At 63.9% G+C, this 55665-nt stretch carries 57 protein-coding genes and 1 pseudogene (1 of these 58 only partly in view); 24 read left to right on the forward strand and 34 right to left on the reverse strand.

Annotation, left to right across the window (positions count from 1 at the left end):
- Positions 1-62 precede the first annotated feature (62 nt).
- The 3 genes from AC0L21_RS00805 to AC0L21_RS00815 are packed head-to-tail and all read left to right on the forward strand — an operon-like array spanning position 63 to position 2650.
- A complete protein-coding gene (locus AC0L21_RS00805; protein ID WP_473257042.1) occupies positions 63-1169 on the forward strand; it encodes a DUF2336 domain-containing protein in 1107 nt (368 codons plus the stop codon).
- Entirely contained in the window at positions 1166-1480 is a 315-nt protein-coding gene (locus AC0L21_RS00810) for a PilZ domain-containing protein (protein ID WP_354054974.1), read from the forward strand. The genes AC0L21_RS00805 and AC0L21_RS00810 overlap by 4 nt, the downstream gene beginning before the upstream one ends.
- Before the next feature lie 48 nt (positions 1481-1528).
- The gene (locus AC0L21_RS00815) at positions 1529-2650 is read left to right on the forward strand and encodes an HD-GYP domain-containing protein (protein WP_473257043.1); all 1122 of its coding nucleotides are present in this window, start codon (positions 1529-1531) and stop codon (positions 2648-2650) included.
- A gap of 363 nt (positions 2651-3013) precedes the next feature.
- Here the strand turns inward: AC0L21_RS00815 and AC0L21_RS00820 are convergent, their stop codons facing one another.
- Positions 3014-3691: a nitroreductase gene (locus tag AC0L21_RS00820; protein ID WP_456764590.1), complete on the reverse strand. Its 678-nt coding sequence runs from the start codon at positions 3689-3691 to the stop codon at positions 3014-3016.
- Between the two features lie 131 nt (positions 3692-3822).
- Here AC0L21_RS00820 and AC0L21_RS00825 point away from each other — a divergent pair, with 131 nt between their 5' ends.
- The gene (locus AC0L21_RS00825; RefSeq protein WP_473257044.1) at positions 3823-4785 is read left to right on the forward strand and encodes an alpha/beta hydrolase; all 963 of its coding nucleotides are present in this window, start codon (positions 3823-3825) and stop codon (positions 4783-4785) included.
- A 4-nt stretch (positions 4786-4789) separates the two neighbouring features.
- On the opposite strand, the gene AC0L21_RS00830 is transcribed toward AC0L21_RS00825, so the two are convergent.
- Positions 4790-5257, reverse strand: a complete 468-nt coding sequence (locus AC0L21_RS00830) for a cupin domain-containing protein (RefSeq protein WP_473257045.1) — start codon at positions 5255-5257, stop codon at positions 4790-4792.
- Positions 5258-5461: 204 nt separating this feature from the next.
- Here AC0L21_RS00830 and AC0L21_RS00835 point away from each other — a divergent pair, with 204 nt between their 5' ends.
- Both AC0L21_RS00835 and AC0L21_RS00840 read left to right on the forward strand, forming a co-directional pair.
- Positions 5462-5710 carry a hypothetical protein gene (locus AC0L21_RS00835; protein WP_035962662.1) on the forward strand — a complete coding sequence of 83 codons (249 nt, stop codon included), beginning with the start codon at positions 5462-5464 and terminating at the stop codon, positions 5708-5710.
- 112 nt (positions 5711-5822) lie between these two features.
- Entirely contained in the window at positions 5823-7049 is a 1227-nt protein-coding gene (locus AC0L21_RS00840; RefSeq protein ID WP_473257046.1) for a type II asparaginase, read from the forward strand.
- Positions 7050-7220: 171 nt separating this feature from the next.
- On the opposite strand, the gene AC0L21_RS00845 is transcribed toward AC0L21_RS00840, so the two are convergent.
- From AC0L21_RS00845 to AC0L21_RS00855, 3 genes are all read right to left on the reverse strand, one after another.
- Complete coding sequence (locus AC0L21_RS00845; RefSeq protein ID WP_473257047.1) at positions 7221-8096, reverse strand: MBL fold metallo-hydrolase; 876 nt, start codon at positions 8094-8096, stop codon at positions 7221-7223.
- A gap of 71 nt (positions 8097-8167) precedes the next feature.
- Complete coding sequence (locus AC0L21_RS00850; RefSeq protein WP_473257049.1) at positions 8168-9790, reverse strand: ABC-F family ATP-binding cassette domain-containing protein; 1623 nt, start codon at positions 9788-9790, stop codon at positions 8168-8170.
- Positions 9791-9912: 122 nt separating this feature from the next.
- Complete coding sequence (locus tag AC0L21_RS00855) at positions 9913-11520, reverse strand: multicopper oxidase family protein (RefSeq protein ID WP_473257050.1); 1608 nt, start codon at positions 11518-11520, stop codon at positions 9913-9915.
- A 234-nt stretch (positions 11521-11754) separates the two neighbouring features.
- Between AC0L21_RS00855 and AC0L21_RS00860 the strand changes: the two genes are divergently transcribed.
- From AC0L21_RS00860 to AC0L21_RS00870, 3 genes are read left to right on the forward strand one after another with little or no spacing between them, the layout of a single operon-like run.
- On the forward strand, positions 11755-14526 hold the full coding sequence (locus tag AC0L21_RS00860) for a xanthine dehydrogenase family protein molybdopterin-binding subunit (RefSeq protein WP_473257051.1): 2772 nt from the start codon (positions 11755-11757) through the stop codon (positions 14524-14526).
- Positions 14523-15047: a (2Fe-2S)-binding protein gene (locus tag AC0L21_RS00865; RefSeq protein ID WP_473257052.1), complete on the forward strand. Its 525-nt coding sequence runs from the start codon at positions 14523-14525 to the stop codon at positions 15045-15047. Before AC0L21_RS00860 ends, AC0L21_RS00865 begins: the two co-directional genes overlap by 4 nt.
- Positions 15048-15055: 8 nt before the next feature.
- Positions 15056-15673 carry an Isoquinoline 1-oxidoreductase subunit gene (locus tag AC0L21_RS00870; RefSeq protein WP_473257053.1) on the forward strand — a complete coding sequence of 206 codons (618 nt, stop codon included), beginning with the start codon at positions 15056-15058 and terminating at the stop codon, positions 15671-15673.
- 57 nt (positions 15674-15730) lie between these two features.
- Here AC0L21_RS00870 and AC0L21_RS00875 read toward each other — a convergent pair whose 3' ends face one another.
- The 5 genes from AC0L21_RS00875 to AC0L21_RS00895 form a co-directional block, all read right to left on the reverse strand.
- Positions 15731-16513: a 2-keto-4-pentenoate hydratase gene (locus AC0L21_RS00875; RefSeq protein ID WP_473257054.1), complete on the reverse strand. Its 783-nt coding sequence runs from the start codon at positions 16511-16513 to the stop codon at positions 15731-15733.
- Between the two features lie 11 nt (positions 16514-16524).
- Entirely contained in the window at positions 16525-17406 is an 882-nt protein-coding gene (locus AC0L21_RS00880) for an alpha/beta fold hydrolase (RefSeq protein WP_473257055.1), read from the reverse strand.
- Positions 17407-17430: 24 nt separating this feature from the next.
- On the reverse strand, positions 17431-19224 hold the full coding sequence (locus AC0L21_RS00885) for an FAD-dependent monooxygenase (RefSeq protein WP_473257056.1): 1794 nt from the start codon (positions 19222-19224) through the stop codon (positions 17431-17433).
- 63 nt (positions 19225-19287) lie between these two features.
- Positions 19288-20238: a 3-carboxyethylcatechol 2,3-dioxygenase gene (locus AC0L21_RS00890; protein ID WP_473257057.1), complete on the reverse strand. Its 951-nt coding sequence runs from the start codon at positions 20236-20238 to the stop codon at positions 19288-19290.
- 47 nt (positions 20239-20285) lie between these two features.
- Complete coding sequence (locus tag AC0L21_RS00895) at positions 20286-21503, reverse strand: ABC transporter substrate-binding protein (protein WP_473257058.1); 1218 nt, start codon at positions 21501-21503, stop codon at positions 20286-20288.
- Positions 21504-21617: 114 nt separating this feature from the next.
- Between AC0L21_RS00895 and AC0L21_RS00900 the strand changes: the two genes are divergently transcribed.
- A complete protein-coding gene (locus tag AC0L21_RS00900; RefSeq protein ID WP_473257059.1) occupies positions 21618-22403 on the forward strand; it encodes an IclR family transcriptional regulator domain-containing protein in 786 nt (261 codons plus the stop codon).
- A 176-nt stretch (positions 22404-22579) separates the two neighbouring features.
- Here AC0L21_RS00900 and AC0L21_RS00905 read toward each other — a convergent pair.
- Both AC0L21_RS00905 and AC0L21_RS00910 read right to left on the reverse strand, forming a co-directional pair.
- Positions 22580-22771: pseudogene (locus tag AC0L21_RS00905) on the reverse strand (GrlR family regulatory protein); the annotation flags it as partial.
- A gap of 160 nt (positions 22772-22931) precedes the next feature.
- Positions 22932-23705, reverse strand: a complete 774-nt coding sequence (locus tag AC0L21_RS00910) for a hypothetical protein (protein WP_473257060.1) — start codon at positions 23703-23705, stop codon at positions 22932-22934.
- Between the two features lie 284 nt (positions 23706-23989).
- Between AC0L21_RS00910 and AC0L21_RS00915 the strand changes: the two genes are divergently transcribed.
- Positions 23990-24922, forward strand: a complete 933-nt coding sequence (locus tag AC0L21_RS00915) for a hypothetical protein (protein ID WP_007609500.1) — start codon at positions 23990-23992, stop codon at positions 24920-24922.
- Positions 24923-24945: 23 nt separating this feature from the next.
- Here AC0L21_RS00915 and AC0L21_RS00920 read toward each other — a convergent pair whose 3' ends face one another.
- The 6 genes from AC0L21_RS00920 to AC0L21_RS00945 all read right to left on the reverse strand — a co-directional run bounded on the left by AC0L21_RS00920 (position 24946) and on the right by AC0L21_RS00945 (position 29770).
- Entirely contained in the window at positions 24946-25650 is a 705-nt protein-coding gene (locus AC0L21_RS00920; protein ID WP_007609499.1) for a GrlR family regulatory protein, read from the reverse strand.
- 280 nt (positions 25651-25930) lie between these two features.
- A complete protein-coding gene (locus AC0L21_RS00925; RefSeq protein ID WP_007591825.1) occupies positions 25931-26080 on the reverse strand; it encodes a hypothetical protein in 150 nt (49 codons plus the stop codon).
- 202 nt (positions 26081-26282) lie between these two features.
- Complete coding sequence (locus AC0L21_RS00930) at positions 26283-27104, reverse strand: tetratricopeptide repeat protein (protein WP_473257061.1); 822 nt, start codon at positions 27102-27104, stop codon at positions 26283-26285.
- Between the two features lie 32 nt (positions 27105-27136).
- Complete coding sequence (locus tag AC0L21_RS00935) at positions 27137-27820, reverse strand: substrate-binding domain-containing protein (protein WP_473257062.1); 684 nt, start codon at positions 27818-27820, stop codon at positions 27137-27139.
- An 18-nt stretch (positions 27821-27838) separates the two neighbouring features.
- Positions 27839-28540: a GrlR family regulatory protein gene (locus AC0L21_RS00940; RefSeq protein WP_473257064.1), complete on the reverse strand. Its 702-nt coding sequence runs from the start codon at positions 28538-28540 to the stop codon at positions 27839-27841.
- A 195-nt stretch (positions 28541-28735) separates the two neighbouring features.
- Entirely contained in the window at positions 28736-29770 is a 1035-nt protein-coding gene (locus AC0L21_RS00945) for a glutamine synthetase beta-grasp domain-containing protein (protein WP_473250723.1), read from the reverse strand.
- 541 nt (positions 29771-30311) lie between these two features.
- On the opposite strand from AC0L21_RS00945, the gene AC0L21_RS00950 reads away from it, so the two are divergent.
- On the forward strand, positions 30312-30512 hold the full coding sequence (locus tag AC0L21_RS00950) for a DUF2735 domain-containing protein (protein WP_371261365.1): 201 nt from the start codon (positions 30312-30314) through the stop codon (positions 30510-30512).
- 114 nt (positions 30513-30626) lie between these two features.
- On the opposite strand, the gene AC0L21_RS00955 is transcribed toward AC0L21_RS00950, so the two are convergent.
- Complete coding sequence (locus AC0L21_RS00955) at positions 30627-30938, reverse strand: MliC family protein (protein WP_473257066.1); 312 nt, start codon at positions 30936-30938, stop codon at positions 30627-30629.
- 70 nt (positions 30939-31008) lie between these two features.
- On the opposite strand from AC0L21_RS00955, the gene AC0L21_RS00960 reads away from it, so the two are divergent.
- On the forward strand, positions 31009-31797 hold the full coding sequence (locus AC0L21_RS00960; RefSeq protein WP_473257069.1) for a tyrosine-protein phosphatase: 789 nt from the start codon (positions 31009-31011) through the stop codon (positions 31795-31797).
- Here the strand turns inward: AC0L21_RS00960 and AC0L21_RS00965 are convergent.
- On the reverse strand, positions 31787-32530 hold the full coding sequence (locus AC0L21_RS00965) for an SGNH/GDSL hydrolase family protein (RefSeq protein WP_473257071.1): 744 nt from the start codon (positions 32528-32530) through the stop codon (positions 31787-31789). The genes AC0L21_RS00960 and AC0L21_RS00965 overlap by 11 nt on opposite strands.
- 117 nt (positions 32531-32647) lie before the next feature.
- Here AC0L21_RS00965 and AC0L21_RS00970 point away from each other — a divergent pair, with 117 nt between their 5' ends.
- Entirely contained in the window at positions 32648-33328 is a 681-nt protein-coding gene (locus AC0L21_RS00970) for an SDR family oxidoreductase (protein ID WP_473257073.1), read from the forward strand.
- On the opposite strand, the gene AC0L21_RS00975 is transcribed toward AC0L21_RS00970, so the two are convergent.
- Complete coding sequence (locus AC0L21_RS00975) at positions 33329-33676, reverse strand: hypothetical protein (RefSeq protein WP_473250727.1); 348 nt, start codon at positions 33674-33676, stop codon at positions 33329-33331.
- 138 nt (positions 33677-33814) lie between these two features.
- Here AC0L21_RS00975 and AC0L21_RS00980 point away from each other — a divergent pair, with 138 nt between their 5' ends.
- Positions 33815-34501, forward strand: a complete 687-nt coding sequence (locus tag AC0L21_RS00980; RefSeq protein WP_063992659.1) for a DUF2161 domain-containing phosphodiesterase — start codon at positions 33815-33817, stop codon at positions 34499-34501.
- A gap of 95 nt (positions 34502-34596) precedes the next feature.
- Entirely contained in the window at positions 34597-34902 is a 306-nt protein-coding gene (locus AC0L21_RS00985) for a hypothetical protein (protein ID WP_007591844.1), read from the forward strand.
- Positions 34903-34981: 79 nt separating this feature from the next.
- On the opposite strand, the gene AC0L21_RS00990 is transcribed toward AC0L21_RS00985, so the two are convergent.
- From AC0L21_RS00990 to AC0L21_RS01020, 7 genes are all read right to left on the reverse strand, one after another.
- On the reverse strand, positions 34982-35611 hold the full coding sequence (locus AC0L21_RS00990) for a GNAT family N-acetyltransferase (protein ID WP_007609461.1): 630 nt from the start codon (positions 35609-35611) through the stop codon (positions 34982-34984).
- A gap of 150 nt (positions 35612-35761) precedes the next feature.
- Positions 35762-36163 carry a PaaI family thioesterase gene (locus AC0L21_RS00995; protein WP_007609457.1) on the reverse strand — a complete coding sequence of 134 codons (402 nt, stop codon included), beginning with the start codon at positions 36161-36163 and terminating at the stop codon, positions 35762-35764.
- A gap of 145 nt (positions 36164-36308) precedes the next feature.
- Positions 36309-37511 (reverse strand): kynureninase, encoded by a 1203-nt coding sequence (kynU, locus tag AC0L21_RS01000; RefSeq protein ID WP_473257076.1) that lies wholly within the window; start codon positions 37509-37511, stop codon positions 36309-36311.
- Positions 37512-37519: 8 nt separating this feature from the next.
- Positions 37520-38359 (reverse strand): tryptophan 2,3-dioxygenase, encoded by an 840-nt coding sequence (kynA, locus tag AC0L21_RS01005; protein ID WP_473257078.1) that lies wholly within the window; start codon positions 38357-38359, stop codon positions 37520-37522.
- A 33-nt stretch (positions 38360-38392) separates the two neighbouring features.
- A complete protein-coding gene (locus AC0L21_RS01010) occupies positions 38393-39202 on the reverse strand; it encodes an alpha/beta hydrolase (RefSeq protein WP_473257080.1) in 810 nt (269 codons plus the stop codon).
- A 252-nt stretch (positions 39203-39454) separates the two neighbouring features.
- Complete coding sequence (locus AC0L21_RS01015) at positions 39455-40732, reverse strand: ArgE/DapE family deacylase (protein ID WP_473257082.1); 1278 nt, start codon at positions 40730-40732, stop codon at positions 39455-39457.
- Positions 40733-40786: 54 nt separating this feature from the next.
- On the reverse strand, positions 40787-41512 hold the full coding sequence (locus tag AC0L21_RS01020; RefSeq protein ID WP_473257084.1) for a pyridoxamine 5'-phosphate oxidase family protein: 726 nt from the start codon (positions 41510-41512) through the stop codon (positions 40787-40789).
- Between the two features lie 74 nt (positions 41513-41586).
- Here AC0L21_RS01020 and pdxR point away from each other — a divergent pair, with 74 nt between their 5' ends.
- Together pdxR and AC0L21_RS01030 are read left to right on the forward strand one after the other, a co-directional pair.
- Positions 41587-43059 carry a MocR-like pyridoxine biosynthesis transcription factor PdxR gene (gene pdxR, locus AC0L21_RS01025; RefSeq protein WP_473257087.1) on the forward strand — a complete coding sequence of 491 codons (1473 nt, stop codon included), beginning with the start codon at positions 41587-41589 and terminating at the stop codon, positions 43057-43059.
- A 67-nt stretch (positions 43060-43126) separates the two neighbouring features.
- Positions 43127-43375 (forward strand): DUF6719 family protein, encoded by a 249-nt coding sequence (locus AC0L21_RS01030; RefSeq protein WP_473257089.1) that lies wholly within the window; start codon positions 43127-43129, stop codon positions 43373-43375.
- A 3-nt stretch (positions 43376-43378) separates the two neighbouring features.
- Here AC0L21_RS01030 and AC0L21_RS01035 read toward each other — a convergent pair whose 3' ends face one another.
- Together AC0L21_RS01035 and AC0L21_RS01040 are read right to left on the reverse strand one after the other, a co-directional pair.
- On the reverse strand, positions 43379-43741 hold the full coding sequence (locus tag AC0L21_RS01035; RefSeq protein ID WP_473257091.1) for a hypothetical protein: 363 nt from the start codon (positions 43739-43741) through the stop codon (positions 43379-43381).
- 35 nt (positions 43742-43776) lie between these two features.
- Positions 43777-43941 carry a hypothetical protein gene (locus AC0L21_RS01040; RefSeq protein WP_167552240.1) on the reverse strand — a complete coding sequence of 55 codons (165 nt, stop codon included), beginning with the start codon at positions 43939-43941 and terminating at the stop codon, positions 43777-43779.
- 418 nt (positions 43942-44359) lie between these two features.
- Between AC0L21_RS01040 and AC0L21_RS01045 the strand changes: the two genes are divergently transcribed.
- Positions 44360-44569: a hypothetical protein gene (locus tag AC0L21_RS01045; protein ID WP_473257093.1), complete on the forward strand. Its 210-nt coding sequence runs from the start codon at positions 44360-44362 to the stop codon at positions 44567-44569.
- A gap of 33 nt (positions 44570-44602) precedes the next feature.
- On the opposite strand, the gene AC0L21_RS01050 is transcribed toward AC0L21_RS01045, so the two are convergent.
- Positions 44603-45151, reverse strand: a complete 549-nt coding sequence (locus tag AC0L21_RS01050; RefSeq protein WP_473257095.1) for a CreA family protein — start codon at positions 45149-45151, stop codon at positions 44603-44605.
- Positions 45152-45359: 208 nt separating this feature from the next.
- On the opposite strand from AC0L21_RS01050, the gene AC0L21_RS01055 reads away from it, so the two are divergent.
- The 4 genes from AC0L21_RS01055 (at position 45360) to AC0L21_RS01070 (ending at position 49386) form a co-directional block, all read left to right on the forward strand.
- The gene (locus tag AC0L21_RS01055; RefSeq protein ID WP_473257097.1) at positions 45360-46973 is read left to right on the forward strand and encodes a L,D-transpeptidase; all 1614 of its coding nucleotides are present in this window, start codon (positions 45360-45362) and stop codon (positions 46971-46973) included.
- A gap of 91 nt (positions 46974-47064) precedes the next feature.
- A complete protein-coding gene (locus tag AC0L21_RS01060; RefSeq protein WP_473257100.1) occupies positions 47065-47634 on the forward strand; it encodes a glutathione peroxidase in 570 nt (189 codons plus the stop codon).
- Positions 47635-47799: 165 nt separating this feature from the next.
- Complete coding sequence (locus AC0L21_RS01065; protein ID WP_473257103.1) at positions 47800-48825, forward strand: polysaccharide deacetylase family protein; 1026 nt, start codon at positions 47800-47802, stop codon at positions 48823-48825.
- Positions 48826-48834: 9 nt separating this feature from the next.
- Positions 48835-49386: a dihydrofolate reductase gene (locus tag AC0L21_RS01070; RefSeq protein WP_473257107.1), complete on the forward strand. Its 552-nt coding sequence runs from the start codon at positions 48835-48837 to the stop codon at positions 49384-49386.
- A 10-nt stretch (positions 49387-49396) separates the two neighbouring features.
- On the opposite strand, the gene AC0L21_RS01075 is transcribed toward AC0L21_RS01070, so the two are convergent.
- Both AC0L21_RS01075 and AC0L21_RS01080 read right to left on the reverse strand, forming a co-directional pair.
- Complete coding sequence (locus AC0L21_RS01075; RefSeq protein WP_473257109.1) at positions 49397-49849, reverse strand: DoxX family protein; 453 nt, start codon at positions 49847-49849, stop codon at positions 49397-49399.
- A 183-nt stretch (positions 49850-50032) separates the two neighbouring features.
- Entirely contained in the window at positions 50033-52342 is a 2310-nt protein-coding gene (locus AC0L21_RS01080) for an NADP-dependent malic enzyme (RefSeq protein WP_007609425.1), read from the reverse strand.
- 245 nt (positions 52343-52587) lie between these two features.
- Between AC0L21_RS01080 and AC0L21_RS01085 the strand changes: the two genes are divergently transcribed.
- The gene (locus tag AC0L21_RS01085; RefSeq protein ID WP_473257112.1) at positions 52588-54555 is read left to right on the forward strand and encodes a hypothetical protein; all 1968 of its coding nucleotides are present in this window, start codon (positions 52588-52590) and stop codon (positions 54553-54555) included.
- 171 nt (positions 54556-54726) lie between these two features.
- Here the strand turns inward: AC0L21_RS01085 and aspS are convergent, their stop codons facing one another.
- Positions 54727-55665: the 3' portion of an aspartate--tRNA ligase gene (aspS, locus tag AC0L21_RS01090; RefSeq protein ID WP_473257114.1), read on the reverse strand. It continues 834 nt past the right edge of the window; 939 of the gene's 1773 nt are visible here — the last part of the coding sequence; its start codon lies beyond the right edge, outside the window; it ends in the stop codon at positions 54727-54729.

Here is a 55665-nt window from a genome sequence, read left to right on the forward strand (position 1 = left end):
GTCTGTCGAGCGGAATAGGCGCAGTTCGATAGTCCAAATTAATTTTAGGTCAGGCCCCTGCCATGATGGCAAATTCGCCTGCTGATGTTCTTGCTGAATTGGAAGAGACGGTCGCAACCTGCCCGGCGGAGCGTTGCGCACGCATTCTCTCCGGCATGGTGCAGTTGCTCACTGGCAGCCGCGACCAGTGCCGGGAATTGCTCAGCAACGTGGTCGATGGTGTTCTGCTGCGATTGACGGAACGAGTCGAGACCAGCGCACTGGTTCAGCTCAGCACGGCGCTCGCCGAGCTTGACATCGCGCCTCCCGAAACATTGTGGCGTCTCGCCTCGCACGATAATCCGGACGTGGCATGTCCTGTGTTGCTCAAGTCGCGCGCACTTTCCGCGGCAGATCTCGAGGCTGTCATTGACTCCCGTGGCGAGTTGCATCGACGCGCAATCGCCGCCCGCAGCGACATCGCGCCGGCCGTGACCGAAGCGTTGATCAAGCACGGCGGCCCGATCTGCCTTGCCCTGATCAAGAACCCGGGAACGAAATTCTCCGACGCAGCCTATGCAGCGCTGATTGCCAAGGCCGACCAGGACGGCGAGATCGCGAAGGCGCTGGCGCTCCGGCCCGGCACGCCCGACCTGGTCGTGCGCAAGCTGCTCTCCGCCCCACCAATGCGGCAGGCACCGGCGACGCCCAACCCATCCGCCGCGGCGCCGGTGCCGGAAGCGGAGCCGGCTCCGCCAAAGCGGCCTTGCCGGGCCGAGTATGCAAGCGCGAGGCCGGAGATCGTCATCCTCAACCGCATCGGCAAGCTCAACGATTCCACGGTGAACCGTTTTGCGATCCGCGGCGAGACGGCCAACCTGTTCACGGCGCTGTCGGTGCTTTCAGGGGCGCCGCTCGAAATCATCGAGCATGTCGTGAGCGACGACGATTGCGAGGGGCTGGTCATGGCGTGCCGGGCCTCGCGGCTGAACTGGCAGACCACCCTGACCATCCTGAGCAACCGCAGCGGGAAAAGGCTCTCCTATGCCGGGCGCGAGCGCGCGCAACGGATCTTCGAGACGCTGCTTCTGTCCACCAGCCAATGGACAGTGCGATGGGGGGAAATAGCCGCAAGCGCCAACACGAGCGATCCGGCAAATCGCGGCGCGAAGATGGGGGTTAGCCGATGAAGTTCGACGGCCGCAAAGCGCAGCGCGTGAAAATGGATCACAAGCAGCCGGTCAATCTGATGGGCTCCGACGGCACGTGGCGGCGCAGTTGCGTTCTGCTCGACATATCGCAAAGCGGTGCGAAGATCGAAGTCGAGGGCACGCTCGACGTTCTGCGGGCCAAGGAATTCTTCCTGCTGCTGTCGTCGACGGGGCTCGCCTACCGGCGCTGCGAATTGGTCTGGATCGACGGCACCACGGCCGGCGTGCACTTCGTCACCGTAGACGGCAAGAGGAAACCGGCAGCCGCCGCTGCCGCTCAGAGCAAATAGGCCCAAGGACTCATCAGCCCCATCCACTCAGCATAATTCAGGTCAGCCGTGCAGAACGCGCGAATTATATCCCGCCCCGTCAAAGGCAACGGCGGCATCCGAGAGAAGGAAGCGGCACGCCCGTTCGTGCATGTGCTGGCTGATTCCTCAGACAAATTATCGAGCATCTGTTCGATTCTCGAGCAGCAGTTTGCCGTCGCAGGCGAACGGCTCGACGCGGAAGCCAAGCTGTCCCAGGTGCCGTTCGCGATCGTCATCCGTGCGGAATTGCGTGATGTCCGCACCATTGCGGCCATCAAGAAACGAGCCGTAAAGCTCGCGAAGGCAACGAAGCGCATCTTCCTGGTCGAGCACGCCTCTCACATGAGTATCTCGCAGGCCTACGCGCTCGGGGCCACGCTCGTCCTTCCCGGGACGATCGACAAGATCAAGCTGCTGGCAGCGCTTGCTGATCCCGCCGAAGAGGCGTCTGGTTCCTCAGGTCACGCGGCGCAGTCGGACAATGCAGTCGAGACCGCGGCGACCGCGATCGCGTCGATGTTCACCTCGGTGACATCAGGCCAGCCGATCGACATCAACGGCGCCAGAGAAGCCGGCCGCCAGATCGCCGATCGCATCAGCCAGCATGGCCTGTCGGAATGGCTCACGGCGGTGCGGCGCCATCACGAGGGGACCTATCAGCATTGTCTCCTCGTCACCGGCGTCACCATCGACTTCGGCCTGAGCCTCGGCGTCGGCAGGCCCGATCTGGAGCGCCTGTATACGGCGGCCATGTTCCACGACATCGGCAAGGCCCGGATCCCTCTTGCCATCCTCGACAAGCCCGGCCGTCTCGATCCGGAGGAACGTGCCATGATCGAGACTCACCCGGCAGCGGGCTACGATTTTCTGAAAGACCAAGACGATATCTCGCCGGAGATCCTCGATGCCGTGCGGCATCATCACGAATATCTCGACGGCAGCGGCTATCCGGATGCGCTCGGGGCCGAGAGCATTGGCGACATCGTGCGGATTCTCACGATCTCGGACATCTTCGCGGCCCTGATCGAATATCGGCATTACAAGCCGACGCTGCCACGCGGCGAGGCCTATGAGATCCTATGCGGGATGAGCGGAAAGCTGGAGAAGGCGCTGCTGACCGCGTTCAGGCAGGTCGCTCTCACGAGATGAGCGCAGCAATCCGTCTCGACCCCAGTCTAGTGCGCGGCGCGATGTCTGGTGCGGCGCGGAACGGTCCGGCAGGCGAGCCCTTCGGCCAGCAGCTTCATGTCCTCGTGCCGGCCGCTACGGATCATCCGGCCGAACTCTTCGGGTGTGAAAGGAAGACTTGGATCATCATCGATCGGACGCCGCACTCGCGGGCCGAAGAACCGTCGAACCAGGCTAGCGAGCCGCCGCATGTCAATTCCCTCGCGCCAGCATCAAACCTTTCAGTCCGTACATTGTTCCTCCTGCACGATAGAGATTGCAAGAGGCCGCCAAGGGGTCCGCACCAAAAAAATTCCGGCGAGAGAATAATCTCCTCTGCCTCCGTTACTCGGCGAATCCGACGTAGCGCACGAAATCGTCGTTGCCCTCGCGATCGGAGCGAACGGCGTTCGCGGCAAAGTTGTCGTCGGGATAGCCCATCGCGACGCAGGTCATGATCACCTCGTCCTCCGGAATGTTTGCGACCTCGCGCACGATGTCGGAACGCATGATGCCCTGCCCGTTGATCACAGAACCGAGACCGCGGTCCCAGGCCGCGAGCACGATTCCGTAGCAGAGCGCGCCCAGATCGAAATGGCAGACCGCGCCGGGATCGAGCACGCGGTCATAGGTCAAGACGAGCGAGACCGGCGCGTCGAACTGGCGGAAGCCGCGCAGCACCCAGTCCTGGCGCATCGGCTTGTCGTCGCGCGCGATTCCCATCGCGCCGAACAGTTTCTTGGCGACGTCGACTTGCCGGGTCCGGTGCACGCCCTGGTACTCCCCGTGGCTGACGATGTCGCGCTTGACCTTGGCGCCGGCAACCATTTCCTCCATGTTGCGTCGGCGCAGCTGTTCCAGCGGACTGCCTGTGAGCACGTGGACATGCCAGGGCTGGGTGTTCATCGACGACGGCGCACGCTTGGCGCTGTCGATGATCGCCTCGATCACCGCGCGCGGCACCGGCTCGTTCCTGAAGCCGCGCACGCTGCGGCGCGACTGGACCAGCGTTTCGAATTCCACCTCAAGACCTCCCTGCCCGTTCATCCCACGGCATTGCATTCCCCGGCATCGCCACATGCGAGCGGTTGCCGATGCGGCGCGCAATATCTATGCTAACCCGCAAGCAAGACCAAGAACCGTGTGAGGATTCCATGGCCGCACCGCTCGATCCAGTCATCGCCCAGATCATTCCGCTGCTGCCGATGCGCGATCACACGACGATGACGCCACAGAGCGCCCGCGATTCCTTGCGCGCACTGGCTGCCTCGCGCGCGGCCATACCGCCGCCGCCGGTCGACATCGTCGCGGATATCAAGGTGAAAGGCGGCGCCGGACCGCTCGATGCACGGGTCTACCGGGTCGGCACCACGCCCGCACCGACCGTGGTGTTCTTCCATGGTGGCGGCTGGGTCGCGGGCGACCTCGAGACCCACGACCGGCAGGCACGCAATCTTGCGATCGAGACCGGCGCAGTCGTCGTCTCCGTCGACTATCGTCGCCCGCCCGAAACGCGCTTTCCCGGCGCGGTCGAGGACGCCTTTGCCGCGGTCAGCGACGTGTTTGGCCGCGTCGCGGAATTTGGCGGCGATGCAAAACGCCTGGGCGTCGCCGGCGACAGCGCCGGCGGCAATCTCGCCGCCACCACCGCGATCGCCTGCCGCGACGCCGGCATCAAGCTCGCCGCGCAACTCCTGGTCTATCCCGTCACCGACGTCCTTGGGAGTTATGCGGACGCGCGCGAGAACGCACGCTTCCCCTCGCGCGCCGAGAATGCCGAAGGCTACTTCCTCTCCCGCGCCGTGATGGAGTGGTTCTGCGGTCATTATCTCGCCGATCCCTCGGACGCGACCGACTGGCGCGTTTCGCCGCTGCGCGCGACTTCGCTTGCCGGCGTCGCGCCCGCGATCGTCGCCACCGCCTGGTTCGATCCCCTCCGCGACGAGGGCACGGCCTATGCACGGGCGCTGGAAGTCGCCGGTGTGCCGGTAAAGCACCATGAAGGCCCCAGCCTGATCCACGGCTATTTCGGCCTCGGCGACGCCTCCGAGGTGGCGCGCGCCGAAGCGCAGCGCGCACGCGCGGACTTCAAGGCGCTTCTCGCGCGCGGCGTATGAGCGGCTAGGTGCTCCCCGCCCGTTGCGCGTCGGTGTGCCCCCAAGTCTGGTCCCAATCCTGACCGGCGGCATCGACGACGCGGCCGTCGGCTTCGAAGAACTTGTTCGGCACCTGGAAGATCGCCAGGATCAGGGCGCCCTCCGGGCACCAGGCAGCATGCCGGCTGCCCGCCTCGCGCCAGATGAATTCGCCGGCCTTGCAGGCAATCCCCTTGGCCGGCCCCTCGTTGTCGACGAGAGCGCCCTCGATGACATAACTCTGCTCGACGCCGACATGCTCGTGATCGGGCAGCACCGATCCCGGCGCAAAGCGCATCAAGGCCGTCATCAGACCGCTGCTGCGATCGAACAGCAGCGTCTTGGCCTCGCAGCCGGGAAAGCGCGTCTTCTGCCATTCCATGTCTTGCGGCCGAACCAGGTGAGAATGCCGGTCAGAATCGGCATCCGGCATGTTCGCAATCAGGATCTCCATCACGATGCTCCCTTCGGCTAAACTCGCCCGAAGCTAGCAGGATCGCCCGTCCCGGTCAGCGAGCAGTGCAGCAGGCGGTGGGCCCCGTCGCACCCGCGCTCGGAAAATCGCCAGGAAGACCCGGCGGCAGGCGATCATCCAGCTTGATTGCGCCACGATTCCCGGCTCCAATCCGCGCGCCATTTCTGGTTTAGGGAGACAATCATGATGAAGCGAATTTTCCTGGCTGCGATCGTTGCCACGTTTGCGGCGGGTTCGGCCTTCGCGGAAGACACCTGCGAAAGCAAGGCCGTCGGCAAGGACGGCAAGGCCCTGGCTGGCGCCGCCAAGACCTCGTTCATGAAGAAGTGCAAAGCCGACGCCTGCGCGCCCAAGGCCGTCAGCGCCGAGGGCAAGCCGCTCGCCGGCGCCGCCAAGAACAGCTTTATGAAGAAGTGCGAAGTCGGCGCCTGACCGCTGCGACTTTGGTGCTCATTTAGCGAGCAACGGTTCCACAAACTCGTCATGCCCGGGCTTGTCCCGGGCATCCACGTTTTTGTTTCCGAATAACAGAGGCAAAGACCGTTTGCCTCTTCTCGCACGCGCCGAGCGCGCAGAGCAAAATCGTCGCCACCCTAGACAGAGTGCCTCGGCTAGCGGAACATGCAGCGCTGAGCGAACCGGGGCGCACCAACGAGTCTTCCAGCAAAGGGTGGTCGAGATGTTGCAGTTTCGAGTGCGTGATTACACGATGGCGGCAATGAGCTTGCTCTTCGCTCTGCTCATCGGACTTGAAGCCGCGAACGCGCGGGGCCCGGGACTGCCCAACGTCATGGTGCTCGCAACCGGCGGCACGATCGCCGGCAGCGGGGCGAGCAGCACCACCGTGGTGGGTTACACCGCAGCCACCGTGGGCATAGAGACCCTCCTGAACGCCGTTCCCGAACTGAAAACGGTGGCTAACGTCAAGGGCGAGCAGGTCTTCCAGATCGCCAGCGAGAACATGAACAATGACTACTGGCTCAAGCTTGCCAAGCGCGTCAACACGCTGCTCGCGCAGGACGACGTCGATGGCATTGTGATCACGCACGGGACCGATACGATCGAGGAAACCAGCTATTTTCTGGACCTCGTCGTCAAGAGCAAGAAACCTGTCGTCGTCGTCGGCGCGATGCGGCCGTCGACGGCGATCAGCGCGGATGGGCCGATCAACCTCTTCAATGCGGTGATCCTCGCGGGCAGTGACGAGGCCGTCGGCAAGGGCGTGCTCGTCGCTCTCAACGATCAGATCAACGCGGCCCGCGATGTCACCAAGAACAACACTTCGACGGCGGACACCTTCCGCACGCCTGAACTCGGCTTTCTCGGCTACATGCAGGGCAACAAGCCGTACTTCTATCGTCAATCGACGCGCCGGCACACGGCAGACTCCGAATTCGACGTCTCCAGCCTCGATGTCCTGCCGCAAGTCGACATCGTCTACGGCTACGCCAACATGAACCGGGTTGCGATCGACGCGTTTGTCGCCGCCGGGGCCAAGGGGATCGTGCATGCCGGCGTCGGAGACGGCAGCCTGGCTCGTCCCGCGGTCGAGCCGGCGCTCGACGAGGCCCGCAAGAAGGGTGTCGTGATCGTGCGCAGCAGCCGGGTCGGCAACGGCATCGTCGCGCGCAACGGCGAGGCCAAGGACGACGAGCACGACTTCGTCGTCTCGGATACGCTCAATCCTCAAAAGGCGCGTATTCTGCTGATGCTGGCGCTGACCAGGACGACCGACACGAAGGAAATCCAGCGGATGTTCTACACGTACTAGACCGTCGGACGTACGGTCGCTCCACGAACTCGTCATGCCCGGGCTTGTCCCGCCTGCGAGGCCGAAGCCTCTTCGGCGAGGCGAAGGCCCGGGCATCCACGGCCTTGTTTCCGTGTAGCAAAGGTCGTGGATGACCGGGACAAGCCCGGCCATGACGGCGAGGCGGTCGCCCTACTCCCGCTTGAAACGGTAATCAAAGGCGGCGCCGAGCGGCTTGATCAGCCCGACCGTCGGCGCCGGAAAATGGACAGGCAAGATCAGCGTGTCGGTGTCGGCGACGGAAGCAAAGAACTTTCGCCGCGACACCGCCGACTGCTTCGCATCCCAATCCGGCTTGGCCGACCAGTCCGGCTCGCGGCACTGGATCTGGTGATGCATGAGATCGCCAGCGACCACCGCGCGGCGCCCCTTCGAGAAGATGTTCACGCAGCAATGGCAGGGCGAATGCCCCGGCGTCGGCGTCAGCGTGACGGTGTCGTCGAGCGCGTAGTCGTCATCGACCAATAGCGCTTGGCCTGCTTCGACGATCGGCAGGCAATTGTCGCGGAACACGGTACCGGGCGGATTGCCGCCCTTGGCATGCTCGGCCTCCCAGGCCGCATATTCACCCTTGTGGAAGACGTATTTCGCATTGGGAAACGTCGGCACCCAGCGGCCGTCGCGCAAGGTCGTATTCCAGCCGGTGTGGTCGATATGAAGATGCGTGCAGAAGACGTAGTCGATCTGCTCGAAAGGGATGCCCAGCGCGAACAGCTCGTTGCGCCAGCGCTCCTTGCCCGGAAAATCGAACGGCGGCGGATGGCCCTTGTCCTCGCCGGTGCAGGTATCGACCAGAATGGTGTAGCGCGGCGTGCGCACCACGAAGGTCTGATAGGTGATCACCATCATGCCGCGCGCGGCGTCGAACACCTCAGGCTCCATCGTCGGCAGATGATGCCTGAACACGGCCTCGTCATAGGCCGGGAAAAAATCCTGCGGCCGCCGCCACGGTCCCTCCCGCTCGATCACCGCATCGATGGTGATGTCGCCGATGCGCAGCTGCTTCATGAAGGTTTCGCTCCCCTTTTGGAAGGAGCGTAGCGGGCCGCAGCAACGCGTCAAGGCGGCGTAGCGGTATGCTAGCTCCGCAGCCCCGGCGCTTCCTGCCCCGTGCGCGCGACGTATTCGGTGTAGCCGCCGCCGAACTGGTGGATGCCTTCGGGCGTCAACTCCAGCACGCGGTTCGACAGGACGCTGAGAAAATGCCGGTCATGCGAGACGAACAGCATGGTGCCCTCGAAATCCGACAGCGCCGTGATCAGCATCTCCTTGGTGGCGAGGTCGAGATGGTTGGTCGGCTCGTCCAGCACCAGAAAGTTCGGCGGATCGAACAGCATCTTCGCCATCACCAGGCGCGCCTTCTCGCCGCCCGAGAGCACGCGGCAGCGCTTCTCGACGTCGTCGCCGGAGAAGCCGAAGCAGCCGGCGAGCGCGCGCAGGGAGCCCTGACCCGCGGTCGGAAACGCATATTCGAGTGACTCGAACACCGTCTGCTCGCCGTCGAGCAAATCCATCGCGTGCTGGGCGAAATAACCCATCTTGACGCTGCCGCCGACCGCCACCGTGCCATCGTCCGGCTCGCTCGCACCAGCGACGAGCTTGAGCAGCGTCGATTTGCCGGCGCCGTTGACGCCCATCACGCACCAGCGTTCTCGGCGGCGGATCATGAAATCGAGCCCGTCATAGATCCGCTTGCTGCCGTAGCCCTTGAACACCTTCTTGAGCGCAACGACGTCCTCGCCCGAGCGCGGCGCCGGCGGAAAGTCGAACGCCACCGTCTGGCGGCGGCGCGGCGGCTCCACCCGCTCGATCTTGTCGAGCTTCTTCACCCGGCTCTGGACCTGAGCCGCATGAGATGCGCGCGCCTTGAACCGCTCGATGAACTTGATCTCCTTGGCGAGCATCGCCTGCTGGCGCTCGAACTGCGCCTGCTGCTGCTTCTCGCTCAGCGCCCGCTGCTGCTCGTAGAACTCGTAATTGCCGGCGTAGGTGGTGAGCGAACCGGAATCGATCTCGACCACTTTCGAGATCACGCGGTTGATGAACTCGCGATCGTGCGAGGTCATCAGCAGCGTGCCTTCGTAGTCGTGCAGGAACTTCTCCAGCCAGATCAGGCTTTCGAGATCGAGATGGTTGCTGGGCTCGTCGAGCAGCATGACGTCGGGACGCATCAAGAGGATGCGGGCGAGCGCCACGCGCATCTTCCAGCCGCCGGAGAGCTTGCCGACGTCGCCGTCCATCATCTCCTGGCTGAAGCCGAGGCCGGACAGTGCCTCGCGCGCGCGGCCGTCGAGCGCATAGCCGTCGAGCTCTTCGAACGCGTGCTGCACCTCGCCGTAACGCGCGATGATCTCGTCCATCTGGTCGGCTTTGTCCGGATCGGCCATCGCAGTCTCGAGCTCGCGCAGCTCGGCTGCCACCGCACTCACTGGTCCCGCCCCGTCCATGACCTCGGCCACGGCGCTGCGGCCGGCCATCTCGCCGACGTCCTGGTTGAAATAGCCGATGGTGATGCCGCGATCGGTCGAGACCTGCCCCTCATCGGGCAGTTCCTCGCCGGCGATCATCCGGAATAGCGTGGTCTTGCCGGCGCCGTTCGGGCCGACGAGCCCGATCTTCTCGCCCTTGTTGAGGGCGGCGGACGCTTCGATGAACAGGATCTGGTGGCCGGCTTGCTTGCTGACGTTGTCGAGGCGGATCATGGGGTCTTTTTGGAGGATTGTTGCGTTGCAGCGTCAATAGGCCATGCGGGCCGCCAGGGGAAGCCCGGCCGGACCCGGATCAGCCCCGCGCGCCGCCGAATTCGCGCAATTCGACCCGCAACTTACGCCTTGTAGACCTCCACGGTCTGCATCATGCCCATCTCCTCATGGTTCATCATGTGGCAGTGGAGCATGTAGACGCCGGTGAAATCGATGAAGCGCGAGCGGAACACGACCTGCCCGCCCTTGCGCTCCACGATCACGGAATCCCGCCATTCCGGCACCGCCAGCGCCTTGCCATTGGCCGAGATCACCTGGAACGGGTTGGTATGGATGTGGAAAACGTGGTCGTCATGCTCGTGCGTGTTGACGATGGTCCACTCCTCGACCGCGCCCAACTTCACCCGCTGATCGATGCGGCCGGGGTCGAACTTCTTGCCGTCGACGAAGAACTCGAATTCCTGCCAATGGCCGGCGGCATCGGCCTCCGGCGCGGTCGCCGACAGCACCACCTTGCGGCGGTTGGTAATCTCGGAATCCTTGATGGTCGCGAGCGGCGCCGGCGGCAGGACACGCGGCAGCTTCATGTCCATCGGCGCGCCTGACACCACGACCCGCGCCAGCGGCCCGACCGGCGAAGGATGGCCCTGGTCGTAAGGCGCCGCATTGAAGGCGTAGGTGCCGGGGCTGCCTGCCTTCACCAGAATATCGGCGCGCTGCCCAGGCGCAATCAGGACCTGCTTGAGCGGCTGCATGGCGCCGAGTTGGATGCCGTCATAGGCGATTGCATGCAGATCGTGCTTCTCCAGGTCGAGCAGCATGTCGTCCTGGTAGGCGGCATTGAGGATGCGCCAGCGCTGCACCTCGCCGGGCCGCATCTCGATCATCGGCCGGCGCTGGCCATTGATGGCGAGAAAGCGCGTCGCAGTCTCGGGAAACAGCGTCTCGAAATTCTCGACCATGCCATTGGCATCGTAGACCACCTGGGTCAGCACCATGAGCCGTTCGCGGGCTGTGGCGATCTCGGGAATTTCGGCGAAATCGCCTTCGATGACGATGGCGCCGACCATGCCGGAGGACATCTGGATGTCGGCGCTGCCGTGGTGATGCGGGTGATACCAATAGGTGCCCTTGGTGTGATCGGCCGGCAGGGTGATTTCGATGTTGTAGCTGCGGCCCGGCGCCATCGAGCGCATGACGTTGTCGGAAATTCCGCTCGGGCTGGTATGCGCGCCGTGGAAATGGAAATTGGTGTTGTTGAACTGGTGCGGATGGCTGATGTCGGCCGGCAATCCATCGCGGTTCGGCGGCAGATCGTTGATCATCTTGATGCGCAGGGTATCGCCGGGCTTCATGCGCAAGGTCGGGCCGGGGCTGCCGCCCTCATAGGACCTGACATAGAGCCTGACGCCGCCGATCTGGCGATAGGCATAGCCGACCCGCATGGTCGTGCTCAGCACGCCATTGACGGACCGCCGCACCTCGGGCTCGACCAGCGCTTGGTCCATGGCAGGAACGGGCGTTTCAGCGACCATCCCCATGCTCGGCGACATGTCCGCGGTGTGGGACGTGCCCGCATGGTCGTGCACGGCGTGCTGGGCGTTCGCCGCACCTGCGAACAGCGACAACGCGCCGGCTTTGAGGCCGCAATCCAGCAATTGACGGCGCGACAATGTCGTCGTGCCCATTGCGCCGGTGATTGAAGACGCACCGTTCGGATCCTGCTGCATTTGAATTGCGCCCCCTGTTGCCGGACCGTCTTCCGTTCGATTCGACTCTAAAGCAAGCACGAAACCACAATTCGATCTGCGAGCGCACGACATTCAGCGGTTGTAAACCTTCTCGCCCGTTCTATCGTCGCATGATGCATCGTGACGGATTCGCGCTGGCGCGCGCCATGCCCTTCGGACATCGCATGTTGACGGCATCCCAATGTTCTCGAAACTCTGTACAAGGATATGATCATGGGGCCTTCGCGACGCGAGTTCGTGAAGTGGTTGTCGGCGGGAGGCATCTCGGTCAGCCTCTCACATCTTGCATCCGCGGCCGGTGTGCCCTTCGCAGCGCACGAGACGCTGCCTGGACGCGGCAAGTTCAATCCCGCGACAAATGGCGCCGGCCGCGTCGACGGCGTCGCCAAGGTCACCGGTGCGAAGCTCTACGCCTCCGACTTCCGCGCCAATGATCTGCAGGGCTGGCCGCAGGCCACCTCGCACGCCATCCTGGTCCGCGCCAACGACGCCACGCACGTCTACACCGGACTGGACCTCGCCCGCCTCGGCGGCGCGCTCAAGCCGTCGATGGTGGTGACTGCCGCCGAGCTCGACCGGATCGGGACGCAGGTGCCGGAGTTCTACGCGGGCGACCTGTTCTGTCCGATCGGCAAGACGCCGCTCTACCTCGGCCAGCCGGTCGCGCTTTTGATCTTCGAAAAGTTCGACGCCTTCGACCAGGCGCGTCTCGCGCTGCGCGACGGCACGTTCGTCCAGTTCGGCGAGGAGACCGGGCCTGTCGTCGTGCCGGATTACGGGGCTTTCCGCTTCACGCGCGTGGCAGGTCCCTCGCCTGACAAGCCGGATGTCTATTCGCCGCTCCAGGCCGGCTGGGTCTCGCCCAAGAAGGTCCAGAGCGCGGCGCTGCCGGTGTGGTCGCCGCTCGCGAAGGACATGCCGGCGGATTACGCCAAGGCGGCGAAACATGGCGAGCAGATTCGTGCCGAGCTTGCCGCGGATGACGCCTCCATGCTGGTGCTCGACCGCGAGTTCGAGACGCAATCGGTCGACCCGATGTTCCTGGAGCCGGAATGCGGGCTCGCCTGGTACGACGGCAAGGGCGGCAATCTCGAACTGCTGCTTGGGGTCCAGTCGCCCTACGAGGCGGCGGAATCGATCGCGCATCTCTTGGCCAAGGCCCGCGCGCCCTACAAGCCGGCGCACATCAACGCGCAGTTCGCCCATGTCGGCGGCGGCTTTGGTGGCCGCGATCACACGCCTTTCATTCTCTATGTTGCGCTCGCGGCGATCTGCTTTCCCGGCAAGCCGGTGCGGCTGGCGCATGACCGCTACCAGCAGTTTCAGGCCGGCATCAAGCGCCATTCGATCAAGATGCGCTCGCGCATCGGCATCGATCGCGCGACCGGCAAGATCAAGGGGTTCGCCGCCGATCACGTGCTCGACGGCGGCGGGCTCGCCCATTTCTCGGCCAGCGTCGCCGTCGTCGCGGCCACCGGCGCGATCGGCATCTACGACATTCCGAAGGTCGACGTCAGGACCGTCGCGGTGCACTCGCGCGGCGTGAGCGCGGGCTCGATGCGCGGCTACGGCATCCTGCAAGCCATGACGGCGCTGGAGGTCCTGATCGACGAAGCCGCGTCCGAGCTCAAGCGCGATCCGATCGAATTCCGGCGGCGCAATGCGCTGCCCCAGAACGGCCGGACCATGACGGGCAATCCCTACATCGTCTCGGTGCGGACGCCCGAAATCCTCGACAAGCTCGAGAAGCACCCGATCTGGCAGCAGCGGGCGCAGTTCAAGCAGACCTCGTCGGATCGGCTCGTCGGCACCGGCGTTGCCTGCGTGACGAAAGACTATGGCTCCGGCGCGGACGGCTCGCTCGGCCGTGTCGAGCTTGCCCCCGACGGCAAGATCGTGATCTTTTGCGATCATGTCGAGATGGGCAACGGCATCGGGACGGCGCTGGCCAACCGCGTCGCCGGCCATCTCGGCGCCATCGCCGACGAGGTCTCGGTCGCCCGCGTCGACAGCTATGACGTGCTCGGGCTGGTCACGTCGGGCGATCCCTCCACCATGGACCAGAAGACGCAGGATGCCGCGGAGAAAAACCCGCGCTGGGTGCCTGCGATCAGCTCGCCGACGAGTTCCTCGATCGGCGCCCATGTCGGCACGCATTCCGCCGCGGAGGCCGCCCGGGTCATTTTCCGCTTCGGCCTGTGGCCCGCGGCGCTCGAGCTGTGGCGCATCGCAAGGACCGATCCGCGCGCGGGGCAATGGGCTAGCGCAAGCTGGCAGAACGGCCAGCTCACCATGCCCGGCCTCGAACCGCTCGGCCTCCCTGCGCTCGCGGCAACGGCTCACACGCGTGGCTTCGTCACCGGTGCGGTTGCGCACAGCTTCTCGCGCTGGGCGTGGTCGCGGGCCCGCTTCCCGCTGTCCGGCGAGCAATACCGCGCCGAGATCGACGCGCTGGCGATCCGCAAAGGCAATAGCAAGTTCGAGCGGATCAACCGCACCAGGGTCAAGTTTCCGCCGACCGACAACAACCGGATCGGCACCGCCTACACCTCGATGTGCGGCACGGTCGTTCGCGTCGAGATCGAGCGCGCAACCGGCGCGCTTCGCATCGCCAAGGCCTATAGCGTTTTCGAATGCGGCACCGCGCTGGTGCCCGAGGTGGTGATGGGCCAGGCCCAGGGCGGCTTCGCCATGGGCGTCGGCTACGCGTTGCTCGAAACCCTGCCCCCGTTCGAGGGCGGGCCGGGCAATGGCGAATGGAATCTCGGGCGCTATCTGGTCGCACGCGGCTCCGACCTGCCGCTCCGCGATCTCGAGATCGAGATGCTGAAGCCGCTGGTATCGGACGAAGCGCCGAAGGGCATGGCGGAGGTCGTGATGATCCCGATCGTGCCGGCGCTGATCAACGCCATCCACGACGCCACCGGCCATCGCTTCCGCGCGCTGCCGGTCACCGCAAGCCTATTGAAGGGAGTGCTCGCGTGACGACCCTCAGCCTCACCATCAACGGCCAGAAGCACGGTCCGATGGACGTCCGCGACGACCTCTCGATGAATGATTTTCTGCGCGAGATGCTCGGCATGACCGGCACCAAGTTCGGCTGCGGCGCCGCGCAATGCCTCAGCTGCGCCGTCATCATCGACGCGCCCGACGGCACCAGCACCACCAGCCCGACCTGCGTCGCGCCCGCCGTGAATTTCGACGGCAAGTCGATCCGCACCGTCGAGGGGCACGCGAAGGACGGCGAGCTCTCGACCCTGCAGAAGGCCTTCATCGCGCATTTCGCCTTTCAGTGCGGCTATTGCACCGCCGGCTTCCTCAATGAGGGCCAGGTCTTGCTGGAGCGCCTGTCGCGGACACCCGTCGCGCGCGAGGCGCTGGAGCAGACCATCGCTGACGCGCTCGACGGTCATCTCTGCCGCTGCACCGGCTACGTCAAATATCACGAGGCGGTGCGGGACGTGATCCTCGCCGACTCGAAGCGCTACCTCATGGCCACCAAGTGACACGCATCATGATCTCCGACGTGAGGTTCAAGATCATTGCCGTGGTCGCCGCCCTCGCCGGCAGTCTCGGTGCGGGCTACGCCGGCTCGGAGACGGCAAGCCATGCCCTCGCCTCGCCCGAGAGCTTTGCCTCGATCGGAGACACAGAGAAGCGTTCGGTTGCAATCTTCAGCGAGCTCGGCAAGGTGCTGACAAATCCGCGCTGCACCAATTGCCATCCGGCCGGCGACAGGCCGCACCAGGGCGACAATGCCCGCCTGCATCAGCCGCCGGTCACGCGCGGCGCTGACGGCCACGGCCTTGAGGCGATGCGCTGCAACAGCTGCCATCAGAAGGCCAATTTCGAGCCCGGCCGCATGCCCGGCCATCCCGATTGGCATCTCGCCCCGCGCGAGATGGCCTGGGAGGGCAAGACCGTCGGCGAGATCTGCGAACAGATCAGGGATCCCGCCCGCAATGGCGGGCGCAAGGTGGAAGTCCTGATCGACCATATCGGCAAGGACACCCTCGTCGGCTGGGCCTGGAAGCCCGGCTTCGGCCGCTCGCCCGTGCCGGGCACGCAAGCGCAGGCCGGCGCGCTGGTCGAGGCGTGGGTGAAGACCGGAGCGGCTTGCCCGGCGCCGTGACGACGTCGACTGCACCACCGCCACCCGAGGAGTTCACGACGCATACGGCTCGTGTGGCTAGGCGAACCGCGCCGAAACGGTCCCGAGCCCGGCGATGTTGGCCTCGAATGCGTCGCCCGGATTCACCGGCACCATCGGCCCCAGCGCTCCGGAGAGAACGACGTCGCCGGCGCGCAGCGGTCGCTTGCGGCGGGCCAGTTCGCCGGCGAGCCAGGCCATCGCGTTAAGCGGATTGCCGAGGCAGGCGGCGCCCGTCCCTTTCGAGACCACCTCGTCCTTCCTCGTCATCTGCATCTGGAGAGAGCGGAGATCCAAGCCATCCAGCCGCCGGACGGGTCCTCCAAGAACGAAGAGCCCCGACGAGGCGTTGTCGGCGATGGTATCGACGATCCCAATATCCCAATTGGTGATACGGCTGCCGACGATCTCGAGGGCGGGCATCGCATAGGCCACTGCCCGCACAACGTCGGCCACGGTCGGCGTTTCGACCTCGATCTCGCGGTCGAGTAGGAAGGCTACTTCCGCCTCGATCTTCGGCTGCAGGACGCGTCCCACCACGACAGGTTCGTCTTCTCCCACGATCATGTCGGCGAAAAGTACGCCGAAGTCGGGACGATCGACACCGAGCTGCTTCTGGACCGCACGGGAGGTCAATCCGATCTTGCTTCCGACGACGCGCCGCCCCTCGTTTTCCCAGTGCGCAGTGTTCTCCTGCTGGATCGAATAGGCCGCATCGATATCGAGCTCTGCCAGTTGCGTCCGGATAGGCGCGATAGGGGTGCCGGCGCAAGCTGCGCGGATCCGGGCGGCGAGCTCGCCGTGCTTGGTTTGCTGGTTCATCTGAACGATCCTTACTTGCCGGTCCGGAGGAATTCGATGTGGAGGCGGTTGAACTGCTCCGCGTCCTCGAACTGAGGCCAGTGGCCGCAGCGGTTCATGACGACGAATTTCGAACCCGGAATCATGTCCGCGATCTGCTTGCCTTCCTCGGGCGTGGCGGTCGGATCATGCGAGGTCCACACGACCATGGTCGGAGCCTTGATCGATCGGTACTGGTCGGCGGTGATCATGTTCGGTCGACGGATTTCCATGTCCTGCAGACACATGATCCGCTTCATCGTGTCGGCGAATCCCGGCTGCGCGTAAATCGCACGACGGGTCTCGATCAGGTCGTCCGAGACCATGCTCTTGTCGCACATCAGGAATTCAAGGCGCGTCTTGATCCGCTCCCATGAGGGATCGGAAGCAGCCTCGTTCGACAGCTTCTTCAGTCGTTCCATCACCTGCGGGTGCGCGGTCCAACCGCCGGCGGTGTTGAGGACCAGTTTCTCCACCACGGCGGGATGATGTACGGCGAGATAGGTCGCAACCCATCCACCCAGCGATTCACCGCTGATCATCGCCTTGTCCCTGCCGAGGATCTTGAGGACGGCGAGCACGTGGTCGGCGTAGTCCTTGACCTGGTAGTCGATCGCGGGCTTGTCGGTCCAACCGTGTCCCAGCATGTCGATGGCAACGAACCAGAAGCTATCGGCATGAGGGCCGAAATTCCTCGAATATGCCTCTGCATGGCCCCCGACACCGTGCAGCGCCAGGACGAGCGGCTTGGACGGGTCGCCCGACTCGATGCAGCGGGTCCGGATTCCGCCGGCGTCGATGTAGTGCTGCTTGAAGGAAGCGCCCCGCAGGTCGGCCCAGACGCTGGAGAAGTTCGCTGGTCTTGTGTCGCTCATGACTCGATCTCGTTGGTTTGTGTGTCAGGCGAAGAGCGGGGTGCCGCTGGGCCTCGATGGCGGCTGCGGCTTCTCGCGCGGGATCGCCGAAAGGTCCGAAACATCGAGGACCCTCCGTATCGCAGCGCTCAGCCGGTCCACGGCTTCTCCAGTGTCCGAAGTCCCCTCCATGTCGCGCCAGGCGACCACACCATCGGGGCGAACAAGAAGAACTCCAGCTTCGTCGATCTCGCGAATGCGCTGCCACTCGCAATAGAGGTCCTGCGCTTCGGGCGAGCCCGTCACGACGACCCGGAGAAACGGGAGGTCAAGGCGCAGTGCCGCTTCCTTCCATGCGACGCCGGCGAGGCCCGTCACGACGGCAAAGAGGCCCTTACCCGTCACGTCGAGGGTCGACACCCGCAAGCCGTCGCGATCAACGAGCCACGCATGCGGGATCTTGGCACCCGGGCGCGACGTGGGCTGATTGTAGAGGCCGCGATCTCGCCGCCATTGCTCGGGCTCGCCACCGACGTCGGGAATCACGGCCGAGGATTCGTATCGCTGGTTCATCTCGGTACCCTGGGCATTGAATTCCGTCTGCTTGAGATCAAGCGCGGCCTGCGCCGCCTTCCGGGCCGCGACGCCATCTGGGCCCGGATCGCGAAAACGCGCGATGCCGGCGGCGACCGGATTCTCGGCGCCGGGCACGCGGAAGCATGCGTTCAGCGGGGCATAGTCGAGCCGGGACTGGTTGGCGCGCAGCACGATCTGCTTTCCAACCGGCGCCCGCTCCTGTGAGTAGCTTTCCAGAAGCTTCGGACCGGCCCAACCCTTCACGGCGTACGCGAGCTTCCAACCGAGGTTGTGACTGTCCTGTACGCATGTGTTGTTGCCGAGCCCGCTCGACGGCGGATGCCGGTGGACCGCGTCGCCGCCGCAGAACACCCTACCCTTCGAATACTGGGTCACGTAGGCCTGGTTGACGTACCAGATCGAGGTTCTCACGATGTCGATGTCGACCGAAGGGTCGCCGATCAGCACCTTGATCTTCGGAATGATCGCTTCCGGCGCGAGGTCCGGCTCGCCCTTGCTGATATCGAAGCCCCAACCGGCGATCCACTGCGTCCACGGATGCACGGCCCGCAGCAGCCCCATGCCAATCTCCCCGAAGCTCGCGTCCGGAGTGACGATCCAGTTCAGGATGCTCGGCCGATGTTTGCTGTACCTGGACAGATCTGCGTTGAAGATGGTGTAGACGGTGCCGGCGCGCGCCATCTGACCTTCGATCGGAAGCCCGAGATGGTCCACCACCATGGATCGAGCGCCGTCCGCGCCGACCATGTAGCGTGCGCGAATGGTGTACTCACGCCCATCCAGGCGATCTCGCAGCGTCGCCGTTACGCCGTCCGCATCCTGCTCATGACGGACATACTCGGTGTTGAATGCGAAGGTCGCACCCTTCTCGGCCGCCTTCTGGAACAGGATGGGCTCGAGCAGCGGTTGAATGATATCGACCATTCCGCACGGACTGGCACGCAGGTAATCGCCGCGGCGATCGTCGCCGGTTCCCCACGTCCGCATCCGGATCAACTCGGAGCCGGCCAGGCTGGTCGTGAAGGTCGTGTCGCCCATCAGTTCCCAGGGGCTCGCGTACCTGGCCACGTCGTCCGCGATCCCGAGATCGCGGAAGACCTCGTTGGCCCGCTGGTTCGTGATGTGGGCTCGCGGACTGTCGGCCATCCAGTTGCCGCGTGACACGATGTGACTGCGAACGCCGCAGTTCGCGAGCGCCAGAGCGGTCGTCGAGCCCGTTGGCCCGGCGCCGATGATGAGCACGTCTGTTTCGTATGCCATTTGCCTGCTCCGCGATGCTTCCGCATTCGCGCGGTGTTTTCGTGATCAGTGAGCGCCGTCAGCCTGTTTGGCCGCCATCATCGCCATGCCGGCGATCCAGCCCGGAATGGCTTCGTAGAATTCCTGCTCCATCTTGAAGCGGCCGCCGGTCGAGAAGGCGCCGAAGGCGGCGACCCATGCGAGCACCTCGTTGGCACCGCGTCCCGCAACTTCGCGGACCTTGTCGGTGTCGAGCGCGTCGGCACGCCAGATCTGGCCGCTACGCAGGATCTCCATGAACTGCGCATCCCAATCCGGATTGAGCGGCTGGCACGGCCCCTCTCCCGCTTCTGCGAGAACGCCCGCCTCGAGCACCCGCTTCTCGCGGGCTTCCTTGGCTTCCGCGGTCGGATTTCGCCCATTAATCAGCCGCTCCCGAATCTCCGGTGGCGCGTCCTTGATCGATGGCAGCGGCGGATCGTGCGAGAGGCCCCCCGACGCGGCAAACAAGACTCGCTTGCCGGAACGCGCAGCGAACCGCCCTACCGATTCACCGATTTGCCGGGCACGGCGGTAGGTCGGAACGGGCGGCGCAGCGGCGTTGACGAAGATCGGCAGGATCGGGATCGACTTGAAGTCACCGAGCATCGCCTCCCACAGTTGAACGAAGCCGTGATCGACCGGCATGCGATAAGATACGGCCACGTCAAAGTCCTCGGCCCTCACGTGGTCGATGAGCTCGAGCGCCGTCTTCTCCGGAACATCCAGCGGTCCCGTCCCGCCTCCCCAGTCGCCCAGCGAGACTGCGCCGGCCCCGACGCAGAACGAGGGCATCAGGTCGTAGAAGAAGCCGTTGAAGTGATCGGGAGCGAACTGGATGATGTAGTCGGGTGCGAACTCCTTCACGAAGGTCCCGAGCCGTCCAAACGCGGTTCGGACGCGTTGCTCGGTTTCGTTGCTGGCCGGTCCCTTGTACATCAGAGGCGTGTGAGAAGCGCAGACGATGGCGACTGACATGTTCGGATTCCTCGCGCCGAGTTGGATGGTCGATCGATGGCTGGCGGCTACTTCTTCACCAGCGGGCACGGACTTTCGGATAGCGGGCGGTTGACGGACTCGCCGGGCAGCGTCTGAATGACGTTGTAGAGATCCCAGGCACCCTTGTTTTCGCCAGGCTTCTTGACCCGGAGCAGGTACATGTCGTGGATCATCTTGCGGTCGGCACGGATGTAGCCGTCGGCCGCGAAGAAGTCGTGCACGTGTTCCTTCTCCATCTGCTTCATGACCGTCGGGGCGTCGTCGGTACCCGTGGCCTTGACGGCCTTCAGGTAGTGCGCGACCGAGGAGTAGACGCCCGCATGGAATCCGGTCGGCATTATCTTGGCTTTGGCGAAGAAGCGTTCGGCCCAAGCGCGCGTTTCGGGCGTCCGGTCCCAGTAGAACGGCGACACTTCGTAGGCATCGTGCGCAATCTTCTGACCTACCGCGTAGACGTCCGTCAGCACCGATTGAAGCGGAACGATCTTGGCCGTTGAGCTCAGACCGAATTCGTCCGCCTGCTTCAGCGCGGTCACCGTATCGCCGCTCGACGCCGCGATCGCGATCACGTTGGCGCCGGCATTGGACGCGGTGAGTAGGAACGAAGCGAAGTCGGACGTATTCGGCGGGAACACGGAATTGCCGACCACCTGCCCGCCATTGAGCTTGACTTGCTCAGACGTATCGCGCGTCAAGGCATTGCCGTACGCCTGATCGACTGTGAGGAAGTACCATTTCGTTCCGCCGGCCTCGACCACGGACTTGGCGGCGCCTTTCGCGAGATTGTAGGTGTCGACCGTCCACTGGACCGTTAGCGGCGAGCAGGCCTTGCCGTTGAAGTCCGAGGAGGTCGAACCGGACAACAGCATGATTTTGCTCTTCTGCGCCGCCATGTTCTGCACGGCGAAGCCGATCGGGGATCCCTGCATGTCGGCGATCGCGTCCACGCCTTCGACGTCGAACCAGCGTGCGGCGATCTGCGATCCGACGTCCGGCTTGCCCTGATGGTCGGCCGAGATCACCTCGACGTTGAGGCCGGCGCCGAAGTCCTCGGCGGCCATTTCAGCCGCGATCACCGAACCCTTGCCGTTCGCCATGGCCGTGGGGCCGGCGATGTCGGTCAGGACACCGACCTTGACCTTGCCACCGCTGAGATTCGGGGGGCCGCCGGCGGTCTGCGCCGCGACCGGCGCCGCGAGAGCCAAGCACACGGCCGCAGACAAATAAAAGCTTGAATGAACCATCGTTTCCTCCCGTCGCCGCCCTTTTGGGCGTGCCGGGATGGATTGCCGCCGATTGAACTAGGATTCCATCTGAGTCTATGAAATGTTCGCAGTGCGAACACGTCTGGAGGGATCATGCACCGCAGCGTAAGGGCACTTTCCCGTGGCTTGGCGCTGATCAACGAGCTCAATGCAAGCGGCCCATCCAACGTCGTACAACTCGCAAAGCGGACAGGACTCAACCGTACCACCTGCTATCGTCTGCTCGATACGCTGCGCGAAGATGGCTACGTGACCTTTGACGAGACGAATGCCTTGTTCGGCTTGACGTCCCAAGTACGCACCTTGAGCGAAGGCGTGTCTTCACGGGATCTATCGAGCCAGGCGGCACTGCCCGCGATGTTCGGCCTCCTGGATGGCGTCTCCTGGCCAAGCGACTTCGGAGTGTTCGAACTCGGGTCGGTACTTATTCGGGAAAGCACACATCCCTTCAGTCCGTTCTCCGTTCATCGGTCCATGGTCGGACGGAGGAGATCCTTGGTGCGCAGCGCGCTTGGGAAAGCCATCTTGGCTGCCTCCGCGCCTGCTCTGCGACGAGAGATGCTGGACCTCACCGCATCACTCGTCGAGGAGGACGCGGCTTTGGCGAAAGACCGTCGTTTCATCGAGGACATTCTCTCACAGACGAAAAAGGACGGTTACGCCTCGTCCGTCGGTGGATCGGAGGCGGGCATCAGCGCGATCGCGCTGGCCATTCCGGGGGGCGGCCCCGTCCTCGGCAGCCTGAATCTGATTTTCTTCTCATCGTCGATGACGCCGGAGGCGGCCGCCAAAAAGTATCTGCCCAACATGCGGGCGGCGGTGAAGGAAATCGAGCGGCGGTGGTCCGCGGCAAACAAGGCGCGCGGAAAAGTCTCTTGACGCAGCCGCCTACGTGTTGCGCGCGAATGAAAAGGTGAGCCCTTGTCCCAAACGCCACTTCGAGGAGTGGCGAAGGATCTGCGGCCCGCGAGCGTCAAAACCACAGGAACCAATGTTCATGGCCGTGTTTCGCGCGTGAAAAGCAGATACTTGCAAGCTTATGTGTACCCGCACCTTCACGCCCGCCGCATCAGCTTGAGCGAGGCCGCCAGCCGCAGGCTGCGCTTGCCGGCAAGCGCGATGCCTTCGAGTTCGCCGCTGTCTTCCGTGCAGGTGCCGGAGAAGCCGATCCCGACCTCGTAGCCGCCGAACGAGGGGTTCTCGCCTTTCGGCGACGTTTGCGCCGGGTTCAGCATCTCAACTTTCCACGGCAATCCGCCGAGGAGTATATTGCGGTGACAGTGCACTTTGGTTCAGTCAGCACTTCGAGCGCACGAGTGTGGCTGGGATCATTGAGTGCACTGTCACCGCAAAGCAGGAACTTTCCGTCACGGATGCGCCACTCTTCCTAGCCGCACTCGCCCGAGCCTATGCCAGCCTGCCAACAGCCCCGCTTGCGGGGAAGTCCTTTTGGTAGGCCACGAACGTATCGGACGGGAACAACCAGGACGTATCGTCGTAGTTGACCCACGCCCCGCTACTGTAACGACCGCGCCCGTTCCACGCGACTTGAGCCTTGCGATTGGCGTAGTTCCGGTCCCCCTTCGGAAGCACGTTGCCGTTGGAAACGAACTTGCCGCCGGTGTCGTACGAGCCCTGGATCGCCACGATCTCGTGCACCAGCTGCCACAGCACCCACACCCGAACCATTCCGTCCGCTGGCGGACTGATCTGGACCGTTTCTGCGTACGAGCTTTCGTCGCTAGTCGTCACGGATTTCGAGAACGTCGCTGACACCTCGGCGCTCAGTGCGCTGTACGAGATGCCCAGCGATGCGGTAATCGACTGTGAGACTGTCGAGGATACCCCCTGAGTCTTCGTGACACTGATCGTCAGGGTGTTGCCCACTGGAATCCGATGGTACGACTTCCCAACGGGGCGCCAGAACTGCCGCAAGACCAGCTGGTAGACCGGCGGCCCCTTGCCGTCCCAGTAGTTCTCGATGATCGCGGTGGTGTTTGACAGATTCTCGTTCGGCTCGTCGCAGACATAGGCGCTCTTGCTCGAATTGTCGGAATTGGCCCACATGACCAAGGGCCGATCCACGCTTTGAAGCTGGACATAGGCTGACCTGTCCGGCGGCTGACTGTTCGCGTTCGCGAGTTCGGGGACGAGCGGGAAATCTGTGTTCGTATCAGGCATTTTGAAGGACTCCGTAATGGCACGCCTCATGAAAGACAATTTTAAGTAGTATTTTGTACTATCGGAAACAACACACGCACTCATTGAAGATCGCTGCCGGCCTATCGCTGCATACTGCGACGCCGCACGGGCTCGGCCGCGCCTCAGCTAAACTTCCTTGGGGCGGCCGGTGCCCGAGCAATCGCCAGAAACCTAGCGGCTTCTACTCAGGATTGAATGGAAAACATTGCGCCTATCGCTTCGCCCCTTTTATATTTTCCTCACGTCAGGATCAGGGGGCGGCTTTGGAGCAGGACGAACTTGAGCGCTTGGTTGGCGGCCGGTTGCGATTGACGCTTGATGAGATCGTGCAGCATTCTCGCCTGCCTGAGGCGCGGCACGCTTATCTGGCAAGCTTCGTGAAGGTGTACGAGGGCGAACCATTTCTGGTTCGGCTTCTCCTGGAGGCGGGGCGGTTCTTTGTCTTCCACTGTGCGGCAGTCCTCGAAGCCGCCCATGACCCTTCCCGACGCGAGACCTGGTTCACCGTCAGCGCCCTCAAACAGCAACTTGCCTTGTTCGGATACGCGAGCGACCGGCAGGTGGATCATTTGATCGCGCGGTTGCGGGAGGTCGGGTTTCTCGAATTGCGCAGAGCCCCCGACGACGGCCGGGTCCGATTGCTGGCAACCACGGACAGGCTGCGCGCGCATCACATCGAATGGCTGGTGGCTCACTATGTGCCCCTTGCCACGCTGTATCCCGGTCACGATTACGGCCCGATATTTTCGCGCGATCGGGACTTTTACGTCCTCAACTGCAGCAAATCTCCGCCCTTCAATCCTGCAGCGGCTCGCCTCATGATGACGCTGCCGGACACGATGCTGTTCTTCAGCCATGCCGCCGGGCCGCTCATCCAGAATGCGGTGCTCAAGGCTGCAATGGATGCCGGCGACCCGAGCGCGGTCGTGCCCTATATCGAGGCCACCAGCCGTTTCGGCGTCTCCCGAACCCATGTCCGCAACTTGATGATCTCCGCTGAATCAGCCGGGCTCGTCAGGATCATCGGACGCGGGGGACGCAACATCGAGATTCTTCCGCGTTTCTGGGCAAGCTATGACCGTGGCCTCGCAGTGGGGATGTACCTCACCGATGCGGTCAATCTGGTCACGACGCGTGAGTGGCTCGAGAGATCCAGCCAAATCATGCGACCCTCTGCATTGGAGAACCAGGACTAGCACGCGACGAGCTGATCGGTAGCCTACGCCCTTCGCATCAGCTTGAGCGATGCTGCCAGCCGCAAGCTACGCTTGCCAGCGAGCGCAATGCCTTCGAGCTCGCCGCTGTCTTCTGTGCAGGTGCCGGAGAAGCCGATCCCGACCTCGTAGCCGCCGAACACGGGGTTTTCGCCTTTCGCTGGCGTGTGCTCCTGATTGAGCATCTCGCCCTTCCAGCGGCCGTCAGCTGAGGAATAGGAGCCGAGGTAGTAGAAGAAAGCATCGCCGCCGAGGATGCGGCCGTCCATCAGCAGCATGACGCCGGAGAGTCCGGCATCAACGCCGTCGAGTGCGCGCAGATGAATTGCATAGAGCCCGTTCACGACCCCGCCCGGACCGATCGTCCCCTGCGGCGGCAGCCCATCGTCATCGAGCCGCGTGAGATTGGCCCAGAAACCGGCCCCCGGCATCGTGTCCGCGCTGCCCGCGAGGCGAATCTGGTTGCCGACGAGCCGGCCGCGTGCGCCGATCGAGGCGACATCAGCCCCCATCAGTGGCTTGTAGTTGGGATCGTCGTTATGCCGTTCGGTGATGACTTCGGCGATGATCTCACCGTCGCGCTCGACATAGCTTCCGAGATGCGCGAAGGCCGAATTGCCGCCCAGCAGCTTGCCGTCATGCATGCACATGATGCTGCGGCCGAAGGCATCGTTGACGCCGTATTCAACCTTGTAGAGCCCGTCCAGCAACGCAATTGACCCGGAATATCAAAAGGAAAGCACGCGCTACCTAGCACCAGCGTCGCACGAAGGCCATCGGGCTTTTTCGCGCAGGGCCATTCGCGAAGCCAAACCTGCCATGATGCCATCATGCGCCTGTTTTGCCCGACGGCGCAAGCGATTTCGGCAATTCCGTAGATGGCGATTTCACACCATTTGCGAGAGCTGAGATTTCAAGCACTTGGCTACTGTGCATGGGGTTGTTTTTCGCGTTTTTTGTTCGGGCGGTCGCGACGGCCTTCCTCAGGCGCTAGTGACGCTTGAAATACTGCACCTCGCGCTCATGCTTCTCGGCCGCCGCGCGGCTCCTGAACGTGCCGAGGTTGCGGCGCTTGCCGGTCTTGGGATTCACCTTGCGCGAATAGAGCCGATATTCGCCGGATGCGAGCTTGCGGATCATGGTTGCGCCTCCTGCTGTCGAGGATTCAACGGACCGTGTCCGAGCTGGTTCCTGACGCATTCGACCCCGTCGACACAAGCACGACGCCCGCAACAATTTCGCCTACTACTACAAGTGAGCGACAGCATGATCCGGAAAAGTGCGCAGCGGTTGTCCGAAAAGGTCATGCTCACACATGAATCCAAAGCGCGTTCATCGCGCTTTAGAAGCACAGCGTGGTGACGAGCTTGCCCTGCTTGTCCTTGATCGCATAGGGACAGCGCAGCCGCTCCAGCGCCTGCTTGGCATCCGCGTCGCCGAGCGCCGCAGCGCGCTCGTAATAGGATTTCGCGGCGTCCTTGTCCTTTGGTCCGCCGCGGCCTTCCTGCGCGAAGGCGCCCATCCGCTCCAGCGCGCCGGGATGGTTTTGCGCGGCAGCCTTCTCGAACAGCGCACGCGCCGCGGCGTCGTCCTTCGCACCACCCGTACCTTCGGAGAGCATCATGCCGAGCTGGTATTGCGCCTCGGCATTGGTCTCTGCGGCCTTGCCGAGCAATGCGCGCGCCTGTGCGGGATCGGCCGGCGCGGCACCGCCGCTGCCGCCGAGCGCGGCGAGATTGCTGATGCCGCGGGGATTGCCGGCCTGCGCCGCTTTCTCGAACAATTTGCGCGCCTGCGCTTCATCCCTGGCGACACCGGAGCCGGTGCCGTAGGCGACACCGAGCTCGACCATTGCCGCACTCGATCCCTTGTCGGCGGCCTTGCGCCAGGCGGCCATCGCGTCCGCCGTCTGCCGGTTGGCGGCATAGGCGCGGCCGAGCGCGAACATCGCGCGCCGCGATGAGGGTGCGGCCTGCTTGCAGAATTTGATGGCGGTCGCAACGTCGGAGGCCGCAATCTCCGTCACGCCCTTCATATCGGCCGGCTTGTCGGGATCGCTGGGGTCCGCGGCGACGCGGTCGCACAGGACGAGATCGGCCGATTGCGCATGCGCCGACAACGGCGCCGCAAGCGTGAGAAGGATGGCAACGAGGAAAGTCCGCATGGACGCCAAGTTGCGTCGTCGCGCCGGCAAATTCAAGGCTCGAGTCCCGATTGGCGCAGCACGGGGACGACCTCGGGTGATGCCAGATAGCGCAGCAGCCGATCCGCGGCGTCGGCATGCTCGGCGTTTGTCATCCGGCCGGCGGAGAACACGGCCGGCGTTTGCAGATCATGCGGAATCGGTCCGATCACCTCGATGCCTTCGACCTGCTTCAGTTCGCTGATCTGCTGCACGGCGAGCTCAGCCTCGCCGCTCACGAGCCGCTCCGCGGTAAAGCCCTGCTCGACGATGGTGGCTTTGGCGTTGATCTCTGCCGCGATGCCCATCTGCGCGATCAACCGGGCGAAATAGACGCCGCTCGCACCCAGCCGCGAATAGGCCACGGACCGCGCCGCGAGCAGCGCCTTGCGCAGCGCGGTTTCCGTGGCGATATCGGGATGCGCTTGCCCCACCCGCACCGCGATGCCGACGAAGGAGCGCGCGAGATCGGCCGCGTTCCCTGAGACGACGCGGCCCTCGTCGATCATCTCGTCGAGCCCTTCGCGGGTGAGGATGACGAGATCGGCGGCCTCGCCGTCGCGCAACCGCTTGAGCAGCGCCAGCGTCGGCGCGAAATCGGCGTCGATGTGGACGCCGGTTGCGGTCTCGTACGCGGAGGACAGGCTGCGCATCGCGCCCATCAGGCCGAGCGTCGAAAGCATGCGAATTTTTTCCATCAGCGATTCCTGTGGCGATCAGGCGCGGTGCATCAGCTTGAGCGCGGCGGTCAGGCGCAGGCTACGCTTGCCAGCGAGCGCCGTTGCCTCCAGCACCGCCTGCTCGGCATCATAAGTGCCGGAGAAGCCGATGCCGACCTCGTGGCCGCCGAAGATCGGATCGTCCTTGGCCGGCGTGTGCTCCTGATTCAGGATCTGGCCCTTCCAGCGCCCGTTGGCGGCGGTGTAGCTGCCGAGATAATAGAACGATGCATCGCCGCCGAGGATGCGGCCCTTGTTGAGCAGCATCACGCCGGTGAGACCGCCGTCGACGCCGTCGAGCATGCGCAGATGCACCGAGTAGAGCCCGTCGGCGATGCCGGCCTCGCCGACGCCGCCGGCGATCGGCATCTCGTCTTCGGTGATGGGTATCATCAACGACTGAAAGGGTACGCCGGGCAGCTCCTTGAGCTCGCCCTTGAAGCGATAGAGATCGCCGTCGGCCCAGCCCTTGGCAAGCAGGGTCGCGTCGTCCGTGCCCGCCATGGCGCGATAGTTCGGATCGGGGTTGTGGCGGACGGTGTTGATCACGATGTCGACGCCGCCTTCCGTCTTCGCGTAGGTGCCGATATGGGCGAAGGCCGAATTGCCGCCGAGCATCTTGCCGTTGCCGGCATGCATCACGCTTCGGCCGACGGCGTCGCCGAGCTGAAATCTCACCTTGTAGAAGCCTTCAAACACCAGCCGTCCCCGGCCCTGCGCGCACCCAGGCGCACTCTATCCCGCTTTCGGCGGCGATGGACAAGTTTCCCGCCATGAGGTCCGAGGCGGCTCCGCAAACGGCTGTCATCAGAATGAAAAATCCGCCGAAGCCTTTCGGCTTCGGCGGATCGAAGTCCAACCCGGGCCAGCCCCCCAGCCCGGGCCGGGAGGATCTTAGGCGGCGGCCTTCTTGTCGGCCGGCACGGAGGCGATCGTCTTCAGGATCTGCGAAGCGATCTGGTATGGGTCGCCCTGCGAATTCGGACGACGGTCTTCCAGATAGCCCTTGTAACCGTTGTTGACGAAGGAGTGCGGCACGCGGATCGAAGCACCACGATCGGCAATGCCGTAGCTGAACTTATTCCAGGGCGCGGTCTCGTGCTTGCCGGTCAGACGCTTGTCGTTGTCCGGGCCGTAGACGGCGATGTGGTCCATCAGGTTCTTGTCGAAGGCGGCCATCAGCGCCTCGAAGTACTCCTTGCCGCCGACCGTACGCATGTACTCGGTCGAGAAGTTGGCGTGCATGCCGGAGCCGTTCCAGTCGGTGTCGCCCAGCGGCTTGCAGTGGAACTCGATGTCGATGCCGTACTTCTCGGTCAGGCGCAGCATCAGGTAGCGGGCCATCCACATTTCGTCAGCGGCCTTCTTGGAGCCTTTGCCGAAGATCTGGAATTCCCACTGGCCCTTCGCGACTTCCGCGTTGATGCCTTCATGGTTGATGCCGGCGGCCAGGCAGAGGTCGAGATGCTCTTCGACGATCTTGCGGGCGACGTCGCCGACGTTCGAGAAGCCGACGCCGGTGTAGTACGGACCCTGGGGCGCCGGATAGCCGGAGGCCGGGAAGCCGAGCGGACGGCCGTCCTTGTAGAAGAAGTATTCCTGCTCGAAGCCGAACCAGGCGCCGGCATCGTCGAGGATGGTGGCGCGCTTGTTGGTCGAGTGCGGGGTCTTGCCGTCGGGCATCATGACTTCGCACATCACGAGCACACCGTTGGTGCGGGCGGCATCCGGGAACACCGCGACCGGCTTCAGCACGCAATCGGAGCTGTGGCCCTCAGCCTGCTGGGTGGAGGAGCCATCGAAGCCCCAGAGCGGAAGCTGCTCGAGCGTCGGGAACGACGCGAATTCCTTGATCTGAGTTTTGCCGCGCAAGTTCGGAGTCGGCGTATATCCGTCGAGCCAGATGTACTCGAGCTTATACTTGGTCATTGAGCCTCTCTGTAGATGATGCGAAAGGTGGGGGCCGCAGGCCCCCGCACGATTGTTTACCCGGCCAACATCGGCCGACCCTTTCCAAGCATTTAACGTGCCAAAAGGCCGCAGCGCGGGAGGTTTTCCACCGCGGCCGGCCTCCTCTCCCGCCCGGCGGATCGTCGACTGCGCCGTGCGTCATAGCGGCGCACCTTTGCGTGAAGCTGCACCGCAAAAATCCCGCGGAAAACGCCCGATTCTGGAGCAGGCGGGCCCCGGCCTGAGGTTGCCGACTAAACGCGCATCAACGTCCGGCAATATTCGCCAAGTCTGTGCCCCGTCGCCCGCAACCTTCGCAATGGCCCACGCGTTAGCCACCCGACCGCTGCCTTGGAGGAAGCAGAATGCACCCTGCCTACAAAATAGGCCAAGGCTGATTTCCTTTTCAGCACTTTGCATTTCGGAATGCACGGCCGATATGGGGATTCCAGTAACCACAAGCCAACGAGTCGGGCGCACCATGGAGGCCAGCGCTGCGATCTCGGGAGATACCGCAATGATGAACAATGGACTGAGTCACGGATCTGCACAGATCTACCAATTCCCTGTCGGGGGCCGCTCCGCTCTCGGGGGGCGCCGCAACGGTGAGACCCGCCTTCCCGCCAACCACGCCTCGCTCCCCGTGAACGAGACGATTTGCAGCGGCAGCTGGTACCATCAGGAAGCAGTCGATGAAGCCAAGCCGAAATGGGATCGCTGATGCCTGCGTTCGGCTCAATACCGCCGCGCCCTCTCAAGCGTCCGGCGTCAGTTTGAAAAAGGGTCGAAACAACGAAGTTTCGGCCCTTTTTGATTTTTGTGGAAATGCCGCCGTTCAGATCCCCGCGCAGGCCGTGACCGGCCGCTTCAGATGCTTGACCGTGGTGCTGCCGGTCTTGCCGATCACAAGCGTGATGCCCGCCCCCGAATAGCGCGCGCCGGAGACCGTCAGCCGCTTCGCAAGCGTGACAGGCTCGCCGTCGATCTGGAGGAAGGCGCGCTTGTCGGCGTCATAAAACCCAACGATGAACTGCGTACCATCGGCGCAGTGGTAGGTCCGGAACGTCTGCGCATCGGCCTGCCGCGCTCCGATCACTCCGCCCGCCAGCATGGCTACCGTCAAAAGAATGGCCTTGTGCCGGCCCATGATCGCCCCCTGTAATAGATTCAAGGACGCCCGTTGTGCGTCCAATGGAACCATAACCCAAACTGATCTCATGCAAGACAAGTCCCTGCAAGACTCCTCCGGACAAGACTCCTCGGTACAGGGCTCCCCTGCCCGCCATCTCGCCCTGCAGGGCGCCAGCAATTTTCGCGACCTCGGCGGCTATCCGACCGCAGATGGCCGGACCACGCGCTGGCGGCACATCTTCCGCTCCAACCATCTCGGCCAGCTCACTGCTGCCGATGTCGAGATCGTCCGCGCGCTGGGTGTGCGCAGCGCCTTCGATTTTCGCGGCGTCGAGGAGCGCGCGGCGGGCGTCTGCGTGATCAACGAGATCGCCGTGCATTCGCTGCCGATCGAGCCGACGGTCGTGGCCGCGCTGCGCGCCGAGCTCGCCAGAGGCAGGCTGACCGCGCCGGTCGCGCTCGAACTCATGCGCGAATCCTATCGCAACTATGTCCGCCACAACACGGCCAGTTTCCGCAACCTGTTCGGTCATGTCCTGGAGGACCGCGCGCCGCTCGTCATTCACTGCACCGCCGGCAAGGACCGCACCGGCTTTGCCAGCGCGCTGATCCTGCATGCGCTCGGCGTGCCGGATGACGTCATTGCCGAGGACTATCTGCTGACCAACCAGCACTACAAGCGCGACGCGACGGCGGCCACCGATCTGCCCGAGGACGTACGCAATGCCATCGGTAGCGTAGAGGCGTCGTACCTTGCCGCGGCTTTCGAAGCTGTCGGCGCCGAATATGGCGATCTCGAAACCTATTTGCGGGACGGGCTCAAGCTCGGCGCGGCCGAGCGGACGGCGCTCAAAGAACGCTATCTCACGTCGTAATCATACACGGGCATCTCTGTGTTGCACCCGTCGCCGTTAGGATCGCCGAACGCAGAGCCCGCGCGACTTGCATGGTGCTCCAGTCGCTCTGGTGCAGCTTCAACTCGTCGTCCGGCGCGAGCAGTTGCTCGAGCGAGGCGTTGTTGTGCTCGTTCCAGTGCCGCATCAGGGCCCAGCGCTGGAACAAATTGACTTTGGCCTCTTGCGCGGCGGCCCGGATCGCCGAGACCATCTTCTCCGAGAGCTTGGCATTGTCGCCGAGCATGGCCGTGACGTATTGCGGGTTGATGAGAATGACATCTGTGGCCGGATGATCGCGCAGGCGGGCCAATCCCTCGGCGATCTTAGCCAACACTTTATCGAAGTCGAATTCGTTGCTGCGAAACACGGCGTTGGTTCCGACCTGCCAGAGCACCAGCGAAGGATTGTCGGCAAAGATGTCATCGTTGAACCGAGCCACTTCTTGCGGCGCCTCTTCGCCGCCCTTGCCACGGTTGAGCACATCTATCCGGATGTCCCGATGGGGATCGTCATCCTTGTAGTGCTTTCTCAAATACAGCTCGAGCCGCGCTGGATATGCAACCACGTTGCCAAGTCCGGCCGTCGAGGACGACCCCATCGCCACGATGCGCACGGGCCCCCTTCCGCCCAATGCTTTCCTGAAGTTCGGCAGCGGATACTGCAAGTCAACGATCGCAGCAGGAAACTCGAGGGTCGGCAAATTGTCGCCCATGAAACAGCCTCCTCCACTATCTGAAGTTGCATCTATAGCCCAATTTGGAACCGGCCGCCATTGCAAGTCCAATGCGGGCCGCGCAATAGTCCGGCCCATTGATGGACGGAGAGTCTCGTGCAGGGAAAAGTCATTGTGGTGACCGGCGCACTCGGCGCACTTGGAAAAGTCGTCGCCGAGACCGCGCAGTCGCGCGGCGCGCGCGTGGCCGGCATCGACCATGCGCCATCGCAAATCTCCGCGACGCCTGAGCGCATCGAGATCGGCGGCGTCGATTTGTCCGACGCAGCACAAGCAAAGACGGCGGTCGAGGCGGCGGCAAGACACTTTGGCAAGCTCGATGGGCTGATCAACATCGCCGGCGGCTTCGCCTTCGAGACCGTGGGCGACGGCGACATCAAGACATGGCAGCGCATGCATGCGCTCAACCTGCTGACGGCGCTCAACGCCTCGCACGCGGCGCTTCCGCATCTGGCCGCGTCCAAGGCCGGCCGCATCGTCAACATCGGCGCCATGGGCGCGCTTCAGGCCGGCTCCGGCATGGGCCCCTATGCGGCGTCGAAAGCCGGCGTCCATCGCCTCACCGAGGCGTTGGCAAGCGAGTGGAAAAGCAAGGTGACCGTGAACGCTGTGCTGCCCTCGATCATCGACACCAAGGCCAATCGCGCCGACATGCCGAAAGCGGACTTCACCAAATGGGTGACACCGCAAGAACTCGCCGAAGTCATCCTGTTCCTCGCCAGCGATGCCGCGAGCGGCGTCACCGGCGCGCTGATCCCGGTCGGCGGCCGGGTGTAATCAATCCGGCACCAAGAGCCGGAGATTGCCTTTGAAACGGATGCTCTGTTTGCCGGCGAGCGCGATGCCCTCGCCGTACGCGGTCTCGTCATTATAGGTACCGCTGAAGCCGATGGTCACGACCTTGCGGCCCCACACCGGGCGCTCGTCGAACGAAGGGGAATGTTCCTCGTTGGTCAGCTCGCCCTTCCACTTGCCGTCGGCCGAGGTGTAGCTGCCGTAGGCGAAGAAGAACGAATCCCCTCCCCGCATGCTGCCGTCGCGCATCACCATGACGCCCTGGTTGCCGCCCTGGACGGCATCCAACATTTCGATGCGGATATGATAGAGCCCATTCCTGATGGTCATCTTCGTGAACCGCCCGATTATCCTACCCTCAGGATAGCCGGATCATCTGTTCCCGATCAAATGGCGCAGAGCTCTAAGTCCATTCCGGGGCTAAACTGCCGCAGACTGATTCTCGGACGTGACACTCGGAAGCTTGCTTTGGAAACCACGCTCTATCTGCCTGTCAAACGCTTCCTCGAAGAGCTCGGCTTCACGGTCAAGGGCGAGATCGGCGGCTGCGATCTCGTGGGCCTCAGCGCCGGCGATCCGCCGGTGGTGGTGATCGGCGAGCTCAAGCTCACCTTCAATCTCGAGCTGATCCTTCAGGCGGTCGATCGTGCACCGGCCGGCGACGAGGTCTGGATCGCAGCAAAGATGTCGGTGCGCGGCAAGGGACGCGAGACCGACGCGCGCTATCGCAATCTCTGTCGCCGCCTCGGCTTCGGCATGCTCGGGGTGACCGACCGGGGTCAGGTCGAGGTGCTGGTGAAGCCGCCGACGGCAGCCCCACGCCGCGAGCCGAAGGTCCGTTCGCGCCTCGTTGCGGAGCATCAGCGCCGCCAGGGCGATCCGGTGCTGGGCGGCAGCACGCGCGCGCCGATCATGACGGCTTATCGGCAGCAGGCGCTGGCCTGCGCCTCGGAGCTTGCGGCAGGCCCGCGGAGGGTGAGCGAGTTGCGCCAACGCTGTCCCGATGCCGGCAAGATCATGCTTAACAATGTGTATGGCTGGTTCGAACGCACCGAACGGGGAATCTACGGGCTGACGGAAGCGGGCCACGCGGCGCTGAAACGCTGGCCACAGCAGCGGGTTGCGGATGTTGCCGGTGTCGCGTCACCACCCTGACACCCAACCGGTGCATAGCTGAGATGCCACACCGATTTCATATTGCAATGCAACATAGACGGCACTAGGTATCCCGGCATCGAAACGAGGCCGTTATGAACGCAGACTGGAATACCAAATATGGCACGCGGCGCGTGCGCCACGATCCGCCGACCCTGGACGAGGCGATCTTCGCCGCCGTCGGCATCACCGATGATCAGGAGCAGCAGGCCGAGATCGCCGCAGCCCTGATGGGCATGCCGCTTGATGTCGTCCAGGCCGAGGTCAAGAAACAGGTTCGCACCAACAGCCGCATCACCTCGACCCGCGTGATCGCCGGCGAACAGGGTGCGCAGCGCTCGGTGGTGGTCGAACGCCGTGTCGTGCGCCGCTTCGGCAACGACAAGCGCACCGGCACCTGAAGGCTTAGTTCCCTATTTCCAATACAAAAGCGGACCGGTTTTGCCGGTCCGCTTTTTGATTCCAGTCGGCTTTTTCAGGTCAGGCGGCGCGATTGCCATAGATGCTGGAAATGATCTTCCAGCAGGTCGAGTTGAAGCTGATAAGAGCGCGGCCGGCCGCGAATGGCGAGGCCGCGAGATCAGCGAGCTCGTCCTCAGGCGCCTTGGCGAGATCGATCGTACCGGTCGATTCGCCATGACGGAATTGCAGATGCGCCCCGAACTTCCTGGCGAGCGCGCGCATTGCGTGATTCTCGGCACCGGTTGTAATGCGCAGGCGCTTGTAGCCTTTCCAGCGCGCTTCCGCGATCAAACGGCTGAACAGCACGGTGCCGACGTTCTGGCGCCGCGCCGAGGCTTCCACGCTGAAGGCGACCTCGGGCAGCGAATCGCCCTCTGGCGGATGCAGCTCGGCCGCACCGCGGACCACGCCATCGACGATGTAGGCGACGATCACGGTGCCGTCCTCGGCACAGCGCGCGGCGTAACGCTCGATAAAACTGTCGTCGAGAAAACCGTTGAAGCGGTCGTGCCGGCTTTCGGCATCGAGCCTCAGCAGATGATCGCGCAAAAGCGGCAATTCTTCCTGCTGGCTCAAGGTCCGCACGTAGCCCTGGACGGACTTCGGGCGGCTGGTTACTTCAAGTCCAAAATCTGCTGCGAGTGACAAGTCAAAACTCCTCTTGGTGTCCCTCGAGGAGGCGTTCGAATCCCTAGGCCTCCAATATTGTGCATCGCAACAAACTTTTCAAGACGGGAACCTGCCCAAGTTTCGGGCATTGGAGGCGACTAATTCGTTAATAAAATCAAGCCCCCGTATTCATACGAGGACCAGCTGGGTCTGCGTCACCACGGCGATCAGCTTGCCGTCCTCGGTCTCCAGCCGGGTGGTCCAGACCTGGGTGCGCCGGCCTCTGTGGATTGGGGTAGCGGTCGCGATCACCGTGGTTCCCTCCTTGGCCCCGCCGATGAAATTGGTCTTGCTCTCGAGCGTGGTCGTGCCCTTGGCGTCCTCCGGCAGATTGATCACGGTGGCCGCCGCGCCGACGGAATCGGCCAGCGCCATCACCGCGCCTCCGTGAATCGTGTGATGAAGTGTGCAGAGATCGGGCCTGACCATCATCCGCGCCACCACGCGATCCTTTCCGGCTTCGACGAACTCGACGCCCTTGAGTTCGGCAAACGGCATCTTCATTGCTTTAAGTTTCTCGAGCGGCGTCATCGGATCTCCTCCCAAATCATTCTGCTCTCAGGGTGAATTGCTCCGCGCGGCAAAGCAATGACGTCCGAGGTAATCGCCGCCGTGACATTCGGCTCTGCAGCGCATCGCCTAGAGGCGCTGCGCTGCGTCCGGGGCACGGGCCCCCTCACGTCACCGCATTCACCACCTGATACTCTGGCCGCCGCCAAATCTCGCCCGCGATCACCTCTTCCGTGATCTCGGCCGCCCGCATGATCTCGCTCTCGCCGATATACAGCGGCGCGATGCCAAATCGCATGATGTCAGGCGCGCGGAAATCGCCGATGACGCCGCGGGCGATGAGGGCCTGCATCACGGCATAGCCGCCGTCGAAAGCAAAGGAGACCTGAGACCCGCGGCGCTCATGGGTGCGCGGCGTAACGAGCTTCAAGGACGGACAGCGGCGGTCGACCTCGGCAATCAGGAGATCGCCTAGCGCCAGCGAGCGGGCCCGGACCTCCGCCATATCGACGCGGTCCCAGATGTCGAGCGAGGCCTCCAATGCCGCCATTGCCAGCACCGGCGGCGTGCCGACGCGCATGCGCTCGACGCCGCCTGCGGCCGCATAGGCAAGCTCGAATGCGAACGGCTTTGCGTGTCCCATCCACCCCGACAAAGCGGCGCGCACGCTGTCGGCGTGGCGCGGCGCGACGTAGAGAAAGGCCGGCGCGCCGGGGCCGGCGTTGATGTATTTGTAGGTGCATCCGGCGGCGAAATCAGCGCCGGTACCCGCAAGGTCAACCGGCAGCGCACCGGCCGAATGCGCGAGGTCCCAGACCGTGACGATGCCAAGCGCATGCGCTCTTGCGGTCAGCTTCGCCATGTCGTGGCGGCGTCCGCTGCGGTAGTCGACCTCGGTGATGTAGAGCACCGCGATCTCCTCCGACAACGAAGCCTCGATCTGCTCCGGCGCCACCAGGCGCAATTGATGGCCACGGCCGAGCGTCGCGATCAGGCCTTCGGCCATGTAGAGGTCGGTCGGAAAATTGCCGGTGTCTGACAGGACGACCTTGCGCGATGCGTTCATGTCAAGCGCGGCGGCGAGCGCCTGATAGACCTTGAGCGACAGCGTATCTCCGACCATGACGGAGCCGGCTTCCGCACTGATCAGCCGCGCGATGCGATCGCCGACGTGGCGCGGTTGGGCATACCAGCCCGCCGTATTCCATGCGCGGATCAACTCATCACCCCACTCGGCGGTGATGACGCGGCTGACGCGCTCGGCGACACCAAGCGGCAACGCGCCGAGCGAATTGCCGTCGAGATAGATCACACCGTCCGGCATATGGAACAGCGCTTTGGTGTCGTCGTAGACGCGAAGCTTGGTCATGAAAATCTCTACAGGATCGTGCGCACGCGCCAGAGTTCGGGAAACAGTTCGACCTCCAGCATCCGCTTGAGGTAGCTGACGCCGCCGGTGCCGCCGGTGCCGCGCTTGAAGCCGATAACGCGCTCGACCGTCGTCACATGGTTGAAGCGCCAGCGCCGGAAATAATCCTCGAAATCGACCAGCTTTTCGGCGAGCTCATAGAGCATCCAGTGCGTTTCCGGCGCCTCGTAGACGATACGCCATGCCTGCAGCACACCTTCATTGAAGCTATGAGTTTCGCGAACATCGCGCGCCAGCACCGCCGCGGGCATCTTGAGCCCGTTGCGGTCGGCGAGCCGCAGCACCTCGTCATAAAGGCTCGGGGTCGCGAGTTCGGTTTCGAGCAGCTGCGTGGTTTCCAGATCGTGCGCGTGCGGCTTGAGCATGGCGTGGTTGCGATTGCCGAGCAGGAATTCGATCAACCGGTATTGCCGCGACTGGAAGCCTGAGGACTGGCCAAGCTGCGAGCGGAAGCGCGTATACTCGCTGGGCGTCATGGTGCGCAGCACGTCCCAGGCGCCGTTGAGCTGCTCGAAGATGCGCGACATCCGTGCCAGCATCTTCATTGCAGGCTGCACCTCGTCCTTCGCGATCGAACGGCGTGCGGCGCTGAGCTCGTGGATGGCGAGCCGCATCCACAGTTCGGTGGTCTGATGCTGGATGATGAACAGCATCTCGTCATGCGCTTCCGACAGCGGATGCTGCGCGCCGAGGATCGCGTCCAGCGCCAGATAGCTTCCGTAGGACATGCGCCGGGCGAAATCGGTCTCGGCGCCTTCGCTTGCGGGATCGTATTGGCTGGACGTCATGGCAGGCCCTTTCAATCGATCTTTGAGGCCCCGTCAGTCGAGGCCGATCAGGCGCGCGGTGATTGGCGACGACGGGTCCTTGAGGGCGTCGATCACGGTGAAATGGTTCAGCCCGGGATCGACGACAAGACGAGTCGGCACGTCGAATCCAGTCCAGACATTGGCCATCAGATCGGACTGGCGGATGAATTCGGGTCGCTCGTTGCCACCGACCCAGGCGGTCACCTGCGAAGGCCCGCGCGGCAGATGCAGCGCCGCGCTTTCCAGCGTCGCCTCCTCCATCGTCATGCGCAGGGTGTCGTTCATCCTGGTCTTGAGCAGTGGACGCAGATCATGCAGGCCGCTGATCGAAAGCGTGCCGGCGATGCGGTCGGCGACGGCCGGCTCCAGCCGGCTGTCGTCGCACAGCATGCGCGTGACGAGATGGCCGCCGGCGGAATGGCCGGCGAGCCGGATCGGACCCGCGACGAGCGAGGCCGCCTTGGCGGTCGCCGTGGTGATTTCTGCCGTAATGTCGGAGATGCGCGCGGCCGGCGTCAGCGTGTAGCTTGGCAGTGCCACGGTCCAGCCATGATGAAGCGCGCCTTCGGCGAGATCAGTCCATGCCGATTTGTCGAAGCGCATCCAATAGCCGCCGTGGACGAACACGACGAGGCCCTTGCTGTCGCCGTCGGGCAGGACGAGGTCGAGCCGCTGGCGCTCGCCGGCGCCATAGGCGATGTCGGCGCGAAACTTCTTAAGCCCGGCGCGATAAGCCGCCGCCCGCTCCGCCCACAGCGCCGGTATCTTGTCCGAGCCCGGGATATGGGCCGAATTGGCATAAGCGTCATCCCAATCGCGCATCGTGCTTCCTCGACGGACTCAAGGCCATCTGGACCTGGCGCCAGTCTGCCACCGGCGCGGGCGGCATCCTAGTCTTTCTTTTAAGCTTAAAGGATTTTGAACGCCGGTGGATTGGGCAATCCCCGTCATTGCGAGCGCAGCGACTTGTCCGCCGAAGCTTTAGCGAAGGCGGAAGCAAATCCAGACTGTCTCCGCGGTGACAGACTGGATTGCTTCATCGCAAGGGCTCCTCGCAATGACGGCGGAAGGCCCCTAGCCCTTCTCCACCCCGCACCAATTCGCGATGAATAGCGCCATTGCCTTGGTCGTCCTCTTAAGCGAGTCCAGATCGACATATTCATTGAAGCCGTGCATCTCGCCGCCGCTCGCGCCGAAGCACAGGCTCGGGATGCCGTGATTGAGGCCGTAAAAGCGGGTGTCGGTGAGCGCGGTGAAGACGAGATCTTCGACTGCGCCGCCATAGACGGTGTTGAAGGCCTTGCCGAACGCCGCCTCAGGCGCGGCGGCGTCGGTCAGCTCATAGCCTTCCGACAAAAAGCCCGACCATTCGACCTCCGGGGGATTGTTGGCGAGGAAGCGGTGGTTGCGCGCGGCAGCCGCAACGCAGGCCATGATCTCCTTCTGGTGATCGGCGATCGACCAGCCCGGCAACACGGCGATCCGGCAATCGACGTCGCACCAGGCCGGCACGCTGGAGGCCCAGTCGCCGCCCTTGATGATGCCGGGGTTGAAGTTGATGGGATGGTTCAGCGTCTTGAAGTGACGATCGGCTTTCGCGCGCTCGTTCCACTCGATCTCGAGTTTTTGCAGCGCCTGGATCAAATGATAGGCCGCCATGATTGCGTTCGCGCCGGAGCCGGCGAAGGCGACATGGGTCGGATGGCCCTTCACGCGCAGGCGGAACCAGATCACGCCGACCTGCGAGCGCACCATCTTGCCGCCGGTCGGCTCAGGAATGAAGCAAGCATCGGCACGATAGCCGCGTTGAAGCGTCGAGAGCGCGCCGACGCCTGTGCTCTCCTCCTCGATCACGGACTGGAAGTGAATCCGCGCCGTAGGCTTGAGGCCTGCGGCCTTGATAGCATCGAGCGCGGAGAGCGCTGCGATGGTGCCCGACTTCATGTCGCAGGCACCGCGACCGAACATCTTGCCGTCCTCGATGACGGGCGAGAACGGCGGGGTGTCCCACAGTTCCAGCGGCCCGGCCGGTACGACGTCGCAATGACCCTGGAGGATCAGCGATTTGCCCGCCTCGGTTTTGGGCCGGTACGTGCCGACCACAGTGCGCGCCTTCGAAAAATCGTGCTCGATGGGCCCGAAGCCGCGCAGATCCTTGAGGTCGTCGACATTGATGTGCCAGTCGTCGACCTCGTAGCCGCGCGCGCGCAGGAGGTCGCCGATCATGTCCTGGCAAGGCCCTTCCGCCCCGCGGGTCGAGGGGATCGCCACGAAATCGCGGGTTGTCGCGAGCTGGGTTTCGAAGCCGGCATCGACGGCGTCAAGAATCCTCTGCTGCGTTTCGGCATTCATCAGGCAACTCCAATCGGGCATTGAGATCATCGATGGAGCGCAAGCTAACCGATTTCAGCCGTTCGGGTACTCTGCAAAATAGGCATCCCGCAATGCATCTTCGAGCAGCCGGCCTTCCGAATAGCCGTTCAGTGTCGCTGGCCGGCTGACGCCGTCGAGCAGCCGCGGGCAAGGCTCCGGCGCGCCGAGCACGGTGCGTACCGGGATGCGCTCGGCATAGATCGGCAGCGCATAGTCCTCTTCATCGTCGGCCACACCCTTGGCCCGGATTTTCGCGGAGGCTTCCTCGATCTCCATCGCGATAAAGGAGGTCGCCTTGATCTCCTGCGTGTTGCTCGCCCGCAGGCTTGCGGTGCGATCGGGGAAGAAGCGGTCGACCATCGCGATAACCGCGCGTTCTTTCTCCTCGGGATCGGTGACGAGATAGGCGGTGCCGAACGCCATCACGGCGCGGTAGTCGGCGGAGTGATTGAACCCGCAGCGCGCCAGCACCATGCTGTCGAGATGGGCGACCGTCAGGCACACACGCTCGCCCCGGGTCTGGTTGCGCAGCATGCGGCTGGCGCTCGAGCCATGCCAATACAGCTTCGTCCCTTCGCGCCAGAAGAAGGTCGGCGTGCAATAGGGTTGGCCGTCGATCGCATAGGAGACGTGGCAGAGCATCGAGGAATCCAGGATGCGATGAACGGTGTCGTGATCGTAGAAGCCGCGGTCGTGACGGCGCTTCACCTGGTTGCGCGCGGACGTCGGATAGGAATTTGGGCTCTCGGTCTGGCTCACGGCCGCTCCTGTCGGATTGGATCACTTCCAGCGCAGTTGTAGCCGCGGATTTGGTCTGCGATAGTGCCAATTCCATGCAAAAAATTCCGACCAATTCTGTCCCCTCGCCGGCCAAAGCCGAGCTGCCGCTCGACCTCGCAGGCCCGCACATCACGGCCGGCGCTTCGTCGGCGCACCGGCTGTACCAGGCGCTGTGCGAGATGATCGTCGGCGGCCTGGTGAAACCCGGGGAGCCGCTGCCGCCGTCGCGCACGCTGGCCAAGCAGACGGGCTTTCGGCGCAATGCCGTCGTCACCGCCTATGAGCGGCTGGTCGCCGACGGCTTTGCCGATGCCACCGTCGGCTCCGGCACCTTCGTTGCCACGCGCATCCCCGCGCGCGCGGCCGAGCCGAAGCGGCCGAAGATCTTCGTGGAAACGCCCGGGCAAGGCGCGTTTTCGCTCGGCTGCACCCATATTGACGCGCGCGCAGTGCAGCGTTTCCGGGCCTTTGTCGGCCGCCGCATGCGCGCCTTCGGCGCGGAGCATCTGCACTATGGCGACCCCCGCGGCAGCCGCGAGCTGCGTGCGGCGATCGCCGATCATCTGTTGTCGGCGCGGGGCCTGCGCTGTGATCCCGATCAGATCATGCTGACGTCGGGCACGCTGCACGCGCTGCGCATCGTGCTGAGCGCGATCCTGAAGTCCAACGACCAGGTCTGGTGCGAGGACCCAGGTTATCCCGCCGCGCGCAAGACTATCGCGCATTGCGGCTATCGTGCCGTGTCCGTGCCCGTCGACGCGCACGGCATGCGGATCGCCAGAGGCCGCGCGGCGGCGCCGTCCGCGCGCGCAGCCTATGTGACCCCGTCGCACCAGTTTCCGCTGGGTGTGCAGATGTCGATGCCGCGGCGGCTCGAGCTGCTGGACTGGGCCAGGCAGGCCGGCGCCTTCGTGCTGGAAGACGATTACGACAGCGAATTCCGTTACGACGGCGCGCCGCTGATGTCGCTGGCCGGCATCGATCACCTCCAGCGTGTGATCTACATGGGCACGTTCGCCAAGACGTTGTTTCCGGGCCTGCGGATCGGCTATTGCGCCCTGCCCGAGCGCTTGATTGCGGATGTCACCGCAGCGCGGGCCGCGCTCGACCGCTTTCCCGGCACGCTGATGGAGGCCGCGGTGGCCGACATGCTCAATTCCGGCGCCTTCGCGGCCAACCTGAAGCGCGTGCGCAAGCTCTACCGCGAGGCGCGCGACGCGCTGGCCGGGACGCTCGAAGCCGTATCCGGCGGCGTGCTGTCGGTGCCGGTCCCATCACAGGGCCTGCATCTTGTCGCCCGCTTCGATCCCTCGGTCGACCTGCTGGTGGCGGCAGAAGCCAAGCAGGCCGCCGGCGCCGAAGGCTGGCTGTTGGCCGACACCTATTCACGCTCACGTCCACTGCCCGGTTTCGTGCTGGGATTTTCCGGCCACGCGGTTCCGAAGCTCGTGGCATCCGCCGCGCGGCTCGCGCAGGAATCGCGAGCAGCCGTGCGTGCAAGGCGCAAGCCGGCCCGGCGCGCATGACGAACGTTCACTATGAGAATCGGCTGCCGGTCCCTACATTGCGGCACCGATGCCGGGAGCTCACACCATGCTGCTACGCCGTGCGACTTGCCTCTCGCTCATGATCTTCATCGCACTTGCCGCGACGGCGCGCGCAGGCACGGTCGGACGCGAGCAGGACATCGTCGATCTCAAGCTCGGCCAGCGCGTGCAAGTGGACGACGGAACTTGTCCCGCCGGACAGGTCAAGGAAGTGCGCGGCGCCAAGATGACCGACAAGGGCATCGCACGGACCAGCACCTGCGTGTCGCGGTTTGGTCCGAAATCAAAGCGATGAGCGCTACTTCGCCGGATCGAACATGCATTGCAGGGTCGGCTTGGCGATCTTGGTGAAGGTCGGGCCGATTTCGGTCTGCTTTGCGGCCGGCACCCAGTCGGTCTCGATCGTCGGCACCCCGGTCTCGCTGATGCCGCGCAGCAGGGCCTCGCGGAGATCGCGATCCTCGACGACGGCGGCAGCATGATCGTGCAGGCAGCCGCAGACCTCTTCCGGATGCTCCCACCGTCCGAGCATGCGCGGCGCACATTGCCTCACGAACTCAGTACGGGGATCGGGTAATCTTGAGGGAGAGCGCACCTGCGCCTGAACGGCACTGATCGTCAGAAGGGATATGAACGCCGCAGCGAAAGCACGAACAAGCATGATGGCCTTTATCGGCTGATTTTTCTTGTTGACGATCAGAAGCGCGCGGCAACCACGATCGGCTGCGGCGCCGGGGTCATGATCGGCGAGCCGCTGTACTGGAAAGTACCGATGCCCGGGACATTGCCATCCGGCGAGCCTGCGAACGAGGAGCCGGCGAGCACGAAACCAAAAGCAAGAATGAGGCTAAGCGTGCGCATGAACTTCTCTCCGAATTCGGTGGCCGGCGTGCGCCGTCGTCGTTGTGAGGTTGATAACCATGGGCGGTTTCGCGCGTGATGCGCCAAAGCCGGAAAATGGTTTCATCTCCGTGAGAATTGTTTCGTCCGGCTCGCGGCGACGACATATTCGACGGAAAATCTCAATCTTTTCAGATGGGTCGTGCGGCAGCGCAAAGTGATTTGACGGGTTCCGGGCGAGATCGGATGCGCGCCGGAACGCTGGCGCCGTCATGATCCCGCCTCACACCCTTCACATGCGTTTTACGTTTTTCTGCTGAAGAGAAGCCGAACGAAGGCTGCGTGCTGTCGAACCGGGGGCGCTTCGACTGCGACCCAAGCTATCGAGACCGAGGACGCCCGGGCATCGCCGAGCGCGTTCATGCGAGGAACGGCCATCATGACGGCGCAGAATCGCGCAACGGCGCGCGATGCGGACCAACGAACGGACCGCCGGGAGCAACGACCTGTTCACAGCAGCGCCAATTCGCCTGGCGAAATGGCGCTGCAATCAAGTCGTGGGTTTGAGGCGACGCCGCAGTCATTCGTGCGGCTGACCGGCTCGCATCTTGCAAAACCGCGCGCCAGCCGCGCTGACATTACCGAGTGAACGCAAACCCCTCAGTGAGTGAACGCAAGAGCGTCACTGAGTGAAGAACTCTCCGCACTTCTGGACATTGGCGTCTGCCGGTCCCCACGGCATGACCGGCACGGTCGAGGTCGAGTTCTTCGGCGAACCCTCGATCAGCCTGTCCGAATAGACCATGTAGACCAGCACGTTGCGCTTGGCGTCACAGCCGCGCACGATCTGCATTTTCTTGAAGAACAGCGAGCGTCGCTGGCGGAACATGTCGTCGCCCTGCTCCATCTTGTTCTTGAACTTGATCGGGCCGACCTGACGGCAGGCGAGCGAAATGTCCGAGACCTCCTCGGCAAGACCCAGCCAGCCCTTGAAGCCGCCCTTCTCCGGCACCGTGAAATGACAGGCCACGCCCTCGACTTCAGGGTCGTCGAGGCCATAGGTCGCAAGCTTGTCGTTCGGGCTCATCCATTTGAACACCGTCGAGCGGCGGAAGATCAGATCCGGCTCGTCCGCGGCGAAGGCGGACGCTGCCGGCACGGTCAGCGCCAGGAGGAATAAAGCGAGGCCTTTCAAGCGGATGCTGGAAAGACCGGGGAAACGAGATGACATGAAGTTCTCCAGTAACAAGTCCCAGCAATGTAGGCATCGGGCGACCGATCAGGAAGACGGCCGGCCAGCCGACGCGGCCGCCGTTTACCGCTCCGTGAGGCTTTTTTGCTACGCTTTGGACAAAAGTAGCTGATCGCAGAACCGCCGTGCTGGTGAACGCGTATCCCCTCTGAGAGACTAACATCTGATTTGGATTATGGATTCGATGATGAACAGCGTGAACGGGTCTGGTTTTTCTGCCAAGCCGGCGCGATTTTGGCAGGTCGCCATTTTGACGGCGGCAGGTGCGATCGGCACGGCGAGCCAGGCGGATGCAGCATTCTATTACTGGACGGATTATTCCGACGGGTCCTACGGGCGCCAGGAGCGCCATCCCGAAGTCCCGCGCCAGAAGCCGCAGAAGCGCGGTGCGGCCGTCAAGAAAGACCTTGTTGCCGAAAAGGAAGCCGGCACGAAACCGCAAGGTCCTCTGGTCATCGTCGTCTCGATCGACCGGCAGAGGGTCACGGTCTACGACACCAACGGCGTGTTCGCGGAATCCCCGGTGTCGACGGGTATGAAGGGCCATTCGACGCCGATGGGTGTGTTCAGCGTCATCCAGAAGCACAAATTTCACCACTCCAACATCTATAGCGGCGCGCCGATGCCGTACATGCAGCGGATCACCTGGTCGGGCGTTGCCATGCATGCCGGCGTGCTGCCGGGTTATCCGGCCTCGCATGGCTGCATCCGCATGCCGATGGCGTTCGCTGTGAAGATGTGGAACTGGACCAGGATGGGCGCGCGCGTGATAGTTTCGCCGGGCCAGATGTCGCCGCAGAACTTCTCACATCCGCTGCTTGCCTCGCTGCGCGTGCCGCTCCAATCCGCGGCCAGCCTCGAGCCGCAGACCAATGCCGGCGACAAGGCCGACAAGGTCGCTGCCAATACCGGAGCCGCCGCAGCAAACCCGGCCGAAACGAAGACCGCCAGCGCCGACGGCGTGCTCGAGCTGCGCTCGTCGGTCGGCCACACCGTCATGTCGGACGTGACCACCGGATATGTCCCGGCCCGCGAGGAGGCGGCGGCATCGGTCGACCAGACCGAGACAACGGCAAAGCCCGAGACCAACACCGCTGAGGCGGCGGACGCGGCCAAGCCCCAGGCCGGAGACGCCGCGCTGCCCGCGAACACTGAAGCGAAGCCTGTCGACGCCGCGGAAGCGCCGAAGGCCGAAACCGCCAAGCCTGAACCGGCCAAGTCCGAACCCGCGAAGACGCCCGATGCGCCGGTCATGGCACCAGCGCAGGCGGCGACGCCCGAGGTCAAGAAGGACGAAACCCGCGTTGCCGATCCGGCGCCCGTGGCAAAACCCGACGCGCCCAAGCGGGCGGGCCAGATCGCGGTCTTCATCAGCCGCAAGGATTCCAAGCTCTACGTCCGGCAGAACTTTGCGCCGCTGTTCGAGGTGCCTGTCACGATCGCTGCGAGCGATCGGCCGCTCGGCACGCATGTCTTCACCGCCGAAGTCGACAAGACGGATTCCAATGCGCTGCATTGGTCGGTGGTGTCCTTGCCAGTGTCCGTCCGCTCTGCCGCACGCGAAGATAACGTCCGCCTGACAGTCCGCCAGCGTGGCGCGGCCGTGATTCCCGTCGCTGCCAAGCCTGTGGTCACGCCGGACAGCCCTGCCGAGGCGCTCGACCGCGTCTCGATCCCGGCCGACACGATCGCAAGGATCAACGAAATGCTGACATCAGGCGGCTCGATCATCGTCTCCGATCAGGGCATCAACCAGGGCGAGACTGGCGAAGGCACCGATTTCATAGTCCGCCTGTACTAAGCGCTTCATCGCGTCAGATAACGCGGTGTTGACGACGCCGCTCGCGCCGAGGGGGTAACATCCGCCCCGGATCATTTCGGGGGACGCCGTCATGATGAACCGCAGGACCATGCTCATCGCCGCCTTTGCTGGCACGCTGGCGCCGGCGACGCGTGCACTGGCGGATGGCGGCATGAGCCGAATCTCCGCCTATGCCTTCTCTTTCCCGGCATTGTCAGGCGACGACATCCGCCTTGCGGCATTCACCGGCAAGCCGCTGCTGGTGGTCAACACCGCTTCGCTCTGCGGTTACACGCCGCAATATGCCGGCCTGCAAGACATCTGGGGCGAGTTTCGCGAACGCGGCCTCACCGTCATTGGCGTACCCTCCAACGACTTCGGCGGACAGGAGCCCGGCGGCACCAGCGAGATATCGGAAACCGCCCACCACCAATACGGCGTTACCTTCCCTATTGCCGCCAAGGCCGCCGTGGTCGGTGCGAAGGCGCATCCGTTTTACAAATGGGCGGCAGAGGCGCGCCCGCGAGAAGTTCCGCGCTGGAACTTCCACAAATATCTGATTGGCCGGGACGGCTATATTGCCGATGTCTTTGCATCGACGGTCGAGCCGGCCGACACCCGGATCAAGACAGCAATCGCCAAGGCGTTGGCCGACACTTGACGCCACGCGTCCCCAACCCGGTTGGGCACAATTGGGCTGGCGCGCCAAACAGCCGTTGCAATGGCGAGGGCCCACCATCTAGGCTAGGATCGTTAGGGGCAGGATGGTTTTGCCGGAGGCGAAAAGCCGCGGCGGAACAACGGGATCAATCTCGAGGACAACACCATGCGTGTGGCGGCAGGACTGATTTTGGCAAGCGCGATGTCTCTGGCGATGACGGGCGCGGCATGGTCGCAGACCCCGGCTGCGAAGCCCGCTGTCGCGACGCAGGCCGCACCGGCGGCAACACCGGCTGCGGCTGCGCCCGCTGCAGCTCCCGCACCCGCTCCTGCAGCAGCCGCCGCGCCGGCGGGGTTCGTCAATCCTCCCCCGCCTAAACAGGCGCCGCAGCCCGCGCGCGCAGCCTGCAACACGCCGGGCGCGCTCGGGGTCGCCCGCACCGTCGAGATCGATACCACGGGCGGTCCCGGTTTCGGCTTCGAGCATTTCAAGGAGCTCGACTTCCTGCGCGACAAGGAGGTCGTGCTGACCTTCGACGACGGCCCATGGCCTAAGAACACGCCCGCGGTGCTGAAGGCGCTCGCTGACGAGTGCACCACCGGCATCTTCTTCTCCATCGGCAAGCACGCGACCTACGAGCCGGAGATCCTCAAGCAGGTCTACGCGGCCGGTCACACCGTGGGCACCCACACCTGGTCGCACGCCAACCTCAACAACAAGAAGCTCACGGAAACGCAGCGCAAGGAGGAGATCGAGAAGGGCCTTTCCGCAGTGAAATGGGCGCTCGGCGGCATTTCGCCCTCGCCGTTCTTCCGCTTCCCGGCGCTCCAGCATCCGCCGGAGATGGTCACCTATCTCGGCAACCGCAACACGGCGATCTTCTCCTGCGACATCGACTCCTTCGACTTCAAGGCCTCGAAGCCCGAGAAGGTGATCGAGACCGTCATGAAGAAGCTCGACAGCAAGGGCAAGGGCATCATCCTGATGCACGACTTCCAGAAGCACACTGCGGAAGCGCTGCCCGAATTGCTGAAGCGCCTGAAGGCCGGCGGTTACAAGGTGGTGGCGATGCGCGCCAAGTTCCCGGCTTCGACGCTGCCGGAATACGACCAGGAGCTGCTCAAGGACGTCAAGCTGCCGACGGTGAGCAACCGGCCGGTCAACAGCGTCGTGACGACGGTTTCCGAATAGCCCGCGCCATTGTCCTTTCGCATCGAAGGCTACGTCATCATCTCCGCGGACGGCATGCTCGCCGACGCGGCGCATGTCATGCCCGACAGCCTGAAGTTCGAAGGCGACAAGCTGTTCTTCGAGCAGGCGCTCGATCGCGCTGCGCTGATCGTGCACGGCCGTCACTCGCACGAGCAGCAGCCGAATTCACCCAAGCGCAAACGCCTGATCCTGACCCGCAAGATCAAGGCGCTGACCGTCGATCCCGAGATGCCGAACGCGACCTTGTGGAATCCGGATCACGCCAGCTTCGAGGACGCCTGCGCGTTCGCCGATGTCGCTTCCGGCACCGTCGCAATCATCGGCGGCCCCGTCGTGTTCGACATGTTCATGGACCGCTACGACACGTTCTGGCTGTCGGAAGCTCCGCATCTGCAGCTGCCCGGCGGCGAAGGCTGTTTTGTCGAAGTACCGGGGCGTACGCCTCAGGAGGTGCTGGCCTCACACGGGATGAAGCCGGGCGCGCCGTATCTGCTCGACGCCGCACATGACGTGACTGTCACGCCGTGGCGCAGGACGTAGTGGTTGACCGTCACACGTCCCCGTAGGCCGCCTCGGCCGGACGCGTGGCGCGGCCGTAGCCCATGATCATGAACAGCGCGCCGATGATCGACAGGTTCTTGAGCGCGTCGACCAGCATCTTGGCGTTGTCGGGCGGCACCTGGTTCCAGAAGTCGTCGAACAGGAAGGTCGCGACCGCGAGAAAGACGATCATCAGCATCGCGAAGAAGCGCGCGCCGAAATTCAGCGCGATCATCACCCCCGCGATGATCTCGAGCGCGCCGATCGCAATCGCCAGCAGCTGCGGCGTGGTCATTGCCGTCGCCGTCTCGATCTGCTTGGCGTAAGGCGCAATCATGTCGGGCACCACGACCTTGACGGCGATGAAATCAACGGTCGCCTGCATGGCAAACAGTCTTGCCGCACCCGTGTAGATGAACAGCACGGCGAACAGGATCCGCCCGAAAGTCACGAACGCTGGCATGATCGGCCTCTTTGCTCAGGCTTTTGAAACCGGATTTTTGCGAAAGCACTGAGGGATTATGGAGAGTCATGCGCCGGTTTACAAACGGGGAAATGGCGAAAGTCGTTTTGAAAGCATTGAAGCGCCGACGCGCGGCAAGTGCGCTCCCTCGCCCCACTGTGGGGCAAGGTGAAGAGCCCGCCCCTACGTAAACAACGTCGGCTGCTGCCGCGACGCGCGCTCCTGCGCTTCCACCACAGCCACTGCGGTCATGTTGAGGATGCCTCGCGCGGTCACCGACGGGGTGAGGATGTGGGCCGGGCGCGCCGGGCCGATCAGGATTGGGCCGACGGGAAGCGCGTCCGCCAGAGACTTGATCATCTGGTAGGCGACGTTGGCGGTGTCGAGGCTTGGCATGATCATGATGTTGGCCTCGCCCTCGAGGTTCGAGTGCGGCAGCACCATTTTGCGCGCGGCGGCCGAGAGCGCGGTGTCGCCCTGCATCTCGCCGTCGGCCTCGAGCTCCGGATGCTTCTCCTTCAGGAGCTGGGTCGCCCGGCGCATCTTGCGCGAGGATTCGGTGTCGTAGCTGCCGAAATCCGAATGCGAGACGAAGGCGATCTTCGGCTTGATGTTGAAGCGTTGGACGTGGACCGCCGCGAGCGAGGCGATCTCGGCGAGCTCTTCGGCGCTCGGATTGGGCCGCACCTGGGTGTCGGCGATGAAGAAGGCGCCCTTGCTCGTGATCAGCAGCGCCAGCGCCGCATAGTCGCTGATCCCCGGCGTGAAGCCGACGATCTCGCGGACATGGCGCAGATGGCTCATGTAGCGGCCCTCGACGCCGCAGAGCATGGCGTCCGCCTCTCCGCGCACCACCGCGAGCGCCGCGATGACGGTGTTGTTGGTGCGCACCACCGTGCGCGCCGCATCCGGCGTCACGCCGCGGCGGCCGGCGACCTCGACATAGGATTGCACGTAGGAGCGGTAGCGCGGATCGTCCTCGGGATTGACGAGGTCGAAGTCCTTGCCGGCCTTGATCGACAGGCCGAAGCGCTTGATGCGCGCCTCGACTACCGAGGGACGTCCGACCAGGATCGGCGTCGCCAGCTTCTCTTCCAGCACCACCTGGGTCGCGCGCAGCACGCGCTCGTCCTCGCCTTCGGCGTAGATCACCCGCACCGGCTGGGTCTTGGCCTTCGCGAACATCGGCTTCATGACGAGGCCGGAGCGGAACGCGAAGCGCTCGAGTAGCGCGGTGTACTCGTCGAAATTGGTGATGGGCCGGGTCGCAACGCCCGATTCCATCGCCGCCTTCGCCACCGCCGGCGCGATGCGCAGGATCAACCTCGGATCAAAGGGACTCGGGATCAGCGAGCCCGGGCCAAACCCTTGCGTCTCGCCGGTGTCGAAGCCTTGCGCCACCGCATCGGACGGCGCCTCGCGTGCGAGCTGCGCGATAGCCTCGACGGCGGCGTGCTTCATCTCCTCGTTGATGGCGCTGGCACCGACATCGAGCGCGCCGCGGAAGATGAAGGGAAAGCACAGGACGTTGTTGACCTGGTTCGGAAAATCGGAGCGGCCGGTGCAGATCATGGCGTCGGGACGCACCTTGCGCGCCTCCTCCGGCATGATCTCCGGCGTCGGATTCGCGAGCGCCATGATGAGCGGCTTGTCGCCCATCGCCTTGGCCATCTCGGGCTTGAGCACGCCCGGTGCGGAGAGGCCGATGAAGATGTCGGCGCCGCCGATCACGTCGGCGAGCGTGCGCTTGTCGGTCTTCTGCGCATAGACCGCCTTCCAACGGTCCATCGTGGTGTTGCGGCCTTCGTGCACGAGGCCGTCGATGTCGCAGACCCAGATGTTCTTGCGCTGCGCGCCCATCGACACCAGCAGGTTCAGTGTCGCGAGCGCTGCGGCCCCTGCCCCCGATGCCACGATCTTGACGTCCGACAGATTCTTGCCGTTCAGGCGCAGGCCGTTGGTGATCGCGGCGGCGACGATGATCGCGGTGCCGTGCTGGTCGTCGTGGAAGACCGGGATCTTCATGCGCTCCTTGAGCTGCGCCTCGATCTCGAAGCATTCCGGTCCGCGGATGTCCTCGAGATTGATGCCGCCGAAGGTCGGCTCGAGCGCGGCCACCGTCTCGACCACGCGCTCGATGGTGTCGGCCGCGATCTCGATGTCGAACACGTCGATACCGGCGAATTTCTTGAACAGGACCGCCTTGCCCTCCATCACCGGCTTCGAGGCCAGCGGGCCGATATTGCCGAGGCCGAGCACGGCGGTGCCGTTCGAAACCACGGCGACCAGATTGGAGCGGATCGTCAGCGTCGCCGCTTCCGCCGGGTTCTTGGCGATCTCCATGCAGGCGGCGGCGACGCCGGGAGAATACGCCAGCGCGAGGTCGCGCTGGTTGGCAAGCGGCTTGCTCGCCTGGATCTCGAGCTTTCCGGGGCGCGGCAGACGGTGATAGGCGAGCGCCGCCTGGTGGAGATCATCGGAATAAGACGACATGCGGTGTCTCGCCTCGCGTTACCGGCCTCAAACTACGTTGTCCTGACCGGCCCGCCTTCGGGTGGTATTTCCGGGTCATGGAAACGGGATGAAGCACGCCGGGCGCCCCGGTGGCAACATCCGATTGCGGCCCCATCAACAGGCCGCGCGGTCAAATATCTGATCGCGCTCGCTTTCCCTGGACCGCGCGTTGCTTTGCGAATATGGCAGGTTGCGTCCTGCAACGCGAGCAACTGGAGCTGGGAATGAAGCGAATCCTGATCGGCCTGATCGTCGTGGCCGCGCTGGCCGCGGGCGGATGGTTCGGCTTCAGCTTCTACGCAAAGCATCGCGTCACCGCCGAGATCGACGCCGTCTTCGAGCAGATCCGCTCCGGCGGCGGCAAGGCAAGCCACGGCAAGGTGGCGTTCGATCTGACGAGTCGGACGTTGACGATCGAGGATATCGCGGTTGAGCCTACCAACCAGCCACAAGCGCGTGTCAAGATCGCCGTCATCAAGGGCGTGGGCATCCGCCAGGTCGAGGAGACACGCTTCGCGGCCGACAGCATCGATGTCTCGGGCTTCGAGGTCGCGCTCGACGAGGTCGGCCCCCGGAAGCTGAAAGTCTCCTACAAGGTCCCGCAGCTGACCATGCGGGATTACGTCGGTCCCCTTCATGCTCAGAACGCGCCAACGTCAGGCTCCCTGATCGACATGTACCGTTTCGTGCTCGACCAGTACGCAAACGTGACGGCTTCTTCCGTCATAGCGCCGACCCTCGCGGTCGCCTTCGATGCGGGCAAAAGCGCCGGGGGCAGTGGCGAAGTCGCCTATTCGGGTCTCGCGATCCAGAAGCTCGGCCAAGGCAAGATCGCCGCGATCAAGGCGGAGCGCGCCAGTTTCACCATCAACGTGCCGCAGCCGGGCAAGACGGACAAGCTGACCGGCGAGGTGTCCGACATCATCATCAATGATTTCGATTCGACCGCGATCGCCGCCGTGCTCGATCCCCAGAAGGCCAACGACGAAAGCTATCATCGTGTCTACGGGCAGATCTCCAGCGGCACCTATGTCGTTACCTCGACGCTCGGCATCCGGATGCAGGTCGACGGGATCGCCATCACCGACATCGCGGTGCAACCATCGAAATTCCGGCCGGCCGAGATCCTGGCACTGCTGCCGGCGGACAGCTCGGTCCCGCCGACGCCGGCGCAATCGCGCGAGATGATGGAAAAGCTCGCCGGGTTCTATGAGGGCCTTCGCGTCGGCAAGATCGAGATCGGCACCATGTCGATGACGACCCCGCAGGGGACGCCCCGGCTCAGGGCCATCAGATACCAAGAGGGCGAGTTCGCGCTCGAAGGCCTGGATGCGCCGACGCCACAAGGGCAAATCAAGATGGAGCGCTTTGCGCTCAAATCGCTCAGCATCGCGAAACTGATGCGGTGGGCGGCGAGCCTCACCCATCCCGGACAGCCCCCCTCGCCGGCTCAGATGCTGGGCCTGTTCGGCGTGCTCTCGGGCGCGGAGATCAAGGGCGTGTCGGCGCCTTACAAAAACACCAAGAAGCTGGTCACGATCGACACGCTGAGCGTGGACTGGGGGCAGATGATCGGCCCAATCCCGAGCAAGGCGCATGTGGTTGCCAAGATGGTCATGCCCACCGATCCATCCGATCCGAAGCAGCTTACATTGATCCTCAGCGGAATCGACAAGCTCGCGATCGACCTGGATCTCGGCGCGGCGTGGACAGAGTCGTCCAGCAGCTTCGCTCTGACGCCCGCGACGCTCGACATCGGGATCGCAAAAGTGCAATTGCGTGTCGCGCTCAGCAACGTACCACGCGAGGTGTTTTCGACGGATCCCGCCCAGCTGATGGGTCAGGCGGCCCGGATTGAGGCTGTCGCGCTCGAGTTCTCAGTGCGCGACAATGGTTTCGTCGATTCCACGGTGACGCAGAATGCTCGAGGGCGAAATGTCAGCCGCGACGTCGCACGCCAGACACTCGTCGATAGCGTCAAAGCCTACCGAGCAGATATCGCCGCCGCCAATCCGGAGGCAGGCACGGCGGTGGATGCGGTCGCAAGCTTCATCGAAACGCCGGGCCAGACGCTCGTCATCAAGGTAACGCCGCGCGCGAAAGTGCCGCTGATGCAATTGATGCAGCTCTTCAATGCCGACCCGGAGGGCACGCTGGCGCAGTTCAATATCGAGGCGTCGACGGGGCTGTAGGTCGACGGGGCTGTAGTTGGATTCGTGTCCCGGACGCGCTGCAGCGTGTAACGCTGCTGCGCAGAGCCGGGATCCAGAAGCCTGCTGCTCGCTTAGACGTGGGCCCCGGCTCAGCAGCGCACCACTGCGTGCTGCGCTGCGTCCGGGGCACGGACATCTTCCCGCGCGACTTCACTTCTGCGGCAGATTCACCTTCACGTGCAACTCGCGGAGCTGCTTGGGGCTGGGCTCCGACGGTGCGCCCATCAGGAGGTCCATGGCCTGCTGGTTCATCGGGAACAGCGAGATCTCGCGCAGATTGTTGGTGCCGCACAAGAGCATGACGATGCGGTCGACACCGGCGGCCATGCCGCCATGCGGCGGGGCGCCGTACTGGAAGGCGCGGTACATGCCGCCGAAGCGATCGACGACTTCCTGCTCGCCATAGCCGGCGATCTCGAACGCCTTCACCATCGCTTCCGGCACGTGGTTGCGGATTCCGCCCGAGGCGATCTCGAAGCCGTTGCAGGTGATGTCGTACTGGAACGCCTTGATGGTCAGCGGGTCCTGGCCCTTCAAGGCATCGAGACCGCCCTGCGGCATCGAAAACGGGTTGTGCGAGAAGTCGACCTTCTTGTCTTCCTCGTTGTACTCGTACATCGGGAAGTCGACGATCCAGGCGAGTTCGAACCGCTCCTTGTCGGTGAGGTTCAGCTCCTCGCCGACCTTGTTGCGGGCCAAGCCTGAAAACTTCCAGAACTTGTCGGGATCGCCGGCGACGAAGAACGCGGCATCGCCTTCCTTCACGCCGATCTGCGCGCGGATCGCGGCCGTGCGCTCAGCACCGATGTTGTTGGCGAGCGGACCGGCACCTTCGCCGCCCTCCCGCCACATGATGTAGCCAAGGCCCGGCTGTCCCTCGCCCTGCGCCCATGAATTCATGCGGTCGCAGAAGGCGCGCGAGCCGCCGCCCGGCGCCGGGATCGCCCACACCTGGTTCTTGGGGTCCTCCAACATCCGCGCGAACACCTTGAAGCCGGAGCCGCGGAAGTGTTCGGAGACGTCCTGCATCTCGATCGGGTTGCGCAGGTCCGGCTTGTCGGAGCCGTATTTGCGCAAGGCTTCCGCGAA

The sequence above is a fragment of the Bradyrhizobium sp. WSM4873 genome, assembly GCF_055811355.1.

Coding starts and splice junctions, on each gene's coding strand:
- AC0L21_RS00805 (WP_473257042.1), top strand. CDS start 63: ATGATGGCAAATTCGCCTGCTGATGTTCTTGCTGAATTGGAAGAGACG.
- AC0L21_RS00810 (WP_354054974.1), top strand. CDS start 1,166: ATGAAGTTCGACGGCCGCAAAGCGCAGCGCGTGAAAATGGATCACAAG.
- AC0L21_RS00825 (WP_473257044.1), top strand. CDS start 3,823: ATGGCCGCACCGCTCGATCCAGTCATCGCCCAGATCATTCCGCTGCTG.
- AC0L21_RS00830 (WP_473257045.1), bottom strand. CDS start 5,257: ATGGAGATCCTGATTGCGAACATGCCGGATGCCGATTCTGACCGGCAT.
- AC0L21_RS00835 (WP_035962662.1), top strand. CDS start 5,462: ATGATGAAGCGAATTTTCCTGGCTGCGATCGTTGCCACGTTTGCGGCG.
- AC0L21_RS00845 (WP_473257047.1), bottom strand. CDS start 8,096: ATGAAGCAGCTGCGCATCGGCGACATCACCATCGATGCGGTGATCGAG.
- AC0L21_RS00850 (WP_473257049.1), bottom strand. CDS start 9,790: ATGATCCGCCTCGACAACGTCAGCAAGCAAGCCGGCCACCAGATCCTG.
- AC0L21_RS00855 (WP_473257050.1), bottom strand. CDS start 11,520: ATGCAGCAGGATCCGAACGGTGCGTCTTCAATCACCGGCGCAATGGGC.
- AC0L21_RS00860 (WP_473257051.1), top strand. CDS start 11,755: ATGGGGCCTTCGCGACGCGAGTTCGTGAAGTGGTTGTCGGCGGGAGGC.
- AC0L21_RS00870 (WP_473257053.1), top strand. CDS start 15,056: ATGATCTCCGACGTGAGGTTCAAGATCATTGCCGTGGTCGCCGCCCTC.
- AC0L21_RS00875 (WP_473257054.1), bottom strand. CDS start 16,513: ATGAACCAGCAAACCAAGCACGGCGAGCTCGCCGCCCGGATCCGCGCA.
- AC0L21_RS00880 (WP_473257055.1), bottom strand. CDS start 17,406: ATGAGCGACACAAGACCAGCGAACTTCTCCAGCGTCTGGGCCGACCTG.
- AC0L21_RS00890 (WP_473257057.1), bottom strand. CDS start 20,238: ATGTCAGTCGCCATCGTCTGCGCTTCTCACACGCCTCTGATGTACAAG.
- AC0L21_RS00895 (WP_473257058.1), bottom strand. CDS start 21,503: ATGGTTCATTCAAGCTTTTATTTGTCTGCGGCCGTGTGCTTGGCTCTC.
- AC0L21_RS00900 (WP_473257059.1), top strand. CDS start 21,618: ATGCACCGCAGCGTAAGGGCACTTTCCCGTGGCTTGGCGCTGATCAAC.
- AC0L21_RS00910 (WP_473257060.1), bottom strand. CDS start 23,705: ATGCCTGATACGAACACAGATTTCCCGCTCGTCCCCGAACTCGCGAAC.
- AC0L21_RS00925 (WP_007591825.1), bottom strand. CDS start 26,080: ATGATCCGCAAGCTCGCATCCGGCGAATATCGGCTCTATTCGCGCAAG.
- AC0L21_RS00930 (WP_473257061.1), bottom strand. CDS start 27,104: ATGCGGACTTTCCTCGTTGCCATCCTTCTCACGCTTGCGGCGCCGTTG.
- AC0L21_RS00935 (WP_473257062.1), bottom strand. CDS start 27,820: ATGGAAAAAATTCGCATGCTTTCGACGCTCGGCCTGATGGGCGCGATG.
- AC0L21_RS00945 (WP_473250723.1), bottom strand. CDS start 29,770: ATGACCAAGTATAAGCTCGAGTACATCTGGCTCGACGGATATACGCCG.
- AC0L21_RS00950 (WP_371261365.1), top strand. CDS start 30,312: ATGAACAATGGACTGAGTCACGGATCTGCACAGATCTACCAATTCCCT.
- AC0L21_RS00955 (WP_473257066.1), bottom strand. CDS start 30,938: ATGGGCCGGCACAAGGCCATTCTTTTGACGGTAGCCATGCTGGCGGGC.
- AC0L21_RS00960 (WP_473257069.1), top strand. CDS start 31,009: ATGCAAGACAAGTCCCTGCAAGACTCCTCCGGACAAGACTCCTCGGTA.
- AC0L21_RS00965 (WP_473257071.1), bottom strand. CDS start 32,530: ATGGGCGACAATTTGCCGACCCTCGAGTTTCCTGCTGCGATCGTTGAC.
- AC0L21_RS00975 (WP_473250727.1), bottom strand. CDS start 33,676: ATGACCATCAGGAATGGGCTCTATCATATCCGCATCGAAATGTTGGAT.
- AC0L21_RS00985 (WP_007591844.1), top strand. CDS start 34,597: ATGAACGCAGACTGGAATACCAAATATGGCACGCGGCGCGTGCGCCAC.
- AC0L21_RS00995 (WP_007609457.1), bottom strand. CDS start 36,163: ATGACGCCGCTCGAGAAACTTAAAGCAATGAAGATGCCGTTTGCCGAA.
- kynU (WP_473257076.1), bottom strand. CDS start 37,511: ATGACCAAGCTTCGCGTCTACGACGACACCAAAGCGCTGTTCCATATG.
- kynA (WP_473257078.1), bottom strand. CDS start 38,359: ATGACGTCCAGCCAATACGATCCCGCAAGCGAAGGCGCCGAGACCGAT.
- AC0L21_RS01010 (WP_473257080.1), bottom strand. CDS start 39,202: ATGCGCGATTGGGATGACGCTTATGCCAATTCGGCCCATATCCCGGGC.
- AC0L21_RS01015 (WP_473257082.1), bottom strand. CDS start 40,732: ATGAATGCCGAAACGCAGCAGAGGATTCTTGACGCCGTCGATGCCGGC.
- pdxR (WP_473257087.1), top strand. CDS start 41,587: ATGCAAAAAATTCCGACCAATTCTGTCCCCTCGCCGGCCAAAGCCGAG.
- AC0L21_RS01030 (WP_473257089.1), top strand. CDS start 43,127: ATGCTGCTACGCCGTGCGACTTGCCTCTCGCTCATGATCTTCATCGCA.
- AC0L21_RS01035 (WP_473257091.1), bottom strand. CDS start 43,741: ATGCTTGTTCGTGCTTTCGCTGCGGCGTTCATATCCCTTCTGACGATC.
- AC0L21_RS01040 (WP_167552240.1), bottom strand. CDS start 43,941: ATGCGCACGCTTAGCCTCATTCTTGCTTTTGGTTTCGTGCTCGCCGGC.
- AC0L21_RS01045 (WP_473257093.1), top strand. CDS start 44,360: ATGACGGCGCAGAATCGCGCAACGGCGCGCGATGCGGACCAACGAACG.
- AC0L21_RS01050 (WP_473257095.1), bottom strand. CDS start 45,151: ATGTCATCTCGTTTCCCCGGTCTTTCCAGCATCCGCTTGAAAGGCCTC.
- AC0L21_RS01055 (WP_473257097.1), top strand. CDS start 45,360: ATGAACAGCGTGAACGGGTCTGGTTTTTCTGCCAAGCCGGCGCGATTT.
- AC0L21_RS01060 (WP_473257100.1), top strand. CDS start 47,065: ATGATGAACCGCAGGACCATGCTCATCGCCGCCTTTGCTGGCACGCTG.
- AC0L21_RS01065 (WP_473257103.1), top strand. CDS start 47,800: ATGCGTGTGGCGGCAGGACTGATTTTGGCAAGCGCGATGTCTCTGGCG.
- AC0L21_RS01075 (WP_473257109.1), bottom strand. CDS start 49,849: ATGCCAGCGTTCGTGACTTTCGGGCGGATCCTGTTCGCCGTGCTGTTC.
- AC0L21_RS01080 (WP_007609425.1), bottom strand. CDS start 52,342: ATGTCGTCTTATTCCGATGATCTCCACCAGGCGGCGCTCGCCTATCAC.
- AC0L21_RS01085 (WP_473257112.1), top strand. CDS start 52,588: ATGAAGCGAATCCTGATCGGCCTGATCGTCGTGGCCGCGCTGGCCGCG.